Origin of the sequence: Streptomyces sp. NPDC002057, from assembly GCF_040296665.1 — a bacterium.
Taxonomy (GTDB): domain Bacteria; phylum Actinomycetota; class Actinomycetes; order Streptomycetales; family Streptomycetaceae; genus Streptomyces.
The window spans coordinates 57,672-114,879 of sequence record NZ_JBEOXR010000015.1 but is presented as its reverse complement, the minus strand read 5'-3'; the positions used below and the strand labels follow the sequence as shown (position 1 = coordinate 114,879).

General features: G+C 74.1%; 49 protein-coding genes and 1 riboswitch (1 of these 50 running past the window's edge). Of the genes, 22 read left to right on the top strand and 27 right to left on the bottom strand.

All coding sequences use genetic code 11. From position 1 onward, the window contains the following. The 4 genes from ABT129_RS15115 to ABT129_RS15100 all read left to right on the top strand — a co-directional run. A protein-coding gene (locus ABT129_RS15115; RefSeq protein ID WP_351900859.1) for a S8 family peptidase crosses the window boundary here: on the top strand, window positions 1-737 show its 3' portion. Its footprint begins 97 nt before the window's first position; 737 of the gene's 834 nt are visible here — the last part of the coding sequence; the start codon falls outside the window, past its left edge; it ends in the stop codon at window positions 735-737. A 25-nt stretch (window positions 738-762) separates the two neighbouring features. Beyond that, window positions 763-1,347 (top strand): GAF domain-containing protein, encoded by a 585-nt coding sequence (locus tag ABT129_RS15110; RefSeq protein WP_351900857.1) that lies wholly within the window; start codon window positions 763-765, stop codon window positions 1,345-1,347. Between the two features lie 553 nt (window positions 1,348-1,900). Continuing rightward, a complete protein-coding gene (locus ABT129_RS15105) occupies window positions 1,901-4,051 on the top strand; it encodes a SpoIIE family protein phosphatase (RefSeq protein ID WP_502981774.1) in 2,151 nt (716 codons plus the stop codon). A 103-nt stretch (window positions 4,052-4,154) separates the two neighbouring features. After that, window positions 4,155-4,886 carry a transcriptional regulator gene (locus tag ABT129_RS15100; protein ID WP_351900854.1) on the top strand — a complete coding sequence of 244 codons (732 nt, stop codon included), beginning with the start codon at window positions 4,155-4,157 and terminating at the stop codon, window positions 4,884-4,886. 101 nt (window positions 4,887-4,987) lie between these two features. Here the strand turns inward: ABT129_RS15100 and ABT129_RS15095 are convergent, their stop codons facing one another. Then, window positions 4,988-7,783, bottom strand: a complete 2,796-nt coding sequence (locus tag ABT129_RS15095; protein WP_502981770.1) for a hypothetical protein — start codon at window positions 7,781-7,783, stop codon at window positions 4,988-4,990. Window positions 7,784-8,127: 344 nt separating this feature from the next. Next, window positions 8,128-8,910, bottom strand: coding sequence for a GntR family transcriptional regulator (locus ABT129_RS15090; protein WP_351900850.1), 783 nt, complete (start codon window positions 8,908-8,910; stop codon window positions 8,128-8,130). Between the two features lie 263 nt (window positions 8,911-9,173). Between ABT129_RS15090 and ABT129_RS15085 the strand changes: the two genes are divergently transcribed. The 5 genes from ABT129_RS15085 to ABT129_RS15065 are packed head-to-tail and all read left to right on the top strand — an operon-like array spanning window position 9,174 to window position 13,961. Then, the gene (locus tag ABT129_RS15085) at window positions 9,174-10,292 is read left to right on the top strand and encodes an ABC transporter substrate-binding protein (RefSeq protein WP_351900896.1); all 1,119 of its coding nucleotides are present in this window, start codon (window positions 9,174-9,176) and stop codon (window positions 10,290-10,292) included. Next, window positions 10,292-11,257, top strand: coding sequence for an ABC transporter permease (locus ABT129_RS15080; RefSeq protein WP_351900848.1), 966 nt, complete (start codon window positions 10,292-10,294; stop codon window positions 11,255-11,257). Before ABT129_RS15085 ends, ABT129_RS15080 begins: the two co-directional genes overlap by 1 nt. Next, entirely contained in the window at window positions 11,245-12,192 is a 948-nt protein-coding gene (locus tag ABT129_RS15075) for an ABC transporter permease (protein ID WP_502981769.1), read from the top strand. The genes ABT129_RS15080 and ABT129_RS15075 overlap by 13 nt, the downstream gene beginning before the upstream one ends. 3 nt (window positions 12,193-12,195) lie before the next feature. Further along, on the top strand, window positions 12,196-13,287 hold the full coding sequence (locus ABT129_RS15070) for an ABC transporter ATP-binding protein (RefSeq protein WP_351900846.1): 1,092 nt from the start codon (window positions 12,196-12,198) through the stop codon (window positions 13,285-13,287). A gap of 26 nt (window positions 13,288-13,313) precedes the next feature. Continuing rightward, complete coding sequence (locus ABT129_RS15065) at window positions 13,314-13,961, top strand: HAD family hydrolase (RefSeq protein WP_502981773.1); 648 nt, start codon at window positions 13,314-13,316, stop codon at window positions 13,959-13,961. A gap of 39 nt (window positions 13,962-14,000) precedes the next feature. Here the strand turns inward: ABT129_RS15065 and rox are convergent, their stop codons facing one another. Beyond that, the gene (gene rox, locus ABT129_RS15060; protein ID WP_351900842.1) at window positions 14,001-15,428 is read right to left on the bottom strand and encodes a rifampin monooxygenase; all 1,428 of its coding nucleotides are present in this window, start codon (window positions 15,426-15,428) and stop codon (window positions 14,001-14,003) included. A gap of 238 nt (window positions 15,429-15,666) precedes the next feature. Here rox and ABT129_RS15055 point away from each other — a divergent pair, with 238 nt between their 5' ends. Continuing rightward, window positions 15,667-17,103, top strand: a complete 1,437-nt coding sequence (locus tag ABT129_RS15055) for an amidase (protein WP_351900840.1) — start codon at window positions 15,667-15,669, stop codon at window positions 17,101-17,103. Window positions 17,104-17,121: 18 nt separating this feature from the next. Here the strand turns inward: ABT129_RS15055 and ABT129_RS15050 are convergent, their stop codons facing one another. Both ABT129_RS15050 and ABT129_RS15045 read right to left on the bottom strand, forming a co-directional pair. Continuing rightward, window positions 17,122-17,448, bottom strand: coding sequence for a plasmid stabilization protein (locus ABT129_RS15050; RefSeq protein ID WP_351900838.1), 327 nt, complete (start codon window positions 17,446-17,448; stop codon window positions 17,122-17,124). Window positions 17,449-17,506: 58 nt separating this feature from the next. Beyond that, window positions 17,507-18,037 carry a DUF6328 family protein gene (locus ABT129_RS15045; protein ID WP_351900836.1) on the bottom strand — a complete coding sequence of 177 codons (531 nt, stop codon included), beginning with the start codon at window positions 18,035-18,037 and terminating at the stop codon, window positions 17,507-17,509. Between the two features lie 236 nt (window positions 18,038-18,273). Between ABT129_RS15045 and ABT129_RS15040 the strand changes: the two genes are divergently transcribed. Both ABT129_RS15040 and ABT129_RS15035 read left to right on the top strand, forming a co-directional pair. Further along, the gene (locus ABT129_RS15040; RefSeq protein WP_351900834.1) at window positions 18,274-18,654 is read left to right on the top strand and encodes an STAS domain-containing protein; all 381 of its coding nucleotides are present in this window, start codon (window positions 18,274-18,276) and stop codon (window positions 18,652-18,654) included. Window positions 18,655-18,688: 34 nt separating this feature from the next. Beyond that, complete coding sequence (locus tag ABT129_RS15035; protein ID WP_351900832.1) at window positions 18,689-19,216, top strand: ATP-binding protein; 528 nt, start codon at window positions 18,689-18,691, stop codon at window positions 19,214-19,216. A gap of 97 nt (window positions 19,217-19,313) precedes the next feature. Here the strand turns inward: ABT129_RS15035 and ABT129_RS15030 are convergent, their stop codons facing one another. Beyond that, on the bottom strand, window positions 19,314-20,276 hold the full coding sequence (locus ABT129_RS15030) for a SigB/SigF/SigG family RNA polymerase sigma factor (protein WP_351900830.1): 963 nt from the start codon (window positions 20,274-20,276) through the stop codon (window positions 19,314-19,316). A 212-nt stretch (window positions 20,277-20,488) separates the two neighbouring features. Here ABT129_RS15030 and ABT129_RS15025 point away from each other — a divergent pair, with 212 nt between their 5' ends. Next, window positions 20,489-20,875 (top strand): ATP-binding protein, encoded by a 387-nt coding sequence (locus ABT129_RS15025; protein ID WP_351900828.1) that lies wholly within the window; start codon window positions 20,489-20,491, stop codon window positions 20,873-20,875. 24 nt (window positions 20,876-20,899) lie between these two features. Here the strand turns inward: ABT129_RS15025 and ABT129_RS15020 are convergent, their stop codons facing one another. The 3 genes from ABT129_RS15020 to ABT129_RS15010 are packed head-to-tail and all read right to left on the bottom strand — an operon-like array spanning window position 20,900 to window position 23,606. Continuing rightward, a complete protein-coding gene (locus ABT129_RS15020) occupies window positions 20,900-21,394 on the bottom strand; it encodes a GerMN domain-containing protein (protein ID WP_351900826.1) in 495 nt (164 codons plus the stop codon). After that, the gene (locus tag ABT129_RS15015) at window positions 21,391-22,914 is read right to left on the bottom strand and encodes an ATP-binding protein (protein WP_351900824.1); all 1,524 of its coding nucleotides are present in this window, start codon (window positions 22,912-22,914) and stop codon (window positions 21,391-21,393) included. The genes ABT129_RS15020 and ABT129_RS15015 overlap by 4 nt, the downstream gene beginning before the upstream one ends. Next, window positions 22,911-23,606 carry a response regulator transcription factor gene (locus ABT129_RS15010; RefSeq protein ID WP_351900822.1) on the bottom strand — a complete coding sequence of 232 codons (696 nt, stop codon included), beginning with the start codon at window positions 23,604-23,606 and terminating at the stop codon, window positions 22,911-22,913. The genes ABT129_RS15015 and ABT129_RS15010 overlap by 4 nt, the downstream gene beginning before the upstream one ends. Window positions 23,607-23,740: 134 nt before the next feature. Here ABT129_RS15010 and ABT129_RS15005 point away from each other — a divergent pair, with 134 nt between their 5' ends. From ABT129_RS15005 to ABT129_RS14990, 4 genes are read left to right on the top strand one after another with little or no spacing between them, the layout of a single operon-like run. Then, on the top strand, window positions 23,741-24,406 hold the full coding sequence (locus ABT129_RS15005) for a hypothetical protein (RefSeq protein ID WP_351900821.1): 666 nt from the start codon (window positions 23,741-23,743) through the stop codon (window positions 24,404-24,406). Next, entirely contained in the window at window positions 24,403-25,512 is a 1,110-nt protein-coding gene (locus ABT129_RS15000; RefSeq protein ID WP_351900819.1) for a peptidoglycan-binding protein, read from the top strand. Before ABT129_RS15005 ends, ABT129_RS15000 begins: the two co-directional genes overlap by 4 nt. Continuing rightward, complete coding sequence (locus tag ABT129_RS14995; protein WP_351900818.1) at window positions 25,509-26,216, top strand: ABC transporter ATP-binding protein; 708 nt, start codon at window positions 25,509-25,511, stop codon at window positions 26,214-26,216. The genes ABT129_RS15000 and ABT129_RS14995 overlap by 4 nt, the downstream gene beginning before the upstream one ends. Then, window positions 26,213-27,406, top strand: coding sequence for an ABC transporter permease (locus ABT129_RS14990; RefSeq protein ID WP_351900816.1), 1,194 nt, complete (start codon window positions 26,213-26,215; stop codon window positions 27,404-27,406). Before ABT129_RS14995 ends, ABT129_RS14990 begins: the two co-directional genes overlap by 4 nt. Here ABT129_RS14990 and ABT129_RS14985 read toward each other — a convergent pair. From ABT129_RS14985 to ABT129_RS14945, 9 genes are all read right to left on the bottom strand, one after another. Beyond that, entirely contained in the window at window positions 27,393-27,755 is a 363-nt protein-coding gene (locus ABT129_RS14985) for a MazG-like family protein (RefSeq protein WP_351900814.1), read from the bottom strand. The two genes, ABT129_RS14990 and ABT129_RS14985, sit on opposite strands and share 14 nt — an antisense overlap. Window positions 27,756-27,837: 82 nt before the next feature. Further along, entirely contained in the window at window positions 27,838-29,283 is a 1,446-nt protein-coding gene (locus tag ABT129_RS14980) for a DEAD/DEAH box helicase (protein ID WP_351900813.1), read from the bottom strand. A 231-nt stretch (window positions 29,284-29,514) separates the two neighbouring features. Then, window positions 29,515-29,718 (bottom strand): cold-shock protein, encoded by a 204-nt coding sequence (locus tag ABT129_RS14975; RefSeq protein WP_030218719.1) that lies wholly within the window; start codon window positions 29,716-29,718, stop codon window positions 29,515-29,517. A gap of 211 nt (window positions 29,719-29,929) precedes the next feature. After that, on the bottom strand, window positions 29,930-30,751 hold the full coding sequence (locus tag ABT129_RS14970; RefSeq protein ID WP_351900811.1) for a DUF817 domain-containing protein: 822 nt from the start codon (window positions 30,749-30,751) through the stop codon (window positions 29,930-29,932). 60 nt (window positions 30,752-30,811) lie between these two features. Next, the gene (locus ABT129_RS14965) at window positions 30,812-31,969 is read right to left on the bottom strand and encodes a phosphoribosylaminoimidazolecarboxamide formyltransferase (RefSeq protein WP_351900809.1); all 1,158 of its coding nucleotides are present in this window, start codon (window positions 31,967-31,969) and stop codon (window positions 30,812-30,814) included. 34 nt (window positions 31,970-32,003) lie between these two features. Further along, a riboswitch (ZMP/ZTP riboswitch) is annotated at window positions 32,004-32,088 on the bottom strand. An 87-nt stretch (window positions 32,089-32,175) separates the two neighbouring features. Then, window positions 32,176-33,621 (bottom strand): glyceraldehyde-3-phosphate dehydrogenase, encoded by a 1,446-nt coding sequence (locus tag ABT129_RS14960; protein WP_351900807.1) that lies wholly within the window; start codon window positions 33,619-33,621, stop codon window positions 32,176-32,178. Between the two features lie 76 nt (window positions 33,622-33,697). Next, window positions 33,698-34,345 (bottom strand): GNAT family N-acetyltransferase, encoded by a 648-nt coding sequence (locus tag ABT129_RS14955; protein WP_351900805.1) that lies wholly within the window; start codon window positions 34,343-34,345, stop codon window positions 33,698-33,700. A 127-nt stretch (window positions 34,346-34,472) separates the two neighbouring features. Next, window positions 34,473-35,504: a serine hydrolase domain-containing protein gene (locus tag ABT129_RS14950; RefSeq protein WP_351900803.1), complete on the bottom strand. Its 1,032-nt coding sequence runs from the start codon at window positions 35,502-35,504 to the stop codon at window positions 34,473-34,475. A 182-nt stretch (window positions 35,505-35,686) separates the two neighbouring features. Further along, window positions 35,687-37,450 (bottom strand): VanW family protein, encoded by a 1,764-nt coding sequence (locus ABT129_RS14945; RefSeq protein ID WP_351900801.1) that lies wholly within the window; start codon window positions 37,448-37,450, stop codon window positions 35,687-35,689. Between the two features lie 190 nt (window positions 37,451-37,640). Here ABT129_RS14945 and ABT129_RS14940 point away from each other — a divergent pair, with 190 nt between their 5' ends. The 5 genes from ABT129_RS14940 (at window position 37,641) to ABT129_RS14920 (ending at window position 45,414) form a co-directional block, all read left to right on the top strand. Beyond that, on the top strand, window positions 37,641-38,402 hold the full coding sequence (locus tag ABT129_RS14940) for an IclR family transcriptional regulator (RefSeq protein ID WP_351900799.1): 762 nt from the start codon (window positions 37,641-37,643) through the stop codon (window positions 38,400-38,402). 45 nt (window positions 38,403-38,447) lie between these two features. Further along, window positions 38,448-38,777 (top strand): putative quinol monooxygenase, encoded by a 330-nt coding sequence (locus tag ABT129_RS14935; RefSeq protein ID WP_351900797.1) that lies wholly within the window; start codon window positions 38,448-38,450, stop codon window positions 38,775-38,777. A gap of 92 nt (window positions 38,778-38,869) precedes the next feature. Then, complete coding sequence (locus ABT129_RS14930; protein WP_351900795.1) at window positions 38,870-39,904, top strand: LacI family DNA-binding transcriptional regulator; 1,035 nt, start codon at window positions 38,870-38,872, stop codon at window positions 39,902-39,904. A 135-nt stretch (window positions 39,905-40,039) separates the two neighbouring features. After that, window positions 40,040-44,620, top strand: a complete 4,581-nt coding sequence (locus tag ABT129_RS14925) for an aminotransferase class I/II-fold pyridoxal phosphate-dependent enzyme (protein WP_351900793.1) — start codon at window positions 40,040-40,042, stop codon at window positions 44,618-44,620. Next, window positions 44,620-45,414, top strand: a complete 795-nt coding sequence (locus ABT129_RS14920) for a class I SAM-dependent methyltransferase (protein WP_351900791.1) — start codon at window positions 44,620-44,622, stop codon at window positions 45,412-45,414. The genes ABT129_RS14925 and ABT129_RS14920 overlap by 1 nt, the downstream gene beginning before the upstream one ends. A 39-nt stretch (window positions 45,415-45,453) precedes the next feature. On the opposite strand, the gene ABT129_RS14915 is transcribed toward ABT129_RS14920, so the two are convergent. The 9 genes from ABT129_RS14915 to ABT129_RS14875 all read right to left on the bottom strand — a co-directional run bounded on the left by ABT129_RS14915 (window position 45,454) and on the right by ABT129_RS14875 (window position 57,192). After that, window positions 45,454-46,728 (bottom strand): alpha-amylase family protein, encoded by a 1,275-nt coding sequence (locus ABT129_RS14915; protein ID WP_351900790.1) that lies wholly within the window; start codon window positions 46,726-46,728, stop codon window positions 45,454-45,456. Next, window positions 46,725-47,816, bottom strand: coding sequence for a glycosyltransferase family 4 protein (locus tag ABT129_RS14910; protein WP_351900788.1), 1,092 nt, complete (start codon window positions 47,814-47,816; stop codon window positions 46,725-46,727). The genes ABT129_RS14915 and ABT129_RS14910 overlap by 4 nt, the downstream gene beginning before the upstream one ends. Next, window positions 47,803-49,449 carry an ArnT family glycosyltransferase gene (locus ABT129_RS14905; protein WP_351900786.1) on the bottom strand — a complete coding sequence of 549 codons (1,647 nt, stop codon included), beginning with the start codon at window positions 49,447-49,449 and terminating at the stop codon, window positions 47,803-47,805. Before ABT129_RS14905 ends, ABT129_RS14910 begins: the two co-directional genes overlap by 14 nt. Next, window positions 49,446-50,312, bottom strand: coding sequence for a PIG-L deacetylase family protein (locus tag ABT129_RS14900; RefSeq protein WP_351900784.1), 867 nt, complete (start codon window positions 50,310-50,312; stop codon window positions 49,446-49,448). The genes ABT129_RS14905 and ABT129_RS14900 overlap by 4 nt, the downstream gene beginning before the upstream one ends. Further along, the gene (locus ABT129_RS14895) at window positions 50,294-52,120 is read right to left on the bottom strand and encodes a glycosyltransferase family 4 protein (RefSeq protein ID WP_351900782.1); all 1,827 of its coding nucleotides are present in this window, start codon (window positions 52,118-52,120) and stop codon (window positions 50,294-50,296) included. Before ABT129_RS14895 ends, ABT129_RS14900 begins: the two co-directional genes overlap by 19 nt. Beyond that, window positions 52,117-53,664, bottom strand: coding sequence for an MATE family efflux transporter (locus ABT129_RS14890; RefSeq protein WP_351900780.1), 1,548 nt, complete (start codon window positions 53,662-53,664; stop codon window positions 52,117-52,119). Before ABT129_RS14890 ends, ABT129_RS14895 begins: the two co-directional genes overlap by 4 nt. Beyond that, complete coding sequence (locus ABT129_RS14885; RefSeq protein ID WP_351900778.1) at window positions 53,661-55,100, bottom strand: glycosyltransferase family 4 protein; 1,440 nt, start codon at window positions 55,098-55,100, stop codon at window positions 53,661-53,663. Before ABT129_RS14885 ends, ABT129_RS14890 begins: the two co-directional genes overlap by 4 nt. Before the next feature lie 5 nt (window positions 55,101-55,105). Beyond that, window positions 55,106-55,855: a glycosyltransferase gene (locus ABT129_RS14880; protein WP_351900776.1), complete on the bottom strand. Its 750-nt coding sequence runs from the start codon at window positions 55,853-55,855 to the stop codon at window positions 55,106-55,108. A 548-nt stretch (window positions 55,856-56,403) separates the two neighbouring features. Then, window positions 56,404-57,192 (bottom strand): glycosyltransferase family 2 protein, encoded by a 789-nt coding sequence (locus ABT129_RS14875; RefSeq protein ID WP_351900774.1) that lies wholly within the window; start codon window positions 57,190-57,192, stop codon window positions 56,404-56,406. Window positions 57,193-57,208 lie beyond the last annotated feature (16 nt).

The following is a 57,208-nucleotide window of genomic DNA, read 5'->3' as shown; positions in this document are numbered from 1 at the left end:
CCCCGGCGGGCGGTCTTCCCGGCGGCACCGGGCGGGGCATCCGCGTCTGTGTCGTCGACTCCGGGGTCGAACGGGACCACCCCCTGGTCGGCCCGGTGCCCCAGGCGTGGCGCGTCGTCAAGGACGAGGACGGGGTCCGTGTCGAGGAGACGGACGAGGGGGACTTCTGCGGCCACGGCACCGCCTGCGCCGGGATCATCCGGCGCACCGCGCCGGAGTGCGAGATCTCCAGCGTCCGGGTGCTCGGCGAACGGTTCTCCGGCAGCGGGGACGTCCTGCTCGAAGGGATCCGGTGGGCCGTGCGCCAGCGGTTCGACGTGGTGAACCTCAGCCTCTCCACCAGCCGTGACCGGTTCGTGGAGGACTTGCGCCGACTGGCCGACGAGGCGTACTTCCAGCAGACCGTGATCGTCGCCTCGGCGCACAACACCCACGTGGAGAGCTTCCCCTGGCGCTTCTCCTCGGTGATCTCCGTCGGCAGCCACCAGGAGGACGACCAGGACCTCCACCTCTACAACCCCGAGCCCCCGGTGGAGTTCTTCGCCCCCGGCCAGCGCGTCCAGGTGGCGTGGCTCGGTGGCACGTCGATCCGCAGCTCCGGCAACAGCTTCGCCACCCCGTTCGTCGCGGGACTCTGCGCGCGGATCCTGTCGAGCAGCCCCCGGCTCACGCCGTTCCAGCTGAAGAACGCCCTGTACCTGTCCGCAGCCAACGTCCGTGTCCACGGAAGCCGGTAACGACCGGCGCCGGAAGGGAATCCCCATGGCTCAGACGATCGTCCCCGCCATGTCCGCAGCACCTCGGCCCGATCCGGCCATGGCCGAGCTCCTGCGGTCGGTGGTGGACACCGCGCGCGCCATCTTCGGCGCCGAGGCGAGCTCCATCCTGCTCCTGGACGCCGCGGCGGACGAGCTCATCTTCGAAGCCGTCTCCGGGCAGGGGCAGGAGTTCCTGGTGGGCCGGCGGTTCCCGGCGGGCCGGGGGATCGCCGGGTGGGTGGCCGCCTCGGGCGAGCCGATGGTGGTCGACGACCTCCACGACAGCGCGTCCTTCGACCGGGACGTCGCCAAGTCCACCGGCTACGTCCCGAACGCGCTGATGGCCGCCCCCCTCATCCACGGCGACCGCGTCCTCGGGGTCCTTGAGGTGCTCGACCCGTCCCCGCAGGCCCGATCCAGCCTGTCCGAGCTCGACCTGCTGAGCCTGTTCGCCCGCCAGGCCGCAGTCGCCCTGCACGTCCTCACCACCCACGCGCCCCGAGGTGCGGCGCCGGACGCCCCCGACGACCCCTCGCGCACCGAACTGCTCCGCCTCCTCTCCGAGGCCCGCCGCCTCCTGGAGGAGTGACGGGGCTCCGTCCGCCCGTCTCTCCGGCCGGGCCCGGGCCTTCCCTCGCTCCCGGCGTCGCGGTCACCCGACCATGGCGGCCCGCGCCGCCGGTGCGGTCCGCCCGGCCGTACGTCGGCCGAGTACGGGGTACACCCGATGGAGTACGGAACCGGGGGCCGTGGAGAACGAGGACGCGGGCCCCCGCTGTCCGGGAGGACGTCCTGCGTCCGGCGCGAGGACACCGCCGCCGTCCCCTCTGACCTGCGCTTCCCCCGGGGCGCGGCCGGCCCTCGCGGGGGAGTCGCGGACGGTGGTCAACGGGGACCCCGAAGGCCTGTCGCGCGGCCGGGGGACGGCGGACGTAGGGTCCGACTATGCGTGACCCGCGCCGCCGCCGACCTCGATCCGGGCCGCCGGGCCCCGGCACGCGGGCCGGTGCGACGCCGAGCGCGACGCGCCCGGACCCGTGCCGCGCCCGGTCGGCCGCGGCGGGCGGGTGAGCCCGGTGGAAGGGGCCCCGGCGGACGGGACCACGGGCGCCGGGGGCGAGGACGTCTTCGCCGACGGCCGGATGGCCGCCGTCCTCACCGGCCTCATGCGGGACGTCGGGGCGTCGGTCGGGCTCGTCTACCTCCTGGTCCCGGGCGACCGGATGCTGCGCCTCGTCCTCGTCTCGGGACTGTCGCGGGAGATCGCCGCTCCCTGGGTCCGGATCCCGGCCGGGGCCCCGATCCCGGTGGCCGACGCCATCCGGGAACGGAAGTTCGTGTGGCTGGGCGGCCGGGAGGAGATCGCCCACCGCTACCCCAGGATCGGGATCGTCCTGCCGTACGACTTCATGCTGGCGGCCGCCCCCGTCGCCGACGACACGACCGTGTGGGGCGGCGTCGCCCTGCTCTGGCCGGTCACGCACCCGCCCCAACTCGACGCGCGCGAACGCGAGTCGATCGACGCCCACTGCCGTCTCGCGGCCCTGCTGCTGCGGCGGGCCGCCGACCAGGACCCGCCACCGCCCCACCCCACGGAGCCGCGCGTCGTCCACCCGGAACGGCCCTCCGAGGCCGACCCGGTCCTCGCCGCCGCCGCCTTCGACCTCACCGAGCGGCTGCCCGTGGGGTGCTGCGCCCTGGACCTCGACGGGCGCGTCACCTTCATCAACACCGCCGGCGCCGAGCTGGTGAACGCCGGTGCGGCGACCCTGGTCGGCAGACGGCCGTGGGAGGCGCTGTTCTGGCTGAACGACCCCGCCTTCGAGGACCGCTACCGCGCCGCCGTCGTCAGCCGCCGGCCGACGTCGTTCACCGCCGTACGGCATCCGGCGACCTCGCTGCTGTTCGAGCTCTACCCCGACGAGACCGGCATCAGCGTCCTCATCTTCCCGGGGGCGGAGCGCACCGCGCACGGCTCAGGACCGGCGCACGGCGGAGCCCCCGCGCCGCCCGGTGAAGGCCCGGCGCCCGGTGCCCCTCCCGCCCGCGCGGTGCCCCCGCCGCCCGCCGAGCCCGTCGGCGCCACCGCGGTCTACCAGCTGACGAACCTCGCGGCCTCCCTGGCCGAGGCGGCCGGCGTGCACGACGTCGTCGAACTCGTCGCCGACCAGATCGTGCCCGCCTTCGGCCCGCACGGACTCGTCCTCATGAGCGTCGACGACGGGCGGCTGCGGGTCATCGGCCACCGCGGCTACAGCGAGGAGTTCGTCGAGGGCTTCGACGGCAAACCGCTCACGGCACCGGCCGCCGACGCCCAGGTGCTCGCCACCGGCGTCCCCGCCTTCTTCTCCACGTACGAGGACCTCCACCGCGCCCACCCGCGGGCGCCGCGCTACGGGGGCCGCAACGCCTGGGCGTTCCTGCCGCTGATCGCCTCCGGCCGTCCCGTGGGCTCGCTCGTCCTCTCGTACGACCGGCCGCGTCCCTTCCCGTCGGCCGAGCGGGCGCTGCTCACCTCCCTGGCCGGGCTGATCGCCCAGTCGCTGGCCAGGGCCCGGCTCTACGACGCCAAGCACTCCCTCGCGCGCAGCCTCCAGACCGGGCTGCTGCCGCACGGGCTGAGCTCGCTGCCCGGGGTCGACGTCGCCGCCCGCTATCTGCCGGCCGGCCACGGCACGGACATCGGCGGGGACTTCTACGACCTCATCCGCGCGACCCCCACCAGCGTCATCGCGGTCATCGGCGACGTCCAGGGCCACAACACGACCGCCGCCGCGCTCATGGGGCAGGTGCGGACCGCCGTGCACGCCCACGCGACGGCCGCCGCGTCGCCCGGCGACATCCTGGCGCGCACCAACCGGCTCCTCGACGACCTCGACGCGGACCGCTTCACCAGTTGCCTGATCGCCGAACTCGACCTCGCCGACCACCGTCTCCGGCTGGCCAGCGCCGGTCATCCGCCCCCCATCCTGAGGCGGGCCGACGGCAGCACCGAGATCCTGGAGGTCCCGCCGGGGCTCCTCCTCGGGATCGCCCCGGACGTCGAGTACCGCACCACGGAGCTGCCCTGGGACCCCGGATCCGTCCTCGCCCTGTACACCGACGGACTCGTCGAGGCCCCCGGGCTCGACATCGGTACGGCCATGGCGGACCTGGCGGAGCGGCTCGCCGTGTCCCGGGCCGGGGATCTGGAACAGCTCGCGGACGAACTGACCCTGCACGTCAGGATCGCGGCCCACCGGACGGACGACGTCGCCCTCCTCCTCGTACGCCGACCGTCGTCACCGGCGTAGACGGCGTGGGCCGTGGGCGGCCTCCCGGCCCGGCGGCACGTACGGCCGATCCGGGAGCGCAGGCGGCTGCCCCGCCGGCGGGCGCGGACCTATGCTCGGACGCGTGGCGAACCCAACCGATCTCCAGGACTCCCCGGCCGGACCCGTCGTCTCCGACCCCGAGCTGCTCGCCCTGCACGCCGTCCGGCTCGGGGGCATGGCCGACGACGAGCGGGCGGCGGCGCGCTACGGTCTCGACCCCGAGGTCGTGCGCGAGGCGCTGCTCGACCACGAGGCGAGGGGCTGGGTGACCCGGCGCGCGTTCGCCGGGACGCGCGGCTGGAGCCTCACCGACGCCGGCAGGACCGAGGGGGAGCGGCGGCTCGCCGAGGAACTGGCCGGGGCGGGGCTCGGACCCTTCGTGCGCGAGCGGTACGAGACCTTCCTCGCCGACAACGCCCGCTGCCTCCGGGCCTGCACGAACTGGCAGGTGAGACCGGACGGCACCGGGCGCCTGGTCGTCAACGACCACGGGGACGCGGCGTGGGACGGGCGCGTCCTCGACGAACTCACCGCCCTGGGGCGGGTCATCGAGCCCCTTTCGGAGCAGCTCGGCACCCGGCTCGTCCGCTTCCGCGGGTACGGCGCGCGGTTCACGGGCGCGCTCGCGCGGGTCCGGCGGGGCGAGCTTTCCTGGGTCGACCGCGTCAGGGAGGACTCCTGCCACACCGTGTGGATGGAGCTCCACGAGGACCTCCTCGCCACGCTCGGCATCGCGCGCGGCGAGGAGCCCCCGCCGGCCACGCGCCGCCCGGCCGACGCGGGGACGACCGAGGGGACGAGCGACGCGGAGTGAGCGACGAGGAGTGAGGACGGCGGACACCGGCCCCCGACCGTGCGGGGACCGGTGTCCGCCCCGAACCACCGACGCGGCGCGTCAGTTCTCGTGAGAACCCGTCACGCGGCGTCCCGTACCGTTCCCGTGAACTCCGGGCCCGGGACGGGCTCCCAGGACGCGTCGAACGTCGTCAGCCGGGCCCGCAGCGACTCCGCCGCCTCGCTCAGCCCGTCCGCGACCGTGGGCACGCGCACCTCCGCGCTCGTCTCGCCGGCGGGGACGGTGACGCCCAGGTACAGGCCGCCGTTCCCGATGAGGGAGAGCGGCGCGGCCGGGTCCGGCACCTCACCGAGGTTCTCCTCCAGCCACGCCCGGTCGACGTCCGCCGTGGACAGCTCCGTACCGCCGGCCGGCGTCAGGAACGAGACGTAGCCCATGACGTCGACGTCGGAGGCCTCGGACAGGGTCACCCGCCAGGTCAGGGCGGAGCCCTCGGTCACGTCGTCCGCGACGGGGATCAGACTCACCCGGGGCATGGGGTCGTCGTTGAGGGCGGTCACACCGCCCCGGTGGGCGCCGACCACGGTGCCGCGCACCGCCTTCACGAACGCGTCGTGCGGCAGGTCGTAGCCGTAGCGGGTGTTGCCCGTCACCTCGACCCGGACGTCGATGTCCTGGTGGCCCGGACGGACCGTCACCGTACGGGACGTGACCTCGCCCGTGTCCGGACGGGGGACGAACAGACGGACCTGGCCGCCGCCCCGACCGGACACCGTCACGGGCACCCGGTAGGTCCGGACGCCCGAGTCGCCCTCCGCGACCGTCAGACGGCCGATGTCGACCCGGGCCAGGGGAGCGGGGCGCACCGCCGGGGTACCGGGGCGCCAGCCCCACGCGTCCATCAGCCAGGCGCGGCCGGAGCCGCCGCGCGGGGTCAGCTCCAGTGTCGTGATCCGCTTGAGGTCCAGGCCGGACCGGGCCGCCGCGGTCAGCGGCACGCGGAGCTCGCGCGCCCAGTGGGACGCGGTCCGTTCGGTGCCGGGCAGTCCGTCGATCCGGGTACGGCCGAGCTGGGCGCGCCGCCCCGAGGCGTCGGTCACCGCGACGTCCAGCTCGGTGCCCGTGGTGTTGGGCGGGACGATCAGCCGCAGGGCGAGGGCGTGGGCCCCGGCCAGGGAGACCGGCCGCGCGGAGCGCACCGCGACCGGGGCTCCGGGGGCGGTCCACTCCAGCGCGACGGCGTCGCGGCCCGCCTCCGTGGAGGTCTCCCACATGGCGAAGTGCGGTGACGCGCCGCCCGCCTCGCGGGAGAGGCAGGCGCGGGCGTCGTCGGGGTCGACCTGGGCGCAGAGCCTGCCGCCCCCGGTCACGCTCACCGAGGAGTCCGGCAGGAAGGCCGGGGTGCGGTGTGCGCCGACGGCGTGGGTGAGGACCCGCGCCGGACCGGCGGAGGGGGCCCGGCGGCCGGTCCCGTCGAGGAGCGGACGGACCCGGTCGTCACCGGCGACGAACAGCCGGGCGGCCGCCGCGATGTAGGTGGCGCCCGCGGTCTGCTGCTGCGCGGCGGTGAGGCGGGTCGCCGTGCCGGGGGAGCAGACCGGGTCGGTCCCGTCCTCGGACGTGAAGTCGTCGAAGGCCGGTGCCTGTGCCTGTCCCGGCGTCCACTCGCTGTTGAAGTAGTTGTGGTTGGCGCCGACCATGTAGACCGCGCTGTGCAGGGCGGCACCCCGGCTGACACCGCGGGTGCCGTCGACGAAGTTCTGGCCCTGGAGGTCGGACACGTCGCCGTCGCAGCCCGGCAGGATGGTCATGGACGGCACGTCGGGGGCCGGGTTGTTGCCGAAGATCGTGGGCCCGATCGGGACGGTGCCGCGGATCCTCCACCGCACGGGGCCCCGGTAGCCGTCCTGGTCGGCGGGCGGCGGGGTGAGGCTGTCGACCGCGGCCCGGTTGACGCCCTCGCCTCCCCGGGAGTGGCCGACGAGCAGCACGCGCGACAGGTCGGCGGACGAGGTGCCGCGTACGGCTGCCGGTGCGGCGGAGCGGTCGGCGGACCAGTCCGCCCAGCGGGCGAGGTGGTGGCGTACGAGCGAGGAGCGGGCCTGGGCCCCGCCGTCCTCGGCGCGGTAGTCCTGGCCGTTGATGCCGTTGGCGGATATGGACAGCGTCACGTAGCCCTGGGAGGCCAGGAGCCGCTGGGCGTCGAGGTATCCCTGGTGGCTCGGTATCGGCAGCGAGCCCGGGGCGCAGGGCCAGTCGCCCGTCACGTCCTCGGTGCCGGGGGTGTAGCAGGTTCCGTGGCGGCCGTGGAGGAAGAGGGCCACCGGCCGCTTCCCCGGTGCGCCGGCCGGTCCCACGACCGTGGCGCGCATCTCGACCGGCTCGGGGAAGCCGGGCAACCGGACGGATTCGAGGGCGTATTCGCCGCTGACGGTGCGGTAGCGGCCGGGCACCCCCGGGTCCACCGGGTTGGCGGGCGGGGCCTCCGGCAGGGCGGACGGGGCGCGGGGGCTCAGGCGCGCGGAGCGGGCCGGGCCCGCCGCGTCGAGGCGCCGGCCGCCGGCCGTCACCCGCAGCTCGGTGTCCCCGGTGAGCCGGAGGTCCCCGAGCGGCAACTGGAAGGAACGGCCGTCCTTCTGGGCGACCGGACGGCCGAGCAGCCGGTCGCCGGCGTGGAACTCGACGCGGGCGTCGCCCATGGGGACGGGCGAGGGCGACGTCCAGATCAGCCGCCTGTCCGCGCCGGCCCCGGTGACCTGCCAGCCCTCCGGGAGGTCGAGGTTCCCGAACGGGCTCCCGGGGGAGGCCGTCGACGGTGTTCCGGGTGACGGCTGGGCGTACGCCGCTCCCGGTGACACCGCCGTCAGGGCGAGTAACGCCGCGGCGGTGGCCACGCCGCGTGTGACACGTATCAAAGCGTTCATCCTCACGATCGGTCTCGTGAGGCACCGCGGGCGCGTCACCGGGGATCCCGGTGTCCCGGGCGGCCCGGTGTCCCGGGCGCGCTCGGTGTTCCGGGTGTCCCGGCCTCCGGGCTTCCCCGGCTCCCAAGTGCCTCTCTCGCCTCCTGAGGACGGCAACCGGGGGGTCGGGGTTGCCTCGTGACATGCCGTCGGTCTGTCGGCTCGGCGACCCGTCGACCCGTCGACCCGTCGGTCTGGCGATCCGGCGATCCGTCGGCCTGGTGATCCGGCGGTCCGTCGGGGCGGCGGTCGGGCGGTCCGTCGCGGGGCGACCGCCGACTGCCGTGCGGCGGGCGTCACATGAGCAGCGAGCCCGGATCGCGGACCAGGGGCGCCGTGCCCACCGAGTTGCTCACGTTGAAGGTGACGCTGCCCGCCCGGTAGCGGTCCTCGGTCCATTCGATGGGGCGGCCGTCCGGGTTGCTCGTCAGATGGCGCTGGCGCAGGAGGGGACTTCCCCGGCGGACGCGCAGCAGGCGGGCGTCGTCGCTGCCGGCGGGGACGGCGTCGATGAGGTGTTCGCCGTAGTGGGCGACGATCCCGGCCCCCTCCGCCATGCTGTCCATGATCGAGGCGCAGTCGACGGGCAGGGACTCGACCGCGGGGGCGACCCAGGCCGCGTACGCCGTGCGCTCCACCATCACCGGTTCGCCGTCCAGGAGCCGCAGCCGCAGCACGTCCAGCACCCCGGCCCCCTCCGGCAGGACCAGGCGGCGGGCCTCCTCGGGGGTGGCCCCGCGCCGCTCCCGGTGGAGGAAGCGGCTCGTCGCCTGGTAACCCATGGCCCGCGCCCACTGGGCGAAGCTGTGGAGTTCGGCGAAGCTGTGCCGGCGCTCCCTGCGGAGCACGATGCGGCGGGCTCCCTGGCGCGAGCCGATGAGTCCTTCCGAGGTGAGCAGGGCGACGGCCTGCCGCACCGTGCCGCGCGAGGCGGACCAGCGCGTGGCGAGGTCGCTCTCGGAGGGCAGGCGGGCGCCGACGGCGTACTCGCCGCTCAGGATCGAGCGGCGGAGTCCCTCCGCGATCTCCACGTAGAGCGCCGTCACGGCATCCCCCTTCTCCCCGGTGGCTGTGTACATCCGGTCACGGTGTGTGCGGTGCGAAGGATCACCCTAACCCGCCCGCCCGGCTCCGTGGTGGGTCACCAGGTCAGTCCAAGTGCGCGGCATTCACCTGGTGTTCACCGCAACCGGCTCTTCCGGCAGTCGTGTGGAGCCCGCCATGCCCCGTTCATCTCGCGGACAGGATGTAAGGGCGAACTAAGGGCGGCTTGTTCAGACAAGTTCCCTCACTCACCTCGGGAGAACCCGTGCGCAGAACCCCCGTCCGCGCTGCCGCCGCCCTGCTCGGCGCAGCCGTCCTCACCACCGTCACCGCCTGCGGTGCCGCCCCCGAGGGCGAGGCCGGCGCCAAGGGCGACGGCGCGAAGGCGGCCACCGCCGCCTCGGCCAAGGACTTCGGCGGCCTGGACGCCCTCGTGAAGGCGGCGAAGGCGGAGGGCGCCCTCCACGTCATCGCGCTGCCGCCGGACTGGGCCAACTACGGCGAACTGATCAAGACGTTCGAGACGAAGTACGGCATCGAGATCGAGAGCGAGAACCCGGACGCCGCGAGCGCCGACGAGATCGCCGCCGTCAAGTCCCGCAAGGGCCAGAAGCGCGCCCCCGACGTCCTCGACCTGGGGATCGCCTTCGCCCGCAGCGGCGCCGAGGAGGGCCTCTTCGCCCCGTACAAGGTCGAGGCCTGGGACAAGATCCCGGCGGCCCAGAAGGACGAGGCCGGGCGCTGGTACAACGACTACGGCGGCTACGTCTCCATCGGCTGCGACGCCAAGCGCGTCCCCAACTGCCCGAAGAGCTTCGCCGACCTCCTCAAGCCCGAGTACAAGGGCAAGGTCGCCCTCAACGGCAACCCGACCAAGTCCGGTTCGGCCTTCGGCGGCGTGTACGCGGCGGCCCTCGCCAACAAGGGCTCCTTCGCCGACATCCAGCCCGGCATCGACTTCTTCGGCAAGCTGAAGAAGAGCGGCAACTTCATCCCCGTCGAGTCCACCCCGGCCACCGTCGAGAAGGGCGAGACGCCCATCAGCATCGACTGGGACTACCTGAACGCCGGCTACGCCGACCAGTTCAAGGACAAGGGCGTCGACTGGCAGGTCGCCGTGCCCACCGACGGCGTGTACGCCCAGTTCTACTCCCAGGCCATCAACAAGGACGCTCCGCACCCGGCGGCCGCCCGCCTGTGGATGGAGTTCCTCTACAGCGCCGAGGGCCAGAACCTCTGGCTCAAGGGATACGCCCGCCCCGTGCTGCTCCCGGCCATGACCGCCGACGGCACCGCCGACAAGACCTTCGTCGCCAAGCTGCCCGCCGTCGCCGGCACCCCCGCCTTCCCGGCCTCCGCCGAGCTCGACAAGGCCAAGGCCACCCTCGCCGAGAAGTGGGACAAGGCCGTCTCCTGATGTCCTCCGCCTCCTCCACCCCCGCCACGGGAACCGCCGCCGGCACGGGAAGCGCCCCCGGCGCGGGCCCGGCCGCGGCGGCCGCCCCCGCCACGGGAACCGCCGGCGGCACCCGCCGCCGGCGGCGCGGCCCGCGCACCTGGCTCGCCGCCCTCCCGCTGATCGTCTTCACCGGACTGTGCTTCGGCCTGCCGCTCGGCGCCCTCCTGTACGGCGCCGTGACCCGCACCGACCCCGCCTCCGGCGCCACCTCCCTCACCGGAGAGCACATCGCCCGCTCCCTCCAGGGCCCCTACCTGGGCTCCCTCGTCGGCAGCGTCCAGCTCTCCGCCCTCACCGCGCTCATCGGCTCCGTCCTCGGCGTCCTCATCGCCCAGGCCGTCGTCACCTCCCGCTCCCGGGCCCTGCGCGACGCCGTCCTGACCGCCTCCGGGGTCCTCGCCAACTTCGGCGGCGTCCCCCTCGCGTTCGCGTTCATCGCGACCCTGGGCATCTCCGGCGTCGTCACCCAGCTCGCCGACCTGAGCGGCCTCGGCTGGAACCTGTACTCGTTCACCGGCCTCACCGTCGTGTACCTGTACTTCCTCGTTCCGCTCATGGTCCTGGTGATCCTCCCCGCCCTCGACGGACTGCGCCCCCAGTGGCGCGAGGCCGCGCAGAACGCGGGCGCCCGCGGCTGGCAGTACTGGCGCCACGTCGGCATCCCCGTCCTCGCGCCCTCCCTGCTCGGCGGGTTCGTGCTGCTCTTCGGCAGCGCGTTCGCCGCGCACGCCACCGCGGCGGCCCTCGTCGGAGGCTCCGTCCCCCTGGTCACCCTCAAGATCGCGGACGCGCTCTCCGGGAACGTCCTCGTCGGCCAGGAGAACGTCGCCCTCGCCCTCGGCCTCGACATGATCCTGATCGCCGGACTCGTCATGGCCGTCTACCTCCCCCTCCAGCGCAGGAGCGCCCGATGGCTGCGATGACCCCCACCGTCCGGGAGGCGGACCAGGAGCCCGCGAAGGGGACGGCCCCGCCGGCCGCCCCCGCGCGGACCCGGCGCCGGCCCCGCGTCTGGCGCGGAGCCGTCCTCGGCCTCGGCGGCGCCTACTTCCTGATCCCGCTGATCGCCTCGTTCGTCTTCACCGTGCACACCCCCGGCCAGGGCGTCTCCTTCGAGGCGTACACCGCGCTGATCTCCGCCGACGGCTTCACCGAGAGCCTGCTGCTCTCCCTCGGACTCGCCGCCGCGACCATCGCGCTGGCCCTGCTGCTCGCCGTGCCCGCCCTCGTGGCGGTGCGGCTCGGCGCACCCCGGCTGGGGCCGGTCGTCGAGGTGATGTGCATGCTGCCGCTCGTCGTGCCGCCCATCGCGCTCGTCACCGGCATCAGCACCGTGCTGCGCTGGGGTCCCGACCACCTCTCGCGGACCCCGCTCTACCAGACCTTCCTCGCCGTGCAGGACGAGAACTTCCCCGTCGTCCTGGTCCTCGCGTACACGGTCATGGCCCTGCCGTTCGTCTACCGGTCCCTCGACGCCGGACTGCGCGCCGTCGACGTCCCGACCCTCGTCGAAGCCGCCCGCAACTGCGGGGCGAGCTGGTTCCACGTGATGCTCCGGGTCGTCCTGCCCAACCTGCGCTCCTCGCTCGCGGGCGCCGCCTTCCTCACCCTGGCCCTGGTGCTCGGCGAGTTCACCATCGCCTCGCTCCTCGGCTTCCGGCCCTTCGCGGTCTGGATCGTCTCCATCTCCGGAGCCCACGCCCGGATGTCGGTGGCCGTCTCCCTGCTCAGCCTGGTCATCACCTGGCTGCTGCTGCTCGCCCTCTCCCGGGCCGGAACGGCGCAGGCCGGCGCACCCGGCACCGCCCGTTCCCCCCGCACCGCACGCGGTTCCCGCACGTCGCCCAAGGAGTCCTGACCCATGTCCTCGTCCTCAGCAACCGCGGAGCGGACGGAGCCCCTCGCGGCCGGCGGGGCCCGTGTCGAATTCCGCGGCCTGCGCCGCGTGTTCGGCTCCACCACCGCCCTCGACGGACTCGACCTGACCGTCGAGCCGGGCGAACTCCTGGCGCTCCTCGGTCCGTCGGGCTGCGGTAAGACCACGGCCCTGCGCGTCCTCGCCGGATTCGAACGGCCCGACGCGGGAGAGGTCCTCGTCGACGGCGCCGACATCACCCACGTGCCGGCCAACCGGCGCGACGCCGGCATGGTCTTCCAGTCGTACAGCCTCTTCCCCAACCTCACCGCCGCCGACAACGTCGCCTTCGGCCTGCGCGTACGGAAGGTCGGGGCCGCCGAGCGGAAGGCCCGGGCCGCCGAACTCCTCGACCTGGTCGGCCTGCCCCAGCACGCCGACCGCTACCCGCACCAGATGTCGGGCGGCCAGCAGCAGCGGGTCGCGCTCGCCCGCGCGCTGGCCCTGCGCCCCCGGGTGCTGCTCCTCGACGAGCCGCTGTCCGCGCTCGACGCGAAGGTCCGGCTCAGCCTGCGCGAGGAGATCCGGCGGCTCCAGCTCTCGCTCGGCATCACGACGGTCTTCGTCACCCACGACCAGGAGGAGGCGCTGTCCATGGCGGACCGCGTCGCCGTCCTCAACGCCGGAAGGCTGGAACAGTGCGCGGCCCCGGCCGAGCTCTACCGGCGCCCGGCGACCCCCTTCGTCGCCGAGTTCATCGGCACCATGAACCGGCTCCCGGGGGTCCTGACCGGCTCCGGCCACGTCGAGGTGGCGGGCAGTCGCCTCTCCGTCGACGGCGACGCCCCGAAGGAGCGCGAGGTGGACGTCCTGGTCCGCCCCGAGAACGTCACCGTGACCGAGGCCGCCGACGGCGACGCCACGGTGGTCTCCACGTCCTTCCTCGGCTCCGTCACCCGCGTCCACCTCGACCTCGCCGGCACGCCCGTCAAGGCCGACCTGCCCTCCCGGGACGCGGGCACGCTCGCCCCGGGCTCCCGGGTCGCCCTCGGCATCGCGCCGCACCCCGCGCTGGTCGCCCCGAGGGCGGAGCGGTGACCGAACTCGCCGCCGTCCTCTTCGACATGGACGGCACCCTCGTCGACACCGAGGTCCTCTGGTGGGAGGCCACGGAGGAGATCGCCGCCCGGCTCGGCCACCGGCTGACGGACGCCGACGCCCCCGAGGTCGTCGGACGCGCCGTCGAGGACACCGCCGCCCACCTCGTACGCGTCACCGGCGCACCGGACGCGGAGGGCGTCGCCGCCGAGCTGACCGGCGCCTTCCAGGAACGCGTCGACCGGGGCGCGCCGATGCGCCCCGGCGCGGACCGGCTCCTTGCCGAACTGGAGCGGGAGGGCGTGCCGTTCGCCCTGGTGAGCGCCTCGCCCCGGTCGGTGGTCGACTCGGTGACCGGAGGCGCGCTCGCCCACGTCCCCTTCGCCTTCACGCTCTCGGCCGACGACACCGTGCGCACCAAGCCGCACCCCGATCCCTACCGAGAGGCCGCGCGGCGGCTCGGGGTGCCGGACGCGGCCTGCGCGGCGGTCGAGGACTCACCGGACGGAGCCGCCTCGGCCGCGGCGGCCGGCTGCGCCGTCCTGGTCGTCCCCTCCCTGCTGCCCGTGCCCCCGGGGCCGGGACGGATCTTCGCGAGCAGCCTGGAAGAGGTGACCCTCGCGGACCTCCGTCGCGGTGTCGCCGCCGGGGGAGCGGCCCCCGGCCGGGGCTGAGGCACGTCCCTCCCGAACCCCGGACCGGTGGGTACGGGCTCAGCCGGTGGCGGCGCCGAACCACGTGGGCAGCTGCGCGAGCAGCTCCCGCTGGTCCTCGCCGACCCACGCCACGTGCCCGTCGGGCCGCAGCAGCACCGCGGGCACGTCCAGCTCGTCGCTGCCGTCCACGACGTGGTCGACCCGGTCCGCCCAGCCCTCGACCGAGAGCCGGCCGGCGGGGTCCAGGAGCAGTCCGCGGCCCTCGTGCATCAGCCCGTAGAGACGACCGCCCTTGAGGCCCACGTCCCGCAGCCGCCGCCCGAGGAGCTCGTGCCCGTCCCCGCAGTCGTAACGGACCGAGATCGCCGTGATCTTCTCGATCAGGTGGCGGTTCACGTTCTCGAAGTCCATCAGTTCCGCGAGCAGGCGGCGCACCGACTGCGGCCCCGGCTCGGTGGACATCAGCTGGATCTGCGCGCGCGTGTTGTCCAGCACCTCGGTGGCCACCGGGTGCCGCTCGGAGTGGTAGGTGTCGAGGAGTCCCTCCGGCGCCCAGCCGTCGAGCGCGGCGGCCAGCTTCCAGCCGAGGTTGAACGCGTCCTGGATGCCGAGGTTGAGACCCTGGCCGCCGGTCGGCGGGTGGATGTGCGCCGCGTCGCCGGCGAGGAACACCCGGCCGACCCGGTAGCGCTCGGCCTGCCGGGTGGCGTCGCCGAAGCGGGACAGCCAGCGCGGTGAGTGCGCGCCGAAGTCGGTGCCGGCGTACGCCCGCAGCTGCTCCCGGAACTCGTCGAGGGTCGGCGGCGTCGTGCGGTCCTCGGCCACCCCCTCGGCGGGCACGACGACGCGGTGGAGACCGTCTCCCAGCGGCATCGCGCCGAACCGCTGCTGCACCTTGCGGACCTCGGCCATCGTGGCCGCCAGCTCCTCCGGGGAGACGGTCAGTTCCATCTCGCCGAGCAGCGTCTCCACCCGGGAGGGCTCACCGGGGAACCCGACGCCCAGCAGCTTCCGCACCGTGCTGCGGCCGCCGTCGCAGCCGACGGCGAAACGCGCGCGCAGCCGCTCGCCGTCGGCCAGCTCGACGGTCACCCCCTCGTCGTCCTGGCTCAGCCCGACCACCGTCGAGCCACGCCGGATCTCGGCACCGACCTCGGTGGCGTGCTCGGTCAGCAGACGTTCGGTGACGGTCTGCGGGATGCCGAGGACGTACGAGTGCGCCGTGTCCAGATCGTCGGGCCACGAGGTGCCGAGGCCCGCGAAGAATCCGCCGACCGTGACCTTCCGGCCGAGCGGGAGGAAGCGCTCCAGCAGACCGCGCTGGTCCATCACCTCGATGCTGCGCACGTGCAGGCCCTGCGCGCGCGACTGCCGGGTCGGTTCCGTCTCCTTCTCCAGCACGAGTACGTGAGCGCCGTGCAGCCGCAGTTCGCCGGCCAGCATCAAGCCGGTGGGACCGCCGCCGACAATGATCACGTCCACCATGAGTACCGCCCCGTTCCAGTGTTCTTGCAGGTCAAAGCTGTGAGTGGCGATTGTGCACCGGTGTGGGGGCCTTGCCGCAAGGCCCCCTGTGCGCTATACCTTGAGAGTGGCGAGGAGAGTTCATCTCCTTGCCCTTCGTTTTTTCGCCCCCCTGTAGGCCGCCCGGCCCCCTCGCGTGTTACTCGCTGGTAGGGCATGCTGGCGGCCAACATCCACACGGCCGGGGGCTGAGGTAGCGGTGACGACTTTCGAAGAACGGGCCACGGTGCACGCCTTCCGGGACGACGCCCTGGGGGAGCACGACGCCGTCGGGCTCGCGGCGGCGATCCGGCGGGGCGAGGTCGGCGCGGACGAGGCCGCGAGGGACGCCGCCGAGCGGGTCAGGGAGGTCGAGGCGCGACTCCACGCCGTGCAGGTGCACCTCGACACGCCCGCCCGCGCCACCGGGGCGGGCGGCGGCGCCTTCGCGGGCGTGCCGACCTTCGTCAAGGACAACACCGACTACCGGGGCCTGCCCACCGGTCACGGCAGCGCCGCCTTCGCGCCGAAGGCCGCCCGGCGCCACGCGCCGTTCGCCCGGCAGCTCCTGAGCACCGGCGTCACGGTGCTGGGCAAGACCCGGCTGCCCGAGTTCGGATTCAGCCCGACCACCGAGTACGACGGTGCCGAACCCGTGCGCAACCCGTGGAACACAGGCTACTCGGCGGGCGGTTCGTCGGGCGGCAGCGCGGCGCTCGTCGCCGCCGGGGCGGTGCCGATCGCCCACGCCAACGACGGCGGCGGCTCCATCCGCATCCCCGCCGCCTGCTGCGGACTCGTCGGCCTCAAGCCGACCCGCGGCCGGGTCGTGACGAACACCCAGAGCGGCCAACTGCCCCTCGACATCGTCTCCGACGGCATCGTGAGCCGTTCCGTGCGGGACACCGCCGCGTTCCTCGCCGCCGCCGAGACGCACTGGCGCAACCCGAAGCTGCCGCCCGTCGGTCTGGTCGAGGGCCCCTCGGAGCGGCGCCTGCGCATCGGCTTCCTCCTGGACTCGCCGAACGGCGTCCCGGCCGACACCGCCACCCGCGCCGCCGTCACGGAGACCGTGGCGACGCTCGAACGGCTCGGCCACACCGTGGAGCCGGTGGAACTCGCCCTCGACCCGCGCTTCACCGACGACTTCCTCACCTACTGGGGGATGCTGTCGTTCCTCCTCGGCGTCACCGGCCGGACCCTCGGCCAGGACTTCGACCGCGGCCGGATGGACGGCCTCAGCCGCGGGCTGCGCGAGGAGTACCTGAAGAGCTGGCGGCGCACCCCGGCCGTCCTGCGGCGGCTGAAGCGCACGAGAGAGGCGTACGCGGCGTCGTTCCGCGGGCTCGACCTCGTCCTCACCCCCGTCCTCGCCCACACCACGCCCGAGATCGGTCACCTCAGCCCGACCGTCCCCTACACGACGCTGATCGAGCGGATCCTCGCCTACGTCGCCTTCACACCCGTCAACAACGTCGTCGGCACGCCCTCGATCTCCGTACCGGCCGCGAGCGCGACGGAGAACGGACTGCCGATCGGCGTCATGTTCTCCGGCCGCCCCGGCAGCGAGCGGACGCTTCTGGAGGTCGCGTTCGCGCTGGAGGCGGACCGCCCCTTCCGGCGGATCCAGGACGTGGAGGACCTCCGGGCCGGCTGACCGCGGCGGGCGGGGGCGTCAGTCGCCGCCCAGGGCGCGCAGGAGCTGCGCCTTGTTCATCTTCGAGCGGCCGTCGACGCCGCGGCGCCTGGCCTCCTCGTAGAGCTGGTCGTACGTACGCCCCCGGGCCCCGCTGTGGGAGCGGCGGCCGCCGCGCTCGCCGGAGGACATGTCCTCCAGGGAGAGCCGGCTCGCGGTCTCGGACTCGCCGTGCCGCGCCCGTTCCTTGTTGACGGTGCGGGCGGCGATCTCCTTGGCGCGCTCCTCGCTCTCGCCGCGCTCCTCCGCGCTCTCCTTGATGTGCTCGTACTGCCGTTCCCGCTTCGGGCTGGATCCGCGAGGCATGACGTTCCCCTTCGCTCCGGTTGCGGTCTCCCCGTGCCGCTACCCGGCGCCCGGACGGTCACTCGTCGTTCTTCGGGTCGTGACGCTCCCGGGCCCACAGCGGCAGCGCGAACCAGCACAGCAGGTACCAGGCCAGGACCCCGCCCACGAGCCAGGGAACGAGCGCGTCGTCGGTGGCCACCCGCAGGATGAGGAAGAGCGCGCTGGTCAGGGTGGCGAGGAGGAGGATGATCCCCAGGAAGGTGAGCCGCGAGGCCCAGACGACCGCCCGGTGCTTGAGCCGCCGCCCCGACACGATCCGGTGGAAGGAGACCGGCGCGATGAGGGCGCCCGTGGCCAGGGATCCGAGGACCACCGTCAGGATGTAGATCGACTTGTCGGTCGAGCCGAGGCTCTCGAACCGGGGCGTGAAGACGACGGTCAGCAGGAAGCCGAGCAGGATCTGCACGCCCGTCTGGACCACGCGTATCTCCTGCATGAGGTCCTGCCACTGACGGTCGGCGCGCTCCTCCGTCGTCTCGTCCCGGCCCCGTCCGTTCCCGGTGTCGCGTCCGCTCGCGGTGTCCCGGCCGTTCTCACCGTCAGTCATCCGTCTCACCTTCCGGTCCGAGGCCCCGCGTGGGGCGGAGGGTCGCACGCCGCTGATGCCCGGTCCGCCCGGGCCCCATCCGCACCGCGGACGCGCTTGGTGGAATCACACGAGAACGGGCCGGTCAGCGTGCCCCTGCCCTGTCGCGCGCCCCGGCGCCCCGGCGTATCGTCGGCCCCAGCACGGAACTCTGCGCCGACGGGAACCGGAGTGCGATGCCAAGGGACGTGAGGGGCATGGGGGGCACGGGAGGCGGCGGGCCGGTGGGCCCAAGGCTGGCGGCGGCGGTCCGCTGGAGCGACACCACGGCCGTCGTGACGGTGGCCGGAGAGCTCGACCGCGACAACCAGGAGCCTCTGCGCGAGGCCCTGTCGGCGTCCCTGGCGCGACACCCCGAGCGGGTCGTCGTGGACTGCGGGCGGCTGACGTTCTGCGACTCGACCGGGCTCAACCTGCTGCTGAACGCGCGACTGGACGCCCTGGAGGCGGGTAGTCGGGTGGAACTCGCCGCGGTACGACCGCCGGTGGACCGATTGCTGGACATCACCGGCGTCGTGGCCGTCTTCAGGATCCACGACGAGCTGCCCGGGGAACTGGTCGAAGGAGAGCATCCGTGAACGTGGCACGGCGCCGGGCACCGTGGAGCGGTCGATGAGCGAACCGGTCCGGTCCAGGGGGCAGATCAGGCGGCTCGGCCTGCGGAGCGCCGACGCGGTGGTGGCACGCTGCCGCGACTTCTGCCACGTGGCGCTCCGCGACTGGGGCTGGCCGGCGCCGGCGGGCGCGACGGAACTCACCGACGAGGAACGGGAGTACGCCGTCGAGGACGTGCTGCTCGTGGTCTCCGAGGCGGTGACCAACGCCTGCCTCCACGCCGGCGGCCCGACGGAGCTGGTGGTCCGGCTCGTCCCCACGGAGCGGGGCGGCACCGGCGCGGTGGGGGACCTGCGGATCGAGGTCAGCGACCCGAGCCGCGAGGTCCCGGCCTTCCGGCCCCGGGGCGCCCCGGGGCAGCCGGGAGGCAACGGCCTCATCGTGATCGACCGCCTCACGCGCGCGTGGGGAGCGGTGACCACGGAGACGGGCAAGTCCGTCTGGATGGACATCCCGGCCCCGGTCCCCACCCCCGCACCCGAAGCCCGGTCGGCCCTGCGGGGCGGCCCGCCGATGGAACTGTAGGGCCCGGGCAGGAGCGGCAGGGTCATCAGGCGGCCACAGCCGCGGCATGGCCGGGTCGCAGGATTCCGGCGCCGGGCAGGCGCCGAACGGAAGGCCGTCAGGCAGCGGCGGAGGCCGCTCCCCGGACCGTACGGCCAGGCTCCCGCCCGCCCGTACGACACGCCTCCGGCCCGGCGGCTGACCCCGACCGCGGAGGTTCCTCCGAGGTCAGGGCCCTCCGCAGCTCTCCCAGGATGCGGCTGAGCAGCCGGGAGACGTGCATCTGCGAGAGACCGAGGCGCTCGCCGATCTCCGCCTGGGTCAGCTCGTCACCGAAGCGCAGCGCCAGGATCGTCCGGTCGCGCGCGCAGAGCGAGGCGAGGAGCGGCTTGAGCGAGGCGAGGTTCTCGACCTTCTCGAACGAGCCGTCGTCGCTGCCCAGGCGGCGCGCGAGCGTGCCGGGCCCGCTGTCCTCGTCGTCGACGGGCAGGTCGAGGGAGCGGCTGGAGAAGCCGTTCGCGGCGATCTGTCCCTCGACGAGCTCCGCCGCGGTGAGGTGGAGGCGGGCACCGAGTTCCTCGTCCGTCGGAGGGCGGCCCAGCTCCTGTTCGAGAGCGTCGTTGGCCTTCGCCAGGTCCAGCCGCAGCTCCTGCAGACGGCGGGGGACGTGGACGCTCCAGCTGGTGTCCCGCAGGTGCCGCCTTATCTCGCCGAGCACCGTGGGCAGGGCGAAGGACATGAACTCGTTCCCGCGCCCGGGGTCGAAGCGGTTGATCGCCTTGATCAGGCCGACGGTGCCGACCTGGACGATGTCCTCCCAGGACTCGCTGGAACGCCGGAACCGGGTCGCCGCGTACTTGACCAGGCTGAGGTTCAGCTCGACCAGGGTGTTCCGTACGTACGCGTAGGAGGCCGTGCCCTCCTCGAGCGAGCGCAGCCGCGCGAACAGGACCGTCGAGAGGGTCCTGGCGTCCGTCGTGCTCACCGCCAGGGGGTCGGCGATCTCCGGAAGGCCGGCCGGCCGCTCCGGATCACGGTCGACGCTCGGGCGGGCCGGGACGGTGGTGCGGTGGTTCGACATGAAGGCTCCTCGGGAGAGGTCCCTCCAGTCTCCTACCCGATCCGGGGACGCCCAAGCGATATGGGAGCAGAACGGGCGAGGTGGGGGGAATGCGACCGGATCGTCGGGGCAGGCGCCTGCTGGAGAACGAGACGGAACCCGCTGGAACCGACAGAGGCTGGGTGAGAAGAGCAGTGACCACAGTGCATCGCACTCCGGAGAGGAACCGGCACGTGGTCCCCCGTGACGCGGCCGAGGCCCGCGCCCGGGTGGCGCGCGTGCTCGAAGCTGCCGAGGCCCGGACAGGAAGGCGGCCGACCCCCACCGCCGTGGGGGACGCCCTGCTCGTGACGTCCGAGCTGGTGACCAACGCGCTGCGGCACGGGGGCGGCCTCACCGGCTTCGGCGTGGTGCTGGAACGGGGCGTCCTGACGATCACCGTCGCGGACGCGAGCAGTCGGCTGCCGCACCTCGTGGACGCCCGGGGGACGCGCCGCGCCGACGGGACGGCGGAGGGCGGCTACGGCTGGCCCCTGATCAGGCTGCTGACCCTGGAGGTCAGGCTGTGTCTGCCGCGGGAGGGCGGCAAGACCGTCGAGGTACGGCTGTCGCTTCACTGACCCGCCCCTTCCGCTGCCTCCGTGCTACCCGTTCAGGAACTCGGCGCACCGGTAGGGACCGAGTTCGGGGCCCTCCGACGGGCTGAGCGTGACCTCCACGTCGTCGGCCCCGACCTTCGGGTCGAGGACGGACTGGGCGCGAGCGAGGGTGCACACCAGCTGCCCCGTGCCCTGGTCGCGGCCCGTCGCCGCGTAGGGGTCCTCCAGGTCCACCGTGACCCGGGTGCCCCGGCCCGTCACCGTGTAGCCACCGATCTCGACGAGGTTGGTGAGGCCGTCGCGGAGCTCGGCGGGCGGCGGTCCGGCGGCGAGCAGCTTCACCACCGTGTTGAGGTTCTCGACCCGCCGGTCGAGCACGGGCACACCGCGCAGCCCGCCGTCGGACGCGTAGTACAGCCGGATCCCGCGCGTCGGCCCGGTCGCCGGTTCCCCGGCCCCTATCACTCCGGTCGGCTGGACGCCGCACCCCACCAGGACGATCCCCAGGACGACGAGCAGGCACCCCCTCCGCACCCTCACGCCGTCTCCTCACCCGTACGCCGCAGGGGCAGCCGCAGGGTGAAGACCGCGCCGCCCCGCGCGCCCGCGGCGACGTCGATGGTGCCGCCGTGCAGCCGGGCGTTCTCCAGCGCGATCGCCGTACCGAGGCCGCTGCCCCGACCGCCCGTGTCGTCCGCGCGCCGTGTCCGCGCCGCGTCCGCCTTGTAGAACCGGTCGAAGACCCGCTCCCGGGCCTCCGGCGGCAGCCCGGGGCCGTGGTCGGCGACCTCCACCGTCACCCACTCCCCGTCCGCCAGGACGGTCGTCCCCAGCGTGACCGTGACCGGCGGTGCTCCGTGCCGCAGCGCGTTGCCCACCAGGTTCGCGACGATCACGTCGATTCGACGCCGGTCGACCACCGCCCGCACCCCCTCGTCGAGGTGGAGCTCCACCCGGTCCGTCCAGCCGCGCAGCCCCAGCGAGGCCCGCACGGTGTCGGCGAGATCGGTCTCGGACGCGTTCGGACGGACCGCGTTCGCGTCGAAGCGGGAGATCTCCATCAGGTCCTCGACGAGCCGGGAGAGCCGCGCCGTCTCCGCCCCGACGGTCCGGGCCGCCCGCGCCGCGTCCGGCGGCAGCTGGTCGGCGTCCTCCTCCAGCACGGTCGCGACCATCGTCATCGCCGCGAGGGGCGTGCGCAGTTCGTGCGAGACGTCGGCCACGAACCGGCGCGCCTTCGCCTCCTGCTCGCGCAGTCGCGCGTCGGAGGCCTGGAGGGCGTCCGCGGTCTCGTTGAACGTCCGTGCCAGATCGGCCAGTTCGTCGTGCCCCCGGACCGCGACCCGGCTGCCGAGGTCGCCCTCCGCGAGCCCACGCGTGGCCCGCCCCAGCTTGCGGACCGGCCGCAGGACCGTCCCGGCGGCGAGCAGCGCCAGGACGGCGGCCAGCATCACCACCGGCAGGATGCCCGCCCGGACCGAGTCCAGCAGGGCGGCGGTGTCGTCGCGTTCGGCCCGCAGATCGGTGATCGCGAAGACCTCCAGACCGGAGAACCGGTGGTCCCCGTCCGCGTACGTCACGGGCATCCCCACCACCAGATACGGCTCGCCCCGCCACGTCACCCGCTGGAACCGAGCCCCGTCCCCGGCCCGTACGGCGGCCCGCAGCCCGGCCGTGATCCGGCCCTCCGTGTCGGCGAGCGCGTCGGAGACCGCGACCAGGTCCTGATAGCGGGCGACCACGATCCGGGCCCCGAGACCGTCCGACACCTTCGCCGCGAACCGGGCGAGCGAACGCTGGTCGGGCGGCAGGTCGAGGTCGGCGGCGACGGCGGTGACCCGCGACCGCACGTCGTTCACGGCGGCGTCCTGGGTGCGCTGGAGCACGGCCGTCCGGGCGTCCCGGTAGGCGAGGGCGGTCGCGGTCACCGCGCTGATCAGCGCCACGACGACGAACGTGACGACGAGCCGGGTGCGCAGCCCCCCGACGAGCCGCCGGGAACGCCGTATCGGCGCGGTGGCACCCCGCCCGGCGCGCCCGGCCCCCTCCGTGCGCCTCACAGCGGACCGAACCGGTAGCCGAAGCCCCGCACCGTCTGCACGTACCGGGGCCGCGCCGGTACGTCCTCCAGCTTGGACCGCAGCCGGCCGACCGCCGCGTCCACCAGCCGGGAGTCGCCCAGGAACGTGTGGTCCCAGACCGACGCGAGGAGCTGCTCGCGGCTGAAGACCCGGCCCGGCGCGGCCGACAGTTCGAGCAGCAGCCGCAACTCGGTGGGCGGCAGCGGGACGGCCGCCCCGTGCTTGGTGACGGTCAGCCCCGCGCGGTCGATCAGCAGCCCCGCGTGTTCGGTACCGGCCCCCAGGGCCTGCCCGGACGGTTCCGCGCGCCGCAGCGCGGCCCGGATGCGGGCCTCCAGGACGGGCGCGGTGACCGGCTTGACCACGTAGTCGTCGGCGCCCGCCTCCAGGCCCGTCACGATGTCGTGGTCGTCGCCCCGCGCGGTCAGCATGATGACCGGCAGGGTCGTCGTCCTGGCCCGGATCCGGCGGCACACCTCGAAGCCGTCCATCCCCGGCAGCATCAGGTCCAGGACGGCCAGCTCGACCCTCCCGCCGTCCGGGGCGTCCAGCAGCGCGAGGGCCTCCTCGCCGGTGGCCGCCGTGGCGACGTCGTACCCGTGCCGGCGCAGCACGAGCTCCATCCCGTCCCGTACGGACGCGTCGTCCTCGATCAGCAGTACATGCGGCATGCGCTCGATTATGGGTGCCGCGCGCACCCGCCGGACGCCGGGGAAGGGGGCCGACGCCCAGGTCGGGGGCATTGTTACGTTCCCATCATGTCGCCATGGACCCGCCATCACGTGCCCTGGCGAGGGTGGTGGACATGAGCCCGAAGACACCCTCCCGCACCAGCTCCCGTGCCACCGCCCGGCTGCGCCTGACCGCCCTTGCCGTGCTCCCCGTCCTGGCCTTCCCGGCGGCCTGCGGCAGCGCCGACGACAGCGCCGGCGGCGTCCGGCCGCACGACGACATCGCCTCCGTGCCGGAGACGACCGCCGACACGCCGCCCACGCCGTCCGGGAGCGGCCCGGGCACCGCGCCCGCCGCGAAGAGCGCCTTCTACGACGCCCAGCTCGCCTACGTCCGCTGCATGCGCGTCAAGGGCGGCTACAAGGACTTCCCCGACCCCAAGCTCAGCGGCCACCTCGACTGGGCGAAGGTCGACGAGATCGCGTCGAAGCCCGGTCAGATGGAGGCCTCCAAGGGGGGCAGGAACGGGGTCTGCGTCGACGAACTCCAGAAGGTCATGCTGGCCGAGCCCAAGCGGGACCAGCAGAAGGACTACGAGTCGATGCTCGCGCACGCGCAGTGCATGCGGGACAACGGCGTCTCCCGCTTCACCAACCCGACGATGAGCGGCGGCAACGCCCAGCCCGGCGGCGACCCGAACCCGGCGTCCCCCACCATCGACCACGACTCCCCGGCGTACAAGCAGGCCCGCGAGGCGTGCAAGGCGAAGCTGCTCGACGGTCTGGACGGCATGCAGTGAGGCGCCGCACCGCCCTCCGCACGCTCGGCGCGGTGACCGTCGCCGCCGCGGTCGCCGGGGGAGTCGTCGTCCTCGGCGACGTCGGGGGCCTCGGAGCCCTGGGCGGCGGCCGGGGCACCAGCGGCTCCGGCCCGGCCGGGAGGAGCGGCGACCTGCCGCCCGCCACCGCGACCGTCGTCCGCACCGACCTCGTCCGGTCCAAGACCGTCGACGGCAGGCTCGACTTCGCGCAGCGCCGCCCCGTCAAGTCCGCCGTCGGGGGAACCATCACCGTCGCCGCCTCCGAAGGGAGCACGCCGACCATGGGGCAGGCGCTGTACGAACTCGACGACAAGCCGGTCACCCTCCTCTACGGCCCGGTCCCGATGTTCCGCGAGATGAGGACGGGCGACCGGGGCAGCGATGTGCTCCAACTGGAGCGCAACCTCCGCGACCTGGGACACGGAGCGGGCCTCTACGTCGACACCCGCTACGACAAGGACACCGAGGCCGCCGTCCGGCGGTGGCAGAAGACCCTGAACCGCGAGCCCACCGGAAGGGTCGGCAAGGGAGACGTCGTCTTCCTGCCCGGCCGGGTCAAGGTGGTCTCCGCGGACGCCGCGCTCGCCGACCAGGTCACCCCGGGCGGACCCGTCCTGACGATCGCCTCCACGCGGCCGGTCGTCCGGGCCCACCTCGACCAGGGCGACGGCGCGCTCACCGCACCGGGCACCCAGGTCGAGGTCACCCTGCCCAGCGGCCGGACCGTGGCGGGAAAGGTCGCCGGGACCGTACGGCCCGAGGAGGCCGGCGACGGCGCGAGCGCCCAGGAGGGCATCGTCGTGGAGGTCGTCCTCGACGGCGGGACGGGCGCCGCGTCCGGCGAGGACACCAAGGCGGCGGCCAGCGTGACGTTCGTCAGCGAGGCCCGCAAGGGCGTCCTCGCGGTCCCCGTCGAGGCGGTCCTCGCCCTGCGCGGCGAGAACGGCGGCTACGGCCTCCAGATCGTCCGGGGCACCACCACGACCACGGTACGGGTGGAGACGGGCATGACCGCCGACGGACGCATCGAGGTCAGCGGCCCCGACGTGCGCGAGGGACTGAAGGTCGGGGTGGCGGCGCCATGACCCCGACCCCCGTCATAGAACTGCGGGACGCGAGCAGGTCGTACCCCGGCGGCGTCCACGCCCTGCGCGGAGTGGACCTCACCGTCGACGAGGGCGAACTGCTCGCCGTCGTCGGGCCCTCCGGCTCCGGCAAGTCCACCATGCTCCACGTCATGGGCACCCTCGACAAGCCCACCGGCGGCACCGTCCGGATCGCCGGGTACGACGTGTCCGCGCTCTCCGACTCCCGCCTCTCCGCACTGCGCGCCCGCCACATCGGCTTCGTCTTCCAGCACTTCCACCTGGCGGCCGGGCGCGACGCCGTCGACAACGTGGCCGACGGACTCCTCTACGCGGGCGTACCGGCGCGGGAACGCCGGGCACGGGCCCGCGAGGCCCTCGACCGGGTCCGTCTCGGCCACCGCACCTCGCACACGCCGAACGAGCTGTCCGGGGGCGAGAAACAGCGGGTGGCCATCGCCCGCGCACTGGTCGGCGCCCCCCGGCTGCTGCTCGCGGACGAGCCGACCGGGGCGCTCGACACCGCGTCGGGGGAGATCGTCATGGAGCTGCTCCACGAGCTGAACGCGGCCGGCACCACGATCTGCGTCATCACCCACGACAACGAGATCGCGCGGTCGCTGCCGAGACGGGTCCGCTTCAAGGACGGCGAGATCGTCTCGGACGAGCGCTCCGCCCGTCCGGCGGAAGGGGCCCAGCGGTGAGCCGCGCCCTCAAGCCCTCCCGGCTCTCCGCCGGCGACGTCCTCAGGGTCGGCGCGGTCGGTCTGCGCGCCCGACGCGCGCGCGTGGTGCTCTCCGCGCTCGGCATCGCCATCGGCATCGCGACCATGGTCGCGGTCGTCGGCCTGTCCGAGTCCAGCCGCGCGGACCTGATGGCCCAGCTCGACCGCCTCGGCACCAACCTCCTCACCGCCGAGGCGGGCAAGGACGCGCTGGGCAAGGAGGTCCGACTCCCCAGGAACGCGGTCGCGATGGTCGAGCGCATCGGCCCCGTCCAGCACGCCACCGGCACGGGCGACGTCGACGCCCGCATCCGCCGGACCGACCTGGTGCCCGAGGAACGCACGGCCGGCGTCACCACCCAGGCGGTCCGCACCGACCTCCTGGCCGCGCTCGGCGGCCGGGTCGCCGAGGGAGCCTGGCTCGACCCGGCCCGCGAACGGCTCCCGGTCACCGTCCTCGGAGCGGTCGCCGCCGACCGCCTCGGCATCACCCGCACCGGCGAGACGATCATGATGAACGACACGCGCGTGGTCGTCGTCGGCATCCTCGCCCCGCTCGAACTGGTCCCCAACCTGGACCGGGTGGCGATGGTCGGATTCCCCGCCGCCGAACGCCACTTCGGCTTCGACGGCCACCCGACCACCGTCTTCGAGCGCTCCACCGACGCCTCGGTGGAGGACGTACGGGCGGTCCTGGCCCGCACCATCAGCCCCGGCGCGGAGGGGGCCGTCAAGGTCTCCCGGCCCTCGGACGCCCTGGCCGCCAGGGCCGCCGCCGACAAGGGCCTGACGACCCTCATGCTCGGCCTGGGCGCGGTGGCCCTCCTGGTCGGCGGTGTCGGCGTCGCCAACACCATGGTCATCTCGGTCCTGGAGCGCCGCCAGGAGATCGGCCTGCGCCGCTCCCTCGGCGCGACCCGCAACGCGATCCGGCTGCAGTTCCTCACCGAGTCGCTGCTGCTGTCGGCGCTCGGCGGGGTGACCGGGGCGCTGCTCGGAGCCGCCGCGACGTACGGCTTCGCGCGGTTCCAGGGGTGGACGGCGGTGGTCCCGCCCTGGTCCCTCGCCGGCGGTCTCGGGGCCACCCTCGCGATCGGCGTGATCGCGGGCCTCTACCCGGCGATCCGGGCCTCCCGGCTGCACCCGACGGTGGCACTCAACGCGACGTGACCGCCGGCTCGTCGCCCTCCCCGGACAGGAACCGCGCGGACTTCCGGGCGAGCACGGAGGCGAGGAACTCGGGAGCGTCGTCGGGGCGCATCCGGGCCAGGGAGACCATGCCGGTGATCACCGTGTCGGCGACCTCCTCCTGCACGTGCTCCCAGCCATGGCTGCGGCCCTTGCGCGGATTCGTCGCACGGGCGCCGATGACGGCCTGAGCGGCCTCGCCCACCTCCTCGGAGAGCTTGAGGACCTGGATCGTCCACTGCTCCTCGGAGGTCAGCCCCTGGGCGGTGCCGTGCTCGTCGAAGAGCGCGGCGAGCGTACGGATCGTGTCCCACGGGTCGTTGCCTGACACGGTTCTCTCCTCGGGCGGGCGGGCGGGCGGGCGGTTGTGGGGTACGGGCGCGGTCGGCTCGCCCCCGGTGCGGGAGGGCGGGTCAGCGGCCCCGGCGGATCCTCGCCGCCTGGCGGGCCTCGGCCGTCTTGCGGGCCTCGGCGGCCCGCCGGGACTCGTTCTTGGCGCGGCCGGGGCGGCCCGGCACGGTGCCCACGCCGCGGAAGGCCGCGCCACCGCGCTTGACACCCTCCTGGCTCGGCGCGGCCCCGTCGACGGGAACGCCCGAGGGGGTGCGGGCCCCGGTGATGCGGCTCAGCTCCGCCTCGCCCGAACGGACCTTGGTGACCTGCGGGCGGATGCCCGCGTCCGCCATCAGCCGGGCCACGTCACGCTGCTGCTCGGGGGTGACGAGGGTGACGACGACGCCGGACTCGCCGGCACGGGCGGTGCGCCCGCCGCGGTGCAGGTAGTCCTTGTGGTCGGCGGGCGGGTCGACGTTGACGACGAGGTCCAGCTCGTCGACGTGGATGCCGCGCGCCGCCACGTTGGTGGCGACGAGCACCGGGACCTCACCGCTGCGGAAGCGGCCCAGGGTGCGGGTCCGCAGCGGCTGGGACTTGTCGCCGTGCAGGGCGGCCGCGCGCACCCCGCTCCCGAGGAGGTGCCGGGTGAACCGGTCGACGGAGGCCTTCGTCGCCAGGAACATGATGACCCGCCCGTCGCGGGCGGCGATCTCCGTGGCGACGGCGAACCTGTCGGCGCCGTGCACGTGCAGCACGTGGTGGTCCATCGTCGAGACGGTCGCGGACGAGGGGTCGACGGAGTGGACGACCGGGTCGTGCAGGTACCGCTCGACGAGGAGGTCGACGTTGCGGTCGAGCGTGGCGGAGAACAGCATCCGCTGGCCGCCCGGGGGCACCAGGTCGAGCAGCTCGGTGACCTGGGGCATGAAGCCCATGTCGGCCATCTGGTCGGCCTCGTCCAGGACGGTGGCGGTGATCCGTTCGAGGCGGCAGTCCTTGCGCTCGACGAGGTCCATCAGCCGGCCCGGGGTGGCGATCAGGATCTCGGCCCCGTCGCGCAGCGCGGTGGCCTGGCGGCCGATCGACATGCCGCCGACCACGGTCGCCAGGCGCAGCTTCAGGGCCCGGGCGAAGGGGTCGAGCGCGTCGTGGACCTGCTGGGCCAGCTCGCGGGTGGGGACGAGGACCAGCGCGAGCGGCTTGCGGGCCTCGGCGCGGCGTCCGGTGGTGCGGACGAGCAGCGGCAGGCCGAAGGCGAGGGTCTTGCCGGAGCCGGTGCGCCCGCGCCCCAGGACGTCCCGGCCCGCGAGGGCGTCGGGCAGGGTCGCGGACTGGATCGGGAAGGGCTCGTCGACGCCCAGGCGGACCAGCTCGGCCAGGACCTCGGCCGGCAGGTCGAGCTCGGCGAAGGTGGCGGCCGGGGGCAGGGCGGGGGTCCCGGCGGCCGGCGCCGTCAGCTCGTCCTTCGCCGCGGCGGCGCGCCGCGCCTTGTCGGTACGGGGTGTGCTGTGCGTGTTGTTCATGGGGATCTCCTCGAAAACGGTGCGCTTCGAGGAATTCGCGAGGGGCCGCGGCCCGATGAATTACAGGAACGTACCGAACGCCATGCGTGCGGATCCGGCCACGCCGAGGGGCGAAAAGCGGCGTCCGGTCCGGGGGAAAGCCGGGAAAGGCTTGAAAAGGCCTGGAAAATGCAACGAGCCGGGGCCCTCACCACACGGGTGAGGACCCCAGCTGCGTCGGACGTGTCAACGTCAGGCGGGGAGGATGTTCTCCGCCTGGGGGCCCTTCTGGCCCTGCGTGACGTCGAAGGTCACCTTCTGGCCTTCCTGGAGCTCACGGAAGCCAGAGGTGGCGATGTTGGAGTAGTGGGCGAAGACGTCCGGGCCGCCACCCTCCTGCTCGATGAAGCCGAAGCCCTTTTCAGCGTTGAACCACTTCACGGTGCCGTTAGCCATGTCAAATCTCCTTCGGGGCGTAGCCCTGGGATCCGCACTGTGCGGATCCCGGCGTCGCCGTGATGATTGCCCCGTCCGGAAAACTGCACCGAAAACACAGAAAGTGCCTGACGATGTCGAATCGTCAAAGGCACTTGTAAGTTTCTTTGGGAACCACGACTGCAACTGCTGTTGACTGTAGCACGTCGCGGAGGCGGGTGCACGGAATTGGCTATTCGCCCCGCTGCCCGGCGGGGAGCGCATTTCCGCCCGCTCCCCGCCGCGGGGCGGGTGCGCCCGCCCTCGCGCCGTGCGCCGTCAGGACGAAGGTGACGGTGATCAGCAGCGCCCAGGCGCCGAACTTGGCGAGGGAGACCGGCTGCCAGCCGTCCAGCTGGTCCGGGTAGCTCCAGGCGCCGACGTACGTGGCCGCGTTCTCCGCGACCCAGAGGAAGAATCCGATCAGGACGAACGACAGGGCCAGCGGCATCCGGTGGTCCCGCTCGCCCACCCGGAACCGCACCCAGGTCCCCGCCGTCGCCGCCAGGAGCAGCGCGGCAAGCACCCAGCGGGCGTCGGGCAGCCAGTGGTGGCTGAAGAAGTTGACGTACACGGCGCCGGCCAGGACCGCCGTCACCCGGGGCCGGTAGCCGGTCAGCCGCAGGTCGAGCAGGCGCCAGGCGCGGCAGACGTAGCTGGCGAGGGCCGCGTAGAGGAACCCGCCGTACAGCGGCACCCCGCCGAACTTCGTCAGCGCCTCCTCCGGATAACTCCACGAGCCCATCCGCACCTTGACCAACTCGAAGAGCAGGCCGATGACATGGCAGCCGACGGTCACGGCGACGTCCCGACCGCGGTCCCAGCCGGCCTTCCACGCGAGGGCGGTGAGACCGATCCCGTACAGCAACAGCAGGTCGTAGCGGGCGATCGGCAGGTCGGGGAGCAGGCCCGAGACCGCGATGCCGCCGATGAGGGCGAGGGCGAAGGCGCAGCAGCGCGCCTCGAGCACCGCGAACCGCAGAAGCTGGCCGAGACCGAATCTGAACGTGTTCATACGGGGAGGGACGCCGGACCGGCGGGGTCGGTTCGCCCCGGGCGCCGTCCCTCCCACCTCTCAGTGGTGGAACAGGCGAAGCCCGGTCCGCACCAGGGTGATCCCGTGCTCGCGGCAGGCGTCCTCGACGTCGGTGGAGCGGATCGAGCCGCCCGGCTCGGCGATGTGGGCGACCCCGTGCCGGTGCGCGTGGTCGACGTTGTCGCGGAAGGGCAGGGCGCCGTCCGAGACGAAGGCGACCCCGGTCAGGAGCCCGAGCCACTCCGCGCGCTGGGCGTCCGTCAGCTCGGGGGCGGGGGCGGCGAGGGCCTTCGCGAGGCGGGTGTGCTCGTCGGGGGTGAGGTCGCCCTCGACACAGCGGATCTGCCAGTTCACGCGGTCCTGACGCCGGACGCCCGGCCGGAACGCGAGGGCGCGGACCGCCGGGTGACGCCGTAGCCACCAGGTGTCGGTCTTGGCTCCGGCCAGCCGGGTGCAGTCCACGCGGGACTGCTGGCCGGCGCCGATCCCCAGCGTCGTCCCGTCCCGGACGTAGGCCACGGAGTTGGACTGGGTGTAGCGCAGGACGGCGAGCCCGAGCAGGAGATCGTCCGCCGCCGCGGGCGGCAGCGCGCCGCAGCGGACGTCGTCGAGCAGGGCGGCCGAGAGCGGCACGTCGTCGCGCGGCTGGGAGAGCCGTACGCCGAACACCTCGCGCGCCTCGTGGGACGGCGGGGTGAACGTCTCGTCCGCCTCCATCACGAGGAAGCGGCCGTTCTTCTTCCGGCTCAGCGTGGCGACCGTTCCCGGGGCGTAGCCGGGGGCGACGACGCCGTCGCAGACCACCCGGGCGAGGAGCTCGGCGAGTTCGGCGTCGACCGGGTGCGAGACGGCGGCGAAGTCGCCGTACGAGGACTTCGGGTCGGCGTCGCGGGCCCGCAGGTACGCGCTGGTGAGGGCGCCGACCCGGGCGCCGTCGACGCCGTGGAGCGCGGCGGTGACGTCGTCGACGGGTCCGGCCACCGCCGCGCCCGCCGGAGACACGTGCTTGAAGGAGGCGGCGGCGGGCCGGCCCAGGGTCCGGCTCGCCTCGCGTACGAGCTGCCAGCCGTTCAGGGCGTCGAGCAGGTTGATGTAGGACGGGCTGCCGTGCAGCACGCGCACCGGCCGTCGGCCGGGCTCCACCGGCGCGGCCGTGGCCGTCCCCTGCTGCGGGTTGATTCCGTAACGCAGATCCATCGCAAGGCCTCCTGGGTCAGCGGGACATCACTGACGCAGGCGCCCAGGCGGTCGACGCGCACGCGGAACGACGGCCGCTCCCCGGTGGTGATCCACCCTCGCCAGTCGCGGCCGGAACCGATGCTATCCGTACGGGGGTACGGCGGCGCGCCGCACCCCCGGGAGGAAGTGCGGCGCGCGGCCGTGCCGTCGGGCGGGTCCGGGGATCAGACCGCCGGGGCCGGGAAGGTCGGGTACTCCACGCCGGAGACGTGCTGGACGACCCGGATGACCTGGCACGAGTAGCCGAACTCGTTGTCGTACCAGAGGTAGAGGATCGCGTTGTCGCCGTCGACCTTGGTCGCGCCGGCGTCGACGATCGACGCGTGGCGCGAGCCCACGAAGTCCATCGAGACGGCGTCGGGGGCCGTGGTGAAGTCGATCTGGCGCTTCAGCGGCGAGTGCAGCGAGACGTCGCGGAGGTACTCGAGGACCTCTTCGCGGGTGGTCTCGCGGCCCAGGCGCAGGCTCAGGATCGCGATCGAGACGTCCGGGACGGGGACGCGGATCGAGCTGCCCGTGATCGGGGCCTTCAGCTCCGGCAGGGCCTTGGCGACGGCCGAGGCGGCACCGGTCTCGGTGATCACCATGTTCAGCGGCGCGGAACGGCCGCGGCGGTCGGCCTTGTGGTAGTTGTCCAGGAGGTTCTGGTCGTTCGTGAACGAGTGGACGGTCTCCACGTGACCGCGCAGCACGCCGTACTCGTCGTCCATCGCCTTCAGCGGCGGCACGATCGCGTTCGTGGTGCAGGAGGCGCAGGACAGGATCCGCTCGTCCGGCTTGACCGTGTCGTGGTTGACGCCGTGCACGATGTTCGGCACGTCGCCCTTGCCGGGCGCGGTCAGGACGACCTTGTCGATGCCGGGGCGCAGGTGCTTGGAGAGGCCCGCGCGGTCGCGCCACTTGCCGGTGTTGTCGATGAGGATGGCGTTGTCGATGCCGTACGCCGTGTAGTCGACCTCGGAGGGGTCGTTGGCGTAGATCACCTTGATCGTGTTGCCGTTGGCGACGATCGTGCTGTTCGCCTCGTCCACGGTGATGGTGCCCTGGAACTGGCCGTGGATCGAGTCGCGGCGCAGCAGCGAGGCGCGCTTCACCAGGTCCTGCTCGCCACCGCCCCGGACGACGATCGCGCGCAGACGCAGACCGTTGCCCGAACCGGCCTTCTCGATGAGGAGGCGGGCGACGAGGCGGCCGATGCGGCCGAAGCCGTAGAGGACGACGTCGCGGCCCTCGCGGCGCTCGGTCTTGTTCTCGCCCGTGGCGCCGGCGACGGCGTCGGCGGTGAACTCCGCGACCGAGAGACCGCGGTCGTCGGTCTTGTACTCGGCGGCCAGCATGCCGATGTCGATCTGCGACGGGCCGAGGTCGAGCGTGGTGAGCGTCTGGAGGAAGGGGAGCGTCTCGGTGACCGACAGCTCCTCGCCGGCTATCTGCCGGGCGAAGCGGTGGGTCTTGAGGATGCTGACCACCGACTTGTTCACCAGGGAGCGGCTGTGGACCAGGACGGTGACGTCCTGCTCCCGGTGCAGCTTCCCGATGATCGGGATCATCGACTCCGCGATCTCCTCGCGGTTCTTCCAGCTGGTGAACGAGTCGTCATTGACAGTCACAAGTTTATCTTTCGAGCTAGGCGGCGCTCATATGGTAACCCCCGGTCCGTTTGCTCGATCAGAGGGGTGTCGAACCTCACGGACGGCCGCCCCCGGCCGCCCTCCGGGCCGCCAGTCGCGCTTCGAGCGCCGCCCGGCGCTCGGGCCACTCCTCGGCGACGACCGAGAAGACGGCGCTGTCGCGCAGGCGGTCCTCCTCGCCCGGCGCCCATGAGCGCCCCCAGTTCCGCAGGACGCCCTCGAAGGTCGCGCCCACGCTCGCGATGGCCGCCCGGGAACGGGCGTTGCGGGCGTCCGTCTTCAGGTCGACCCGGGCCACCTCCCAGACCTCGAAGGCGTGCCGGAAGAGCAGGTACTTGGCCTCGGTGTTCACTCCCGTGCCCTGGGCGGAGGCGGCGAGCCACGTGAAGCCGATCTCGATCGCGCAGAGGCCCTCACGGGACGGCCACGGCCACGGGCGCGGGTCCCAGAAGGAGGTGTGACCGACCACCCGGCCGGTCACCGCGGACACCTGGGCGTACGGCGCGAGCAGGCCGTCGGCGGCGCGGCCGAGCTGCGCGTCGATGTACGCCCCGACCTCGTCCCCTCGCGGCACCGAGGTGAAACCGTAGGTGTCGCGGTTCTCCGCGGCGGCCTCGGCGAGACCGGCCGCGTGGTGGTGGCCCAGCGGCTCCAGGCGCACCAGGGCGCCCTCCAGGACCGGTCCTTCAAGGGTGAGACCCATCGTTTCGTACTCCGTACACGTCGAGCCGGCAGAGATCGTTGGAACCGGGTGCAGGTTCGCACAGGGACCCCGGCGGACGGCACGCGGATGGCCGCGGGTGTCACGAGAGGCGGCCGGGGGAGGGCCGTCACGGGAAGGCGAGGGCGCGGAAGACGTCCCTGACGCGCGCCAGCGGGCCGGGGTCGCGGGTGAACCGGAGACGGTTGGTGAGGAGGACCGCCCAGCGGTCGCGCGCCGGTGACACCCACAGCCCCGTGCCGGTGAAGCCGAAGTGGGACCAGACGTCGTCCGTCGGCTCCGTGCCCGGCGCCGGATGCCAGAACAGGCCGCGCGGCGGGACGAGCGCTCCGGTGTGGACGCGGAGCGAGAGGGCCGTCCAGTCGGCGGAGAAGGTGCCGGGCACCGGGGCCAGCAGGTGGCGGAGGAACCGGCCGGTGTCGGCGGCGGTCGTGAAGACCCCCGCGATGCCGCAGGCGCCGCCCAGGAGCCGGGCCGAGAAGTCGTGGACGGTGCCCTTGAGCGGGGCGCCGCTCTCCTCGTCGTACTCGGTGGGCGCGCACCGCTCCCTGGCCGGGGCGGGCAGCGGGCCGTACCGGGTCTCCGTCATGGCGAGCGGGGACCAGACCCGGTCCCCGGCGAGCCGGGGGAGCGGCTCCCGGGTGAGGTGCTCGGCGAGGTAGCCGAGGATCAGCGCCGCCCGGTCGGTGTACGCGACGGCCGCCCCCGGCCGGTGTCGCAGCGGCTCGGCGAGGACGCCGTCCCGGACGTCCTGCGGGTCGGAGCCGTACAGATGGCGGAGGTTGGCCCGCAGCGGCATGCCCGCGGTGTGGGTGAGGAGGTGGTGCGCCGTCACGTCGGCGAGGGGCCGTCCGGCGGCCTCGGGCCAGTAGCTGCCGAGCGGGGCCGTCAGGTCGAGCTTCCCGGCGTCGACGAGGGTGCCGGTGACGGCCCAGACGGCCAGGACCTTGGTGAGGCTCGCGACGTCGAAGAGCGTGTCGGCGCGCGTCGGCTCGTCGGGACGCGTGGGGTCGAGCAGGCCGACGGCCCCCTCCGACAGGGTCGTACGGGCGTCACCCACGGCCCACACCATGCCCGGGCAGACACCCGCGCGCACGGCCTCGCCGAGGAGTCGCTCGAAGGGGTCGCTGCGCTGCGCCAAGGCGTGCCTCCGACGGGTTGAGGGCGGCCCTGGCCTGGTGGGCCGTGCTCCGGAGTCATGCCCCGGCCGTGCGGGAAGACACCCTTCCGTCGGTCCGTGTCCCGCCGGTCACGTCGGCGTCACCCGTCGTCCGTCTCCCCGTCGGTCACGCGCGGCCCGTGGCCCCGTCGGCCACGGGCGGGTCACCTGGCGTCCGAGTCCTTGTCGGCCGGCTTGCAGATGACCTCGTCGCGCGGCGTGTAGTGGGTCTTGAACGTCTCCCGCTTGACCTCGGCGCCGCCGTCCTTGAAGACCCGGTCCACCGCGATGTCGAAGCCCTGCGCGGGCGGCTGCGGCACACAGGCCTCGCCGGTGCCCTCGCGCTTCCCGGGCTCCGTGAGCTTGGTGCGCGGACCGGCGACCGCCTCCACGGAGTCGTACTTCTTCGTCCCGAGGAAGCTCACGGTGACGGAGGAGTCCGTCGCGCCCGCCTTGATGTAGATCGGCTTCCCGGAGTCGTTGCGGAACTTCAGGTCCAGCGAGCCCCATGCGACGGTCGCCTCCCGGCCGGCCGGGTAGCGCTCGATGTAGAAGGAGTGGGCCCCGTACTCGACGGGCTTCACCCCGGCGAAGAACATGGCGTTGAAGACGGTGGTGGCCATGGCCGACACACCGCCGCCGGGCGCGGAGCGGTACTGGCCGTCGAGGATCATCGTGCCGTCGACGAAGCCGTTGTCCGCGGTGCGCTCGCCGACCGTCTTGTTGAAGCTCCACACCTCGCCGGGCTGGACCAGCGAGCCGTTGATGAGTTCGGCGGCCCGGCCGATGTTCGTGGTCCGGTACGGCGCCGCCGGGAAGTTCACCGTGAACGACGACATCTGCTCGGTGATGCCGAGGCGGGCCAGGGAGTCCGAGGTCAGGTCGGGCTGGGTGACCGTGGTGGCCACCGGGGCGGTGCGCGCGGCCGCGCCGGACTTCGTGAGCAGCGGGCGTACGGCGTCGCCGAGGGCCTTCGCGGTCACCTCGTGCCCCGGCCGGCCCTCCGACTCCACGACGACCTTGCCGTCCCGCACCCCGAGCCGCGCCTCCACCGGGGCGTTCGACAGGGCGGCGACCGGCTGCGCCACGTCCGGGTCGCGCAGCAGCGCCTCGGCGTCGAGCGCGCCGGTGAGCCGGCCGTTCTCGTTCTTGACGGTGAGGTGGTCGCCGAGGGTGGCGGCGGAGATCCGCAGCCGGTCCTCGCCCGTGGTGAGCGTCACCGGGCCCGAGACCGCGGGGTTCGCGTACGTGTCGAGGAAGCGGGTCACCTCGGCGGCGGGCAGCTTCGGCTCGGTCACGGAGACGGGGAGGCTCACGGCGGCCGCGCCGGTGGCCGGGTAGGCGGCGCGCAGGGCCTCGACGGCCCGCCCGGTGTCCAGCTTCTGGCCCGTCACCGGCTGGGTGGCGACGGCCTTGCCCGAGCGGAAGGCGACGGCGCCCTCGCGCACCGCGCGGTCGTTCTTCCCGGCGAGTCCGGCCACGGTCGCCTTCGCCTTGGCGTCGTCGTACGCGAGGACCGGCTGGATCTCGCGCTCACCGGACGAGAAGAGCCGCCCGATGACGGTGACGGGGTCGCGGGAGGGATCGGCCGCCAGGTCGGCGGTCTTCGCCAGGTCCACGGACAGTCCGGCGGAGGCCGGCTCCACGGTCGTGGCGTGGTCGCCGACCTTCACGGGTATCGGCGCGCTCCACGAGGCCGGGGCCTCGGCCGCCAGGCGGGCCCGCGCCTCGGCCCGGCTCATGCCGCCGATGTCCACGCCGCCGACCCGGGTGCCGGCGGATATGTCGTCGCCGGTCGCGAGCAGCCCCGCCACGTACAGGCCGCCCGCCGCGACGGCGACCACGCCCGTCGCGATCGCGGCCGTCCGGAGACGCGGACGGCGCCCCTCGCGGGGCGTCGGTGCAGGGTCGGTCGTGGAGCGGGGCACACGCTCTCCCGTGGCTTAGAGGTGAGAGGGGGACACTCGACGGTACGCCGAAAGAGTGTCTTATGCACATAAGACCGTTCTGACCTGCGAAGTTACGCAGGGAAGCGAGGCCGGCACGGAACGTGGCCCGGACGCCGGGACGAGGCGGGCGTCCCCGTCCCGCCCGTCCTGCCACGCCTAAGCTGGACCGATGCCTGCCCCGTCACCGAGCCCAGGGCCCCAGTCCGTCGACCGGGCCCTCGCCGTCCTCGACGCCGTCGCCGACGCCGACCGGCCCGTCGGGGCGAAGGTACTGGCCCGCCGGCTCGGCTGCGCCCTGTCGACCGTCTACCACGTCACCGGCCCCCTGCTCGCGCGCGGCTATCTCGTCCGTACCGCCGACGGATACGTCCCCGGCCCCCGCGTCCCGGCCCTGCACCGCTCCCACCAGCGGCACCACGGGCTCGGCACCGGCACCGGCGAACTCCTCGGCCGGCTGCGGCGGGCGACGGGCGCGGAGGCGTACCACACGGCCTACCGCGACGGCCTGATCACCGTGGTCGACACCACCGCCCCCGTCACCGACGCCGCCCACCCCTTCGCCCCGGGCCCCGAGGGCCGCGCCCACGCGACCGCCCACGGCAAGGCGCTGCTCGCCGCACTGCCCCGCCCCCTGCGCCGCCGCTATCTGGCCGAGCACGGGATGGCCCGCTTCACCGAGCGCACGATCACCGGCGCCGAACGCTTCGAGGCGGAGGCCGCCCGGGTGCGCGCCCAGGGCTTCGCCGTCTCGGTCGGCGAGGCGGACCTCGCGTACACCTGTCTCGCCGTGGCGCTGCCCGAGCGCGGCGACGGCGTCGTGCACGCCCTCTCCGTCTCGCTGCCGACCGCCGGCTTCGGGCGGCGGCAGGGGGAGATCCGGGCCGCGCTCACCCGGGCCGTGCCGGACTTTCCGGCCCTGCCGGAATCCTGAACCGACCGGCTGGCGGCGCTCGGCGGGCGGCCGCAGGCTGGAGGCATGATCTTCATCGCCGTCCGTTTCACCGCCCGCCCCGACCACGCCGACCGCTGGCTCGACCTGGTCGCCGACTTCACCGAGGCCACCCGCGCGGAGCCCGGCAACCTCTTCTTCGACTGGTCCCGCGACGTCGACGACCCGAACGTGTTCGTCCTCCTGGAGGCCTTCGCCGACGCCGACGCGGGCGCCGCCCACGTCTCCTCCCCGCACTTCGCGGCCGGACTCGCGGCCATGGCCGGAGCCATCGCCACCACCCCCGAGATCATCAACGTCGAGGTCCCGCAGCAGGGCTGGGGCGCCATGGCGGAGCTCGCCCCGACCGACGCCTGAGCCCCTTCCGGCACCCCGGGCCCCCGCTGTCCCGCCTGATAGGTTCGCGTGCACACGCAGGCGGGGCTGCGGCCCGAGGGGAGAAGCGGCACATGGCGGTGAGCGGGCGGCAGACCGGCAGGCCCACCCTGGAGGAGGTCGCGGCCAGGGCCGGAGTCGGCCGCGGCACGGTCTCCCGGGTCATCAACGGCTCCCCCCGCGTGAGCGAACAGGCCAAGGCCGCCGTCGAACGGGCCGTCGCCGAACTCGGCTACGTACCCAACCGGGCCGCCCGCGCCCTGGCCGGCAGCCGGACCGACGCCGTCGCCCTGGTCATCCCCGAGACCGAGGCCCGGCTCTTCGCCGAGCCCTACTTCCTCGACATCATCCGTGGTGTCAGTGGCGAACTCGCCGACGCCGACAAGCAGTTGCTGCTCACCCTGATCCGCAGCGACCAGGAACGCCAGCGCTTCGAGCAGTACCTCGCCGCCCAGCGCGTCGACGGCGTCCTCCTCGTCTCCGTGCACGGCGCCGACCCGCTGCCCGACCAGGTCCGCGCCCTCGGCCTGCCCGCCGTCCTCAACGGCCGCCGCACCGAGGACGAGAGCGTCGCCTTCGTCGACTCCGACAACACCGGCGCCGGCCGGACCGCCGTCGCCCACCTCGCCGCGCGCGGCCGCCGCGCGATCGCCACCATCACCGGACCGCTCGACATGTACGTGGCCCGCTGCCGCCTCGACGGCTACCGCGAGGGCCTGACGGAGGCCGGGCTCGCCGCCGACGACGGGCTCGTCGCGAACGGCGACTTCACCGAGGAGGGCGGGCGGCTCGCCATGCGCCGCCTCCTCGACCGCAGGCCGGACCTGGACGCCGTCTTCGCGGCCTCCGACGTCATGGCCGCGGGCGCGCGCGGCGCGCTGCGCGAGGCGGGCCGCCGGGTCCCCGAGGACGTGGCCCTCGTCGGCGTCGACGACTCGGCCGTCGCCCGGCACATGGACCCGCCGCTGACCAGCGTCCGCCAGCCCATCGAGGAGATGGGCCGCACCATGGCCCGCCTGCTCCTCCAGGAGATCGCCGCGCCCAGCGCGCCGGACGAGCAGCCCCGCCGCGTCCTCCCGACGGAACTGGTGGTCCGCGCCTCCTCCTGACGCACGCTCCGGACCCGCCCAGGGCGCCGAGATGCAGCCCCACCACCCGCCCCGGAGAATGGACTCCGTACGGGGTCCGTATCCGAGACCAGGGCGCTCCCGACGGCGTCCGACCCGCCAAGGGGGCGGTCGACGATGTCGCTGCGCCAGCCGAACCGGCCGCTCACCGCGACCGGGACCCTGCGCCGGTGCACCTGGCTGTACCTCCTGATCGTGACCCTGCTGACGGTCGCCTACCTGCTCTTCCCCGAGCGGCACACCGTCCTGTGGGCGCTCATCGGGCTCGGCGGCGTCGCCGCCATCCTCGTCGGCGTCCATCTGCACCAGCCCTCCCGGCGCTGGCCCTGGCTGGTGCTCGCCGCCGCCAACCTCGCCTTCGTGGGCGGCGACACCGCCTACAACGCGCTGGAGGCCTTCTACGGCCAGACCCGGCCGTTCCCGTCCGTCGCCGACGCCCTGTACCTCGTCACCTACCCGCTGTTCGCCCTCGGCCTGTTCGGCTTCATCCGCTACCGGGCCGTCGGCCGCGACCTCGGCGTCGTCCTCGACGCGCTGATCCTCACCTCGGGCCTCGCCCTGCTCTCCTGGGTCAACCTCATCACCCCGCTCGCCAGGAGCGAGGACATGAGCTGGACCGAGAAGGCCATCTCCATCGCGTATCCCCTCGGCGACGTCCTGATGCTCGCGATGCTGGCCCGCCTCCTCGTCCCCGGCGGTCTGCGCTCGCGGTCCGTGCAGCTCCTCACCCTGGGCACCTGCGGCATCCTCGCCTCGGACGTCATCTACGGCACCCTCCAGCTCAACGGCACCTGGCAGGTCGGCACGCCCTGGGACCTGGGCTGGGTCGTCTTCTTCACCGCCTGGGGCCTCGCCGCCCTCCACCCCTCGATGACCGGGCTCACCGAACGCGCCCCCGAACCCGCCCCGCGCGTCGCCGAACGGCGCCTCGCGCTGCTCGCCGGCGCCTCGCTCGTCGCCCCCGCCCTGCTGCTGTTCCAGTCGCTGCGCCACGACCGCGACCAGGACACCGCCGTCATCGCGATCTTCTCGGCGCTGATGTTCCTGCTGGTCCTCGCCCGGCTCTGGGGCATGATGAACGACCACGGCAAGGCCGAGGCGCGCGAACGCAGCCTCCGGATCGCCGCCGCCTCCCTCGTCGCCGCCCTGAGCCCCCGCGAGGTCGCCGGAGCCGTCGAGACGGCGTCCGCGACCCTCTTCGGCCCCGGCAACGGCTACCGCGTCCTCCTCCTCACCCGGGACCGCACCGGCGGCCTCAACGCCGTGGCCACCGCGAGCCAGCCCTGGAGCTGCCGCACCGACGAACTGACCCGGCCCACCACCGGCGCGCCGCTCCGCCGCGCCACCGGTTCGACCGGGCATCCCGAGGGGGCGGGCGGCCCCGCCGGCGGGCCGCCCGGAAGCGCGGAGGCCGCCTGGCCCGAGACGATCGCCGACGGCAGCCGGCTCCTCCCCGTGACCCGGCTCGACCCCGCCGTCGCCGCCGAGGTCGCGCCCGAACCGTTCGCCCTGCTCTGCCCCCTGGAGCTGCAGGCCCCGGCGGGACGCGAACCCCTGCTCGGCGTCCTGCTCCTGGCGGGCTCCGAGAAGAAGCTCGCCGAGATCTCGGGATCCGCCCAGTCGCTGGCCTCGCAGGCCGCCCTCGCCCTCGAACGCTTCGCGCTGAGCGAGGAGGTCAACCGCCGGACCAGCGAGGCCTACTTCCGTACCCTCGTGCACAACACGTCGGACGTGATCCTCATCGTCGACGACGACGACACCGTCCGCTACGCCAGCCCCTCCGCCGAGTCCATGTTCGGCCGCTCCCTGCTCCCCGGCACCCCCCTCACCGAGCTCGTCGCCCCCGCCGACACGGCCTCCGCCCTGCGGGTCCTCGCCGACGCGCGGACCCGCCCCGCCGTCGACGCCCGCGCCGACTGGAGGCTCGTCCACGGCGGCTCCGTCGACCTGGAGGTCGAGGTCCGGTGCAGCAACCTGCGGGACGAGCACACCGTGCACGGACTCGTCCTCACCCTCCGCGACGTCACCGAACAGCGGAAACTGGAACGGGAGCTGACCCACCGGGCGTTCCACGACTCGCTCACCGGACTCCCCAACCGCGTCCTCCTCCTCGAACGGGTCGAGCGCGCCCTGCTCAGGGGCCGCCGCGAATCCACCCTGACCTGCATGCTCTTCGTCGACCTCGACGACTTCAAGGTCGTCAACGACACCATGGGGCACTCCGTGGGCGACGAACTCCTCGTCGCCGTCGCCCGGCGCCTCACCTCCGTCCTGCGGCTCTCCGACACCGCCGCCCGGCTCGGCGGCGACGAGTTCGCCGTCCTCATCGAGGGGGCACGGGAACCCCGCGACGCCGAGGCCCTGGCGGCGGAGATCGTGCACACCCTCAGCCAGCCCTTCCACCTCACCGACGGAGCGGTCTCCGTGTCGACCAGCGTCGGCGTCGCGACCGTGCTCGACAGCGCCCACGCCGAGGAACTCCTCGGCCACGCCGACCTCGCCCTGTACGCGGCCAAGGCGGCCGGAAAGAAGCGGTGGCGGCTCTTCCACCCCGAGTTCCACTCCCGGCTCGTCGCCCGCCACGAACTCCAGGCGGGCATGGACACCGCCATCGCCGACCACGCGTTCGCCCTGCGCTACCAGCCGATCGTGGAGGTGCGCGACGGGGCCCCGGCCGGCCTGGAAGCGCTCATCCGCTGGCCCCACGCCCGCCGCGGCATGGTCCCGCCGGACCAGTTCATCGCCCTCGCCGAGGAGAGCGGCCACATCATGCCGCTCGGCGCCTGGGTCCTCGAACACGCCGCGCTCGACATCGCCCGCTGGCAGCGCGCCCGCCCCGACCGGACCCCGCTGTACGCCAGCGTCAACGTCTCCGCACGCCAGTTCCGCGACCCCGGGTTCCTCGAAGGCGTCCGGCGCACCCTCCGCTCCTCCGGGCTCGCCCCGGGCTCGCTCGTCCTGGAACTCACGGAGTCCGTCCTGATGCGCAGGGACGCCCAGATCAGGACCACCATGGCGGCCCTCAAGGAGATGGGCGTCTCCATCGCCATCGACGACTTCGGCACCGGCTTCTCCTCGCTCAGCTACCTCCGCGAGTTCCCCATCGACGTCCTCAAGGTCGACAAGTCGTTCATCGACAACATCACCACCGACCCCCAGCAGGTGGCGCTCGTCGAGGGCATCGTGCGCATCGCCGACGTCCTCGGCCTCCAGGTCGTCGCCGAGGGCATCGAGCACGAGGAACAGCGGGCGCTCCTCGCCGACATGGGCTGCCGGTACGGCCAGGGCTACCTCTTCGCCCGCCCCATGACCTCCCACCAGACCGACTCCTACCTGCACCGTGCCGCGCACTCCGACGGCCGTCCGGCGGCCGGACCGGTCGCGGGTCCGGCGGTCCGCCCCGCCGTCCGTCCGGCGGCCAGGGCGGGGCACCCGCCGCGCGCCTCCCGCTGGCGCGACCTCGAACACCTCCACCGCACCAGCCGCATGTGCGACGCCGTCATCGACGAGATCGACGGCCGCCGCATCCGGGTCGGCGACGACTGGCTCGTCGACTTCGCCTCCTGCAACTACCTGGGCCTCGACCTCGACCCGACGGTCATCGACGCCATCGAACCCGCGGTCAGACGGTGGGGCACCCACCCCAGCTGGTCCCGGCTCATCGGCAGCCCCCGGCTCTACCCCAGCATCGAGGAACGCCTCACCGAACTCCTCGGGGCCCCCGACACCCTGCTGCTGCCCACCATCACCCTCATCCACCAGTCGGTGATCCCGCTCCTCGCCGGCACCGGACAGGTCTTCGTCGAGGCGCAGGCCCACCGCACCGTGTACGACGGCTGCGTCGCCGCCCGCGCCCAGGGCGCCGAGATGCACCGCTTCCACGCCGACCGGCCCGACGAGCTGTCGGCGCTGCTGCGCGGCGCCCCCGGCGACGCGCCCCGGCTCGTCTGCATGGACGGCGTCAACAGCATGACCGGCAACTTCCCCGACCTGCCCGCCCTCGCCGCGGTCTGCCGGGAGAACGGCGCCCTGCTGTACGTCGACGACGCCCACGGCTTCGGCGTCATCGGGGAGCGCCGCCCCGGGGAGAGCAGCCCGTACGGCGCGCGCGGCAACAGCATCGTCCGCCACCTCGGCGAGACCTACGACGACCTGGTCCTGGTCGGCGGCTTCTCCAAGGCGTTCTCCTCGCTGCTCGCCTTCCTCGCCGTCCCGAAGTGGCTCAAGGACCACCTCAAGGTGGCGGCGGCCCCCTACCTCTACTCCGGGCCCTCCCCGACGGCCTCCCTCGCCACCGCGCTCGCCGGACTCGACGTCAACGAGGCGCGCGGGGACGAGATCCGGGCGGACCTGCACCGCAAGACGGCCCGGGTCCTCGACCACGTACGCGGCCTGGGCATCTCCACCCCGAACACCGACGGCCTGCCGATCGTCGAGATCCCCCTCGGCGACTCCGACGACCTCGACCAGGTCGCCGGCTTCCTCTGGGACCACGGCATCTACGTGACGCTCGCCTCCTACCCGCTCGTCCCGCGCGACCGGGTCGGCTTCCGCGTCCAGGTCACCGCCGCCAACACCGACGCGGAGATCGAGGAGCTCTGCGAGGCCCTCACGGGGCTCGCCGCCCGGTTCCCCCTGCAACCCGCGGACGCCGAACACCCCGGCACCGTCGCCGCCGGCCGGACCCCGGAGACGTGATGGACCGGCCGGAACCGTCCCGGGCGGGAGCGACCCGGGCGCGCCGCAACCGGGACGCCGACTGGAACGCCTGGCCCGTCGCCGACTACCTCGCCGAGAACTACCGCCGCCTCCACCCCCTCGACATCGGCGTCATCCGCCACCACGCCGCCGTCTACCGGGGCTACGCCCCCGGCGCCCTGGCCCGCACCCTCGAACTGGGCGCGGGACCCAACCTCTACCCGCTGATGCAGGCGGGCGCCGCGAGCCGCCGGATCGACGCGCTCGAACCGGGCGCCGCCGGCGTCCGCTACCTCCGCCACCAGCTCGAAGCGGGCCCCGACGCCAGCTGGCGCCCCTTCTACACCCTGTGCCGCTCCCTCGATCCCGCCCTCCCCGAGAGCTGTGCGGAGGCGCTCCGCCCGGTGCGGGTCGTCCCGGGCACCGCCGCGGACCTGATCCCCGGCGGCTACGACCTCGCCTCGATGAACTTCGTCGCCGAGAGCGTCACCGAGGACTTCGGCGAGTTCACCGCCCTCTGCGCCGCCTTCGTCGGCGCGGTCCGCCCCGGCGGCCGGCTCCTCGCCTCGTTCATGGAACGCATGCCGAGCTACCGCATCGGCGAGGGGCCGATCTGGCCCGCGTGCCCGGTCGACGAGGACACCCTGCGAGCCGTCTTCGCCCCCCGGACCACCGGCCTGCGGATCACCCGGGTCGCGAAGGACCGGACCCTGCCCGAGTACGGGGACTCCGGCGTCCTGCTCCTCACCGCCGAACGGCCGGGCGCCCCCGCACCGGCACCTCCTCGGACCTGACGACGATCGGGCGTGACGGCGATCGGGCGTGACGCCTGATCAGGGGTGTCGGCGGATCGTCTCCGCGTACTCCGCGAGCGAGGAACCGGGCGTCCCGTCGTACAGGTTCCGGTCGAAGGCCCACAGCATGCCCTCCAGACCGCAGGACGCCATCTGACGGAACGCCCGCTCCGTCACCCCCGGGCCGTACGGGTGGACCTGCGGTCCCGCGCTCTCCCCGGTGAGCACGGTGAAGCCCTCGCTCCGGGCCACCGCCGCCACCCACCGCGGCGAGGACCACGCGCGCACCACCGCGTCGACCGGGGCCGCGACGTCCACCGCCGCGTCCCCGGGCGCGCAGCCGTTGTCACGGGGCCGGCCCGTCCCGTCCACCAGGGCCGTGGTGACGATCCGGACCGTCTCCCGGTGCTCGACCAGGCCGAGCGTCAGGAAGAAGCCCGCGCCCCGCCCGACGAGCCGGACCGACGGCCCCCCGACCAGACCGGTGCCGACGGCCGCCCGCAGGTCCGAGTGGTAGAAACCGGCCCCCGGCACCAGGACCTTGAGCACTCCCTCGTACCCGAGCGAGGTGTAGAGGCCGAGCTGCCAGTTCACCGCCCCGGCCAGCTCCCCGACGTACCAGTCGTACCAGTCGGCCACCTGCTCCCGGGTGAACGGCTCCCCGCGGTACGTGCTCTCGCCGGGCCGCCAGCCCGGGTAGGGGCTGCTCGCCTGGGCGTGCCGGTCGTACGCCCAGAACTCGCCCGGCCCGCCCTCCTCCGACACGGGCGCCGGGTAGGTGAACTCGCCGCTCTCGCTGACCCCGACCCGGATCGCCCAGAAGTTCTCCAGCCCCACCAGCCGGTCCACGGCCGCCACGTAGTCGGCGACCCGTTCGCGGACGGGCTCGCTGAACACCAGGTTCGGCGCGGCCGTGGACCTCTCGTCGAACTGGTTCACGAAGACCGAGTCCGGATCGGTCTCGGCGAGCCAGGGCGGCGGGTAGTTGAGGCCGATCCCCGCCTCGACCCGCAGCCCCGCGTCGCGGAAGACGCCGATCCGGTCCCGTACCTCGCGCGCGTACTCCTCGTCGTACCGGCCCCGTTCCGGCTCGAACCGGCCCCAGTCGAGCTCCAGGTGGGCCACCCGGACCCCGTGCCCGTACTCCGTCGCGGCCCGGTCCGGATCCGTCTGGAGCGTGCCGTACCAGTACGGCTCCGGGCCCGGCTCCTCCTGCCGGGGCACCGCGAACGCCCCCACGAGCAGCAGGAGCACCGCGAGCACCGCCAGCACGGCGGGCGCGCCCCGGCGTCCACGCCACCCCCGCGCCGTCATGGCAGCAACTCCCGGTAGAGCGCCGTGTATCGGGCCGCGAACCGCTCCGGACCGTAGTGGTCCTCGACCAGCGCCCGCCCCCGCTCGGCGAGCACGTCCCAGGACCGCGGCCGGTCCAGCAGCCACGCCAGCTGCTGCCCGGTGCGCCGGGCGTCGCCCGCCGGGGCCCGGAGCACCGCGTGACCGAAGTCCGCGAACTGGGGGAGGTCGCTGAGGATCGCGGGCCGCCCCGAGGCCAGCGCCTGGAGCACGGTGAACGGGACGGACGCCTTGGCGCCGAGCACGGCCGGCGCGAACAGCAGCACATGGGCCGAGGCGAGCAGGGCACGCATGTCCGCCACGTACCCGCGCACCTCGACGTCGGTGAGACCCGCCGCACCGGCCCGCTCCCGGAGCGCCTCGTCGAGCGTGGCCCGGTCCTGTCCGGGGCGGCCGCGCATCGCGAGCACCAGCCGGAACCTGGCCCCCTCCCGCAGGGCCTCCGCCGCCGCGTCGATCGCCGTCTCCGCCCCGCCGTGCGGATGGTGGTGCCCCGCGAAGAGGACCACCGGGAACCCCTCGGGGCGCGGCTGGTACGGCCACTCGTCGAGGGCGATCATGGGCGGGACGACCCGTACGTCCCCGAAGTCCGCGGCCCGCAGCCGCCGCGCCATCGACTCGGACAGGGCCACCGTCGTCCCCAGCGGACGGGCGCGCGCCAGGTCCCGGCCGTCCCTCACCCCGGCCACCGTGTGGAGGACCGGGCGGCCCCCGAGCAGCAGCGGCCGGAGCCACGAGTAGGCCGGGAATCCCCGGCCCACGGTCAGGAAGGCGTGGACGAGATCGACCCGGCGGGCGAACACGGCCCCGGCGAGGGCGGACTGCACCCTCCCCGTGACGTGGGGCGTCCCGGTGCCGGCGAAAACGCGGACGGGGCGCCCGCGCCCGCCCGTGGGCCGCCGCCACCCGTACCGCGGGGTGAACCAGACGAAGTCCACGTCGGGCAGGACGGCGAGGACGTCGGCGGCGAGCCGTACGTCACAGCCGTCCGCCCCGTCCAGCGGACCGCCGGTCAGGAGCAGGACGCGGGGACGCTCAGCGCGGGGCATCGCGGACCTCCGCGGCCGACGGTCCCGGCGCGGGAGCGAGCGGCCCGATCACACCGGAGCCGGGCACCAGGACCGGCGCCGGGGCGGGGCCGGAGGGCGGCGGCAGGCGGTAGAGGGCCAGCGTGCCGTACATGGGCCCGTCGAAGGCGAACACGGGCCGCAGACCGTCGGTCAGCCGCTCCACCTCGGCGAGCGAGAAGCGCCCGTACCCCTGCTCGATCACCCGCCAGGGCACGATCAGATAGGTCGCGTTCCGCTCCGGCCACTCCGCGGGCGTCACCCAGGGCCCCATCCGGTAGGAGTCGTCGAGCGTCCACTCGCTGACCCCCCGGGTCTGCTGCCCGTCGACCGTGACGATCCCGCTCCCCGCCGGCACGTGCGTGAGCAGGTACGTCCGCAGCCGCTCGAAGCCGTCGTCGGGCGTCCACCGGTCCCGGGCGTACACCGCGGCGGGCGTGGCGAGGACCGCCACGAGGACGCCGACCGCCATCAGGCGCCGGCCGCGCCGGTGCGGGGACGGCATCGGGAAGGTGACGGCCAGCGCCACCAGGTTCGGCACGAACAGCAGGTACAGGGCCTGCTCCTCCAGGGTTCCCAGGCTCACCGCGTACAGCAGGGTGAGGATCGCCGAGGCGTGGAAGAGCGCGAGCAGCCGGTACACCGGCTCCCTGCGGCGCAGCAGCAGCCACAGCGCCACCGGGGTCAGCGCGAGGAGCAGGTACGTGCCCGCGTAGCCCGAGAGCTCCGCCAGGATCCGGCCCGAGAGCGAGGGTGTGCCCTCGGCGTTGAAGCCGGTCTCCTGCACGAGTCCGAGGAGCCGCCGCACTCCCTGCGTCTTCGCCTCCCAGAAGGCCTCGAAGTGCCCGAAGACGGACACCAGGGCCACGTACACGGCGTACGACAGGACGGTGACCGCCGTCGTCAGGGCGAGCAGCCGCCGGGGCGGTCCCCAGCCCAGGAGCAGGGCGGCGAGCAGCGGCACCACGGTGATCAGGACGGCGTGGTCCTTGGTCAGGATCGCCAGACCCAGGAAGAGGCCGGCGAGCACCGCCCGGGCCCTCGGCCGCGCGGGCGGATCGGACCGGGCGAGCCCCACCAGGACCAGGTAGCCGGCGAGCACCCACATCATCGTCGCGGTCTCCAGGAGCACGCGGTCGTTCTGCCGGACGCAGTACTGGTCCAGGGCGAACAGCACCCCGGCGACCGCCCCCGCGCCGACCGAGCGCACCCGGGCGACGAGGAGGACGACGAGGGCCGCGGTCACACCGGCCAGGAGCACGTTGAGCACCCGGGCCGAGTGGACGCCCGCGATGACGTCCGTGTGCTCCCCGACCAGCTTCGCCCAGCCGGCCTCCAGGTAGAACAGGCCGGGCGGGTGGAGGAAGAACAGCCCCTCGTCGGTGCGGGGGAAGCCGCCTCCGGCGGCGCTGACCCCGAGCTTCCAGTAGATCGGCTCGTCGATGAACACGTCGCCGGCCCGGTCGATCCGCACCAGACGCAGCGTCACGGTGAGGAGCGCGGCCAGGGCCGCGCAGACCGCGAGGGGCGCCGGGCGGTACCTCCGGCGTGGGCGCGGCTCAGGCGCCTGCGGCTCGGGGGCGGGCGGCGCGTCGAGGGTGCGGGGGAGGGTCACGGCGTACCCCCGCGGGTCCGGACCCGGGCGCCGCGCGGACGCTCCGGCACCCGGGGTACGGCCTCGGTCTCCGGAACCAGGTACACCTCGGGGGCGCGCGGCACGCGGCCTCCGGGGAACAGGGCGTCGGCCTGCGTCCGGTACTCCCGGACCAGCTCGGCCTTCCGGTCCAGGCCGCGCTCCCAGGCGCGGGCCACCAGCCGGTGCCGACGGGTGAACCCCGCGTCGGCGGCGGCACGCTGGTTGTACGGGAAGTCGCTGTAGTACACGACCCGGCGCCCGCTCCGTTCGGCGGCGGTGCGGACCAGGACGTGGTCGGCGTGCCCGCCCACGCCCAGCGGCGCGAGCAGCACCCCGCCGGAACGCGCGGGCAGCAGCGCGTCCAGGGTCTCCCCGACCGCGCGCAGGGTGTCGGCGTCGTGCGCGGAGACCCGCCCCCGGGACAGGTGGAGCCGGTACGTCGGATACACATGGGCCAGTTCGGGCAGCAGCCGGGCGAGCCGCTCCGTACCCGGGCGGACCCGGGGCAGCCGCCGGAACAGCCCGTCGACCAGGCCGACATGGCGTGCGCCGACCTCCAGCAGTTCCAGGACCCGACGGTCCTCGGCCCGCCGTTCGGCGAACAGCTCCTCCGCGTCGCCGGCGTGGGTCTGCTTCAGGTACTGCCGTGCGGAGAGGGTGTACGGCGGCGGCGCGGCCTCCGTGAACAGGGTGGCGACCGTCACCGGGGCCCGGCGCCCCGCCCAGCCGAGCAGCCCGCCGCAGGACAGGACGGCGTCGTCCAGGTGCGGCGATAGCACGAGGACGGGGAGGCCGGAGCCGACGAGGGTCCGGACGAAGTCGGTCAGCGGGTCGTCAGCCATGACGCACCCCTCTTCTTCCTCGGCCGCCGTGCGGAGGCGGGCGTGTCCAGGAGCCGGTGGGCCAGGTTCAGATAGCGGCCCGTCATCTCGTCCCACGTGTAGTGCCGGGCGGCGTGCCCGGCCCGCCGCCCCAGGCGGCGGCGGAGCGCGGGGTCGGTGGCGAGCGCGGTCATCCGCTCCCCGAACGCCGCCGTGTCGAAGGGCGGCACGGCCACGTCCCCGCCGTCGCGCATCCACCGCAGGGCGGGCAGGTCGAAGTGGAGGACGGGCTTGCCGTACGTCATCCCTTCGAGGGCCACCAGACCGAAGGTCTCGTGGCGGGACGGCATCACCAGGAACGCGCTGTCGCGCAGGAGCCGCCGCTTGCGCTCCTCCCCGGCGTACCCCACCCAGTGGATCCGCGGCCGAGGCCCCGGCGCACGGGAGGCGACGAGGGCGGCGAGCCGGCGTTCCTCGGCGGGGGTGCCGGAGCCCGCCAGCACCAGGTCCATCGGCGGCGCGGCCCGCTCGTACGCGTCGAGCAGCAGGTCAAGGCCCTTGCCCCAGGTGTCGATCCGCCCCAGGAAGAGGATGAACCGACCGGCCCCGAGCGTGGTCTCGTCGAGGAGGTGCTGTTCGACCCCGTTGGAGATCACCTGCACCTCGGCGCGGGGGCTGAGCCGCCCGACCGCCGCGCCGTCGGCCGCGTTCATCACCACGAGGTGCCGGTAGCAGCGCAGCCCGAGCCGCTCCACCAGGAAGAAGGGGATGTGGTAGCGCCGCCACAGGGCCTCGGCGCTGCGCCCCTGGTCGATGCCGACGACGGGGGCGCCGGTCGTCAGGGGCAGGAAGCTCGTCGAGAACGGGGGAGTGAAGCTCTCCAGCCACAGGTCGTGCCGGATCCGGCCGGCCACGAACGGCAGCAGTGCGAGGAACAGCAGCTGCCCGGCGCGCGGACCGGCCCTGCAGACCGGGAGCCGGACGTACCGGATGCCGTCGCGCACCTCGCTGCCGCCGCTCCGGCCCGCCGTCACGACGGTCACCCGGAAGTCCTCGGAGAGCCGGCGGGCCACCTTGCCGATGACCAGGGCGCCGCCGCCCCGGTAGGCGGGGTTCTCCGCGTCGTCGTAGATGGAGACCACCACGTGCCGCCGGCCCGCGCCCCCGGGCTCCTCCCGTACCGCGCGGGCCCGTTCCCGCTCCCGCACCGTGCCGTGGATCCGTTCCAGGGCTTCCGCCGCCACCAGCGACGGTGCCCGCGCTCCGTCGAGCCGGGTGATCCGGGGCAGCCGTCGCGACCAGCTCCGGTAGCGGGCCGCCGTGACGGCCCGCGGACCGGCCGCCTCCGCCCGGCCCCGACGGGCGTCGGGCCCGCTCTCCACGAGCAGGGTCGAGCCGTAGCGGTCGGCGGTCCTGCGGAAGATCGACGCGGCGGCCGAACCGGCCGGCGGGTCGAACGTCACCAGGCCGTCCAGCGGCCCCCGGTCCGTCAGGACCACCGCCTGCCCGCCCCGCGCCCGCGCCAGCAGCCCGGCGGCCGCGACGCGGGCCGCGAGCTCGCCCGCGTCGAGGAAGGCGTGGGCCCGGCGCAGCCGCGCTTTCCGGCGCCCGCGATCCGTCGCGCGCCCGGCCCCCACGTCCCCGGCCTCTTCCCCGGCCGGCGGCGGAGCGGGGAACCGGCGGCACAGGAAGCAGCCGCCGCCGTGGAGGGGGACGACCGTGTGCCCGCGCTCGCGGAGCAGCGTCGTGAGCCGGCCGGCCAGCGAGGAGGTGGCGGCGCCCTCGGGTCCGGACACGGCGACGAGGAGCGGGCCTCGTGGAGTCGTCATGGCGTCCGCCTCCGCTGTCTCCCGGCCGGTGCGCCCCCGGCCGGTCCCGGCCGAGGGGGAGCGGGACTCCGGACGTCCGGGCCGGAGCTCGCGTCCGGGCCGGGGGGCGCCTCGGCGGCGTCCTCCCGGGGCTCGGGGACGGGGGAGCCGCGCCGGCCGAAGAACCGCCACAGCGCGACGACCGTCACGGTCAGCGCGACGGCGAACCAGACGTAGGTGTAGGGCCGGAGCAGCGCGAGGCCCGCGGCCAGCGCGAGCAGCGGCGGCACCACGCGGCCGAACGGCCGCTCCGCGACCCCGAATCCGTGCCGGCGGGCGTGCCGCACGGACAGCAGGGCCAGCGCGGTGACCGTCCCGCACAGCCCGCCGATCGCCATGCCCAGCACGCCCCCGACGGCCCAGCCGGTCGCCAGCCCGGCCGCGTACAGGGCGAGTCCGGCGAGGAGGGTCCGCCGGCATCCGTAGTCGTCCACCGCCTGGGCGAAGGTCACCAGCAGCGCGAGGGCGCCGAGCGCCAGACCCGCCGCCGCCGTACAGGCCAGGAGCGTGGCGACCATCGTGTACCCCGGCGGGAAGACCACGGCGAGCAGCGCGCCGGGCGTCGTCGCCACCACCACTGTCAGGGGCAGCGCCACGGTGAGGTACATCCGCAGGGCGCTCGCCGTCAGCGGATCACCCGCCCGCCGCCGCGACAGCGCGGGCAGGAAGGCGATCGAGACGGCCCCGGCGAGGAAGAGCGGGACCCGGCCGAGCATCACCGCGGCCTGGTAACTGGCCGCCTCCGCACGGTCGGTGGGGAGCATGGCGACGAGGACGATGTCCGTCGCGGCGAGCAGCGCCACGATGCCCTGGAGCGAGGCGACGCCGACCGCGCGCCGCCACAGCTCCCGGTCGGCGCCGACCGACCGCCACGGGCGGCGCGTACCGCCGCGGTACCGGCGCGGCAGGAAGAGGACGTACGGCAGGACGGCGATCGCGAAGGCCGCCAGGGCGCCCGTCGCGCCGAGACCGAGCTCCCGCACGAGGAACAGGCCCACACCGAACTTGAGGGCGGCCTCCACGGCGGTGAGGACCGCCAGGGTCCGCAGCCGCTCGCTGCCCTGGAGCCACCCGGGGGAGACCCGGGTGACGTAGATCGCCAGGGTGCCGCCGGCGATCACGAACGTCGTCACCGCGCCCGCGAACTCCATGGCCACACAGCCCACGGTGACGGCCGCGACGGTACCGCCCGCGATCGCCGTGACCACGGCGAAGCGGACCGCCTCGGCGCGCTCGGCATCCGAACCGGCCCGGGCCAGGGCCTGCGCGAGCATCCAGGGCACGGTGACCACGGCCACGGCGGCGGTGCACACGATGAGCCCCTGCCCGGCGGCGAACGTGGCGTACTCGGAGACGTCGAGGAGACGCGTGAGGATCAGCGTGTACGCGTAGTTCAGGGCGCCGACCACCACCACGGCGGTCCCGATCCAGCGCGCGCCGTGCACGGCCGTGACCTCGTCCTGGAGGACGGGCGGCCGCTCCACGAGCTGCTCGGCGGAGGTCACGGCCGCCGCCCGGGGGCGGAGCCGTCGCCCGGCTCCGCCGTACCCAGCAGGACGTCGTGGCCGCGCGCCAGGACGATGTCGGCCTCGGCGACGTCCAGTCGGCGCAGCGCGCTGAGCGCCCGCACCTCGTCGCAGCCGTGCAGCAGCAGCCGGAAGGCGTCGCCGCTGCGGTGCCAGATGTCGGTCTGCCGCAGCGAGTTCCGCACCGCGCGCTCGGTGGTGTCCGGGTCGGGGGAGGTGAAGCGGGTGACGACGGACAGGTCGGACGCCGAGCGGCGGGAGCGGCGGTGCCGGTGGATCCGCTGGAGGTCCTCGACGACGACCCGGGCGAGCCGTTCGGCGCTGGCGTCCCAGGAGAAGGCCGCGGCCCAGGTGCGGCAGCGGTCCGCGGCGAGCGCCCGCGCCGCCGGTGTGGACAGCGCGTCGAGGGCCGAGGCGATGCCGGTCGCCAGATCCGCGTCCGGGTCGAGGAGCCACCCGTTGACGCCCGGCCGGATCGCGTCCCGCAGCCCGGGCACGTCGAAGGCGAGGGCGGGGGTGCCCACGGCGTTCGCCTCGATGACCGCGAGCCCCCAGCCCTCGGCCACGGACGGCACGACCGTCAGCCACGCCTGGTGGAACAGCTCCTGGCGGCGCTCCTCGGAGACGTACCCGTGGAACACGACGGCGGACCCGATGCCCAGCCCGGCGGCGAGCTTCCGCAGCGCGTCGGCCTCCGGCCCGTCCCCGCAGAGGTCCACCCGCAGCTCCGGCAGGCGCCGCAGCAGCGCGGGAACGGCCCGCAGGATCAGGTCGACCCGCTTCTGCGGCACCAGCCGGCTGACCACGGTGAGCGCCGGGACGGCGGAACGGCGCCCGGCGGGGGCGGCCGGCGCGGAGCTCGGGCGCCCGTTCGGCACGATGTGGATCGGGTTGCCGAAGCCGAGTTCGCGCCGGGTGCCCTCACGGGTGGACGGCGACACGACCACCAGCGGCCGCCCCCGGTAGACGCGCCGGCTGGCCTGCTTCTCCAGGACCCGCCCCACGGCGTTCATCGGCCACCGGAACCGGGTGTCGAACTGGCGCTGGTGGACGTGGTGGATCACGCAGATGTCCGCGGTCCACCGGGGCGTGAAGAGCGGCGAGAAGAACGGGATCCCGTTCTGGAAGTCGACGACGGCGTCGTACCCGTGACGGTTGCGCAGCAGGTGCGCCGCGGCGGCCGCGTACACGCCGAAGGTGCCGCCGGCGCGCACGATCCTGATCCCGTCGCGGTACTCCCGGGCGCGCGAGCCGGGGTGGCGCGACGAGACGAGGGTGACGTGGGCTCCGGCCGCGACGAACCGCCGCGCGATCTCCCAGCAGTACGCCTCCGCCCCGCCCGCCTCGGGGTGGGTCGGGTCGCGCCAGTTGAGGAAGGCGAGGTCGGTTCGGGCGAGCCGGTCGAGAGCGGTCACGGAGATCACCGGGCCAGGGAGATGCGCAGGAGGTCGGCCATCGAGCGCAGTCCGTCGCGCCGAGCCGAGAAGGTCGAACCGGGAACGTCGTGCCAGACCACGGGCACCTCCACGACGTCCCGCCCGGCCCGCACCACACGGGCGAGCAGTTCGACGTCGAAGGCGAAGCCGTCGATGCGGCAGTCACGCACGATCGTGTGGGCGAGCGGACCGGAGAAGAACTTGAACCCGCACTGGGTGTCGGCGACTCCGGGCAGCGACAGGTGCGCCAGCGTACGGAAGAGCAGACCGCCGCCGCGCCGCAGCGCCGACTGCTCCACGTCCAGGTGTGCGCCGGGTGCGTGGCGCGAGGCGATGACGGCGCCGTGCCCGGCCCGGAGCAGCACCATCACCCGGTCCAGGGTCTCGACGGGCGTGGCGTTGTCGGCGTCGGCGAAGCCGATGAAGCGGGCCGAGGAGGTCTCGATGCCGCGCCGGACGGCCGCGCCCTTGCCCTGGTCGCTGCAGCCGATGGCGTGGACCGGGACCGGGGAGCCGGCGAAGCGCTCCAGGACGTCGAGGGTGCCGTCGGCGCTGTTGTTGTCGACCACGACGACCGCCGAGGACCAGGGCCGTCCGGCCAGGTAGTCGACCGTGGCGGCCACCGTCGAGGGCAGCCGGCGCTGCTCGTTGAAGGCCGGGATGAGCAGTTCCAGTTCCACCGGCGGTCGGACGAGCCGGCGGGGGAGCGGTGCGTGCGCGCGTGCGGCGGTCATCACGCCTCGCCTCCTCGGGGGAAGGCGCGGGGCGCGGGGCGCACGGGCGCGTGGGGGGTCGGTGCGGGGGTGGGTCGCGGCAGGGCCGCGGGGGCGCGGTGGGACCGGATCCTCCGCACCGGGCGTTCAGGACCGGCCGGTTCGGAGGATCCGGCCGGGCCCGCTGGGCCGCCGGAGCCGCGGCTGCGGCGGGCGGTGCGTGTGCGGCCGGCCCGGCCGCGCCGCCGTCGTGCGCCGCCGTGCGGCCTGCTCGACCGGCGCCGGGGCGGAGCGACGGCGGCCGTGATCCGGTCGGACGCCCGGCGGGCCGGGTGGGCGGCCGGGCGGTGGGCCGGGCGGTGGGGTGAACGGCGCCGGGCGTCGGCGAGGGGCCAGTCGGTCACCCGGCGCAGCGGATGCGCCACGGATGCCACCGGCGTTCGGCTGTGGGGGGTGGAGGTCACGATGAGCCTCTTCCGGCAACCGACCCTGCCGAGGATGTGCGCTCAGGGTCTACTTTGTCCTGAAATGATGCTTGTTCCAGCGCTATCACCCTTGCGGGTGCGGCGTCAAGCGGAGGGGTCGCGGGCGTCGCGCCGGGGGAACGGGCGGTGCGCGAGCCGGGACAGGGCGTTGTGGGGCCGTTCGTCGAGCAGGGTGCCGAGGATGCGGACTCCGTCACGGATCGTGCGGGGGTGCGACGGCCCGTGACGCCGGGGCAGTTCGAGGCTCGGCACCTCGGCGACGCGCAGCCCGTAGTGCAGCGCGTGGGTGACGAGCTCGGCCCCGAGTTCGACGCCGTCCTCGCGCAGGTCGAGCAGGTCCACGAAAGACCGGCGGAACGCGCAGAATCCGTACCAGAGGTCGGTCAGGTGCTGGCCGTAAATTTGTCGCGCGACCCGCAGAAGGGCGCGGTGCCCGAGCCGCCGCGAGAGTGGATAGTCGGCGAAATCGCCGCCCGCGATGAAACGCGAGCCCTTGACGAAGTCGTAACCGCTTTCCAGATAGTGGAGGTAATGCGGGATCTCGTGCGGCGACATGGTGCCGTCGGCGTTCATCAGCACGATCAGATCGCCGGTCGCGGCGAGCAGTCCCGCGTGCGGGATGTCGCCCCGGCCGGTGTCCCACGGGCCGAGCCCGCGCACGGTGAGCCCCGGGCGTTCCCGCCGGTCCCCGGCCGGCCCGCCGGTGAGGACCACCTCCCGCACGCTCGACGGCACTTGGTCGAGGAGCGGGTCGAGTGCGGGTCCGGGGTCGCCGCCGTCGGGGCGGACCGTCAGGACGAGACTCACCGTCCGCGTGCCGGGACCGGGCGCGTGGTCGGTCGACCGGCGCAGGGGGTGTGCGTCACTACTCATCCGTACGGCCTTCCGC

Coding starts and splice junctions, on each gene's coding strand:
- ABT129_RS15110 (WP_351900857.1), top strand. CDS start 763: ATGGCTCAGACGATCGTCCCCGCCATGTCCGCAGCACCTCGGCCCGAT.
- ABT129_RS14910 (WP_351900788.1), bottom strand. CDS start 47,816: ATGCCCCGCGCTGAGCGTCCCCGCGTCCTGCTCCTGACCGGCGGTCCG.
- ABT129_RS15030 (WP_351900830.1), bottom strand. CDS start 20,276: ATGTCGAACCACCGCACCACCGTCCCGGCCCGCCCGAGCGTCGACCGT.
- ABT129_RS14955 (WP_351900805.1), bottom strand. CDS start 34,345: ATGGGTCTCACCCTTGAAGGACCGGTCCTGGAGGGCGCCCTGGTGCGC.
- ABT129_RS15105 (WP_502981774.1), top strand. CDS start 1,901: ATGGCCGCCGTCCTCACCGGCCTCATGCGGGACGTCGGGGCGTCGGTC.
- ABT129_RS14940 (WP_351900799.1), top strand. CDS start 37,641: ATGCCTGCCCCGTCACCGAGCCCAGGGCCCCAGTCCGTCGACCGGGCC.
- ABT129_RS14935 (WP_351900797.1), top strand. CDS start 38,448: ATGATCTTCATCGCCGTCCGTTTCACCGCCCGCCCCGACCACGCCGAC.
- ABT129_RS14965 (WP_351900809.1), bottom strand. CDS start 31,969: ATGGATCTGCGTTACGGAATCAACCCGCAGCAGGGGACGGCCACGGCC.
- ABT129_RS14970 (WP_351900811.1), bottom strand. CDS start 30,751: ATGAACACGTTCAGATTCGGTCTCGGCCAGCTTCTGCGGTTCGCGGTG.
- ABT129_RS14975 (WP_030218719.1), bottom strand. CDS start 29,718: ATGGCTAACGGCACCGTGAAGTGGTTCAACGCTGAAAAGGGCTTCGGC.
- ABT129_RS14880 (WP_351900776.1), bottom strand. CDS start 55,855: ATGACCGCCGCACGCGCGCACGCACCGCTCCCCCGCCGGCTCGTCCGA.
- ABT129_RS15035 (WP_351900832.1), top strand. CDS start 18,689: ATGAGCGAACCGGTCCGGTCCAGGGGGCAGATCAGGCGGCTCGGCCTG.
- ABT129_RS14900 (WP_351900784.1), bottom strand. CDS start 50,312: ATGGCTGACGACCCGCTGACCGACTTCGTCCGGACCCTCGTCGGCTCC.
- ABT129_RS14920 (WP_351900791.1), top strand. CDS start 44,620: ATGGACCGGCCGGAACCGTCCCGGGCGGGAGCGACCCGGGCGCGCCGC.
- ABT129_RS14915 (WP_351900790.1), bottom strand. CDS start 46,728: ATGACGGCGCGGGGGTGGCGTGGACGCCGGGGCGCGCCCGCCGTGCTG.
- ABT129_RS14930 (WP_351900795.1), top strand. CDS start 38,870: ATGGCGGTGAGCGGGCGGCAGACCGGCAGGCCCACCCTGGAGGAGGTC.
- ABT129_RS15070 (WP_351900846.1), top strand. CDS start 12,196: ATGTCCTCGTCCTCAGCAACCGCGGAGCGGACGGAGCCCCTCGCGGCC.
- ABT129_RS14980 (WP_351900813.1), bottom strand. CDS start 29,283: ATGAACAACACGCACAGCACACCCCGTACCGACAAGGCGCGGCGCGCC.
- ABT129_RS15005 (WP_351900821.1), top strand. CDS start 23,741: ATGAGCCCGAAGACACCCTCCCGCACCAGCTCCCGTGCCACCGCCCGG.
- ABT129_RS15010 (WP_351900822.1), bottom strand. CDS start 23,606: ATGCCGCATGTACTGCTGATCGAGGACGACGCGTCCGTACGGGACGGG.
- ABT129_RS15075 (WP_502981769.1), top strand. CDS start 11,245: ATGGCTGCGATGACCCCCACCGTCCGGGAGGCGGACCAGGAGCCCGCG.
- ABT129_RS15050 (WP_351900838.1), bottom strand. CDS start 17,448: ATGCCTCGCGGATCCAGCCCGAAGCGGGAACGGCAGTACGAGCACATC.
- rox (WP_351900842.1), bottom strand. CDS start 15,428: ATGGTGGACGTGATCATTGTCGGCGGCGGTCCCACCGGCTTGATGCTG.
- ABT129_RS14875 (WP_351900774.1), bottom strand. CDS start 57,192: ATGAGTAGTGACGCACACCCCCTGCGCCGGTCGACCGACCACGCGCCC.
- ABT129_RS15045 (WP_351900836.1), bottom strand. CDS start 18,037: ATGACTGACGGTGAGAACGGCCGGGACACCGCGAGCGGACGCGACACC.
- ABT129_RS14895 (WP_351900782.1), bottom strand. CDS start 52,120: ATGACGACTCCACGAGGCCCGCTCCTCGTCGCCGTGTCCGGACCCGAG.
- ABT129_RS15065 (WP_502981773.1), top strand. CDS start 13,314: ATGGACGGCACCCTCGTCGACACCGAGGTCCTCTGGTGGGAGGCCACG.
- ABT129_RS15080 (WP_351900848.1), top strand. CDS start 10,292: ATGTCCTCCGCCTCCTCCACCCCCGCCACGGGAACCGCCGCCGGCACG.
- ABT129_RS15040 (WP_351900834.1), top strand. CDS start 18,274: ATGGGGGGCACGGGAGGCGGCGGGCCGGTGGGCCCAAGGCTGGCGGCG.
- ABT129_RS14925 (WP_351900793.1), top strand. CDS start 40,040: ATGTCGCTGCGCCAGCCGAACCGGCCGCTCACCGCGACCGGGACCCTG.
- ABT129_RS14995 (WP_351900818.1), top strand. CDS start 25,509: ATGACCCCGACCCCCGTCATAGAACTGCGGGACGCGAGCAGGTCGTAC.
- ABT129_RS15090 (WP_351900850.1), bottom strand. CDS start 8,910: ATGTACACAGCCACCGGGGAGAAGGGGGATGCCGTGACGGCGCTCTAC.